At 72.5% G+C, this 55041-nt stretch carries 56 protein-coding genes and 1 pseudogene (2 of these 57 cut by a window edge); 32 read left to right on the top strand and 25 right to left on the bottom strand.

The annotated features are described in order from the left end of the window. Positions 1-1106, top strand: partial view of a M4 family metallopeptidase gene (locus tag AC07F3_RS20130; protein ID WP_479115824.1) — the 3' portion only. It extends 679 nt beyond the left edge of the window; only the last 1106 of its 1785 coding nucleotides appear in the window; its start codon lies beyond the left edge, outside the window; the stop codon is at positions 1104-1106. 61 nt (positions 1107-1167) lie between these two features. Here AC07F3_RS20130 and AC07F3_RS20125 read toward each other — a convergent pair whose 3' ends face one another. Together AC07F3_RS20125 and AC07F3_RS20120 are read right to left on the bottom strand one after the other, a co-directional pair. Further along, complete coding sequence (locus AC07F3_RS20125) at positions 1168-2067, bottom strand: hypothetical protein (RefSeq protein WP_479115823.1); 900 nt, start codon at positions 2065-2067, stop codon at positions 1168-1170. A gap of 166 nt (positions 2068-2233) precedes the next feature. Beyond that, complete coding sequence (locus AC07F3_RS20120; protein WP_479115822.1) at positions 2234-3562, bottom strand: serine hydrolase domain-containing protein; 1329 nt, start codon at positions 3560-3562, stop codon at positions 2234-2236. A gap of 213 nt (positions 3563-3775) precedes the next feature. On the opposite strand from AC07F3_RS20120, the gene AC07F3_RS20115 reads away from it, so the two are divergent. Beyond that, the gene (locus AC07F3_RS20115; RefSeq protein ID WP_479115821.1) at positions 3776-6346 is read left to right on the top strand and encodes a helicase associated domain-containing protein; all 2571 of its coding nucleotides are present in this window, start codon (positions 3776-3778) and stop codon (positions 6344-6346) included. An 8-nt stretch (positions 6347-6354) separates the two neighbouring features. On the opposite strand, the gene AC07F3_RS20110 is transcribed toward AC07F3_RS20115, so the two are convergent. Beyond that, positions 6355-6774 carry a DUF1348 family protein gene (locus AC07F3_RS20110; protein ID WP_479115820.1) on the bottom strand — a complete coding sequence of 140 codons (420 nt, stop codon included), beginning with the start codon at positions 6772-6774 and terminating at the stop codon, positions 6355-6357. Positions 6775-6874: 100 nt separating this feature from the next. On the opposite strand from AC07F3_RS20110, the gene AC07F3_RS20105 reads away from it, so the two are divergent. The 5 genes from AC07F3_RS20105 to AC07F3_RS20085 all read left to right on the top strand — a co-directional run bounded on the left by AC07F3_RS20105 (position 6875) and on the right by AC07F3_RS20085 (position 11374). Continuing rightward, on the top strand, positions 6875-7450 hold the full coding sequence (locus AC07F3_RS20105; protein WP_479115819.1) for a TetR/AcrR family transcriptional regulator: 576 nt from the start codon (positions 6875-6877) through the stop codon (positions 7448-7450). A 143-nt stretch (positions 7451-7593) separates the two neighbouring features. Beyond that, complete coding sequence (locus AC07F3_RS20100; protein ID WP_479115818.1) at positions 7594-7800, top strand: hypothetical protein; 207 nt, start codon at positions 7594-7596, stop codon at positions 7798-7800. 169 nt (positions 7801-7969) lie between these two features. Then, positions 7970-8185, top strand: coding sequence for a carboxylesterase family protein (locus tag AC07F3_RS20095; RefSeq protein WP_479115817.1), 216 nt, complete (start codon positions 7970-7972; stop codon positions 8183-8185). Between the two features lie 248 nt (positions 8186-8433). Continuing rightward, the gene (locus AC07F3_RS20090) at positions 8434-9948 is read left to right on the top strand and encodes an MFS transporter (RefSeq protein WP_479115816.1); all 1515 of its coding nucleotides are present in this window, start codon (positions 8434-8436) and stop codon (positions 9946-9948) included. A 472-nt stretch (positions 9949-10420) separates the two neighbouring features. Next, positions 10421-11374 carry an NAD-dependent epimerase/dehydratase family protein gene (locus AC07F3_RS20085; protein ID WP_479115815.1) on the top strand — a complete coding sequence of 318 codons (954 nt, stop codon included), beginning with the start codon at positions 10421-10423 and terminating at the stop codon, positions 11372-11374. Positions 11375-11401: 27 nt separating this feature from the next. Here the strand turns inward: AC07F3_RS20085 and AC07F3_RS20080 are convergent, their stop codons facing one another. Beyond that, positions 11402-11818: an organic hydroperoxide resistance protein gene (locus AC07F3_RS20080; RefSeq protein WP_479115814.1), complete on the bottom strand. Its 417-nt coding sequence runs from the start codon at positions 11816-11818 to the stop codon at positions 11402-11404. 136 nt (positions 11819-11954) lie between these two features. On the opposite strand from AC07F3_RS20080, the gene AC07F3_RS20075 reads away from it, so the two are divergent. The 4 genes from AC07F3_RS20075 (at position 11955) to AC07F3_RS20060 (ending at position 14375) form a co-directional block, all read left to right on the top strand. Next, complete coding sequence (locus AC07F3_RS20075; protein ID WP_479115813.1) at positions 11955-12461, top strand: MarR family winged helix-turn-helix transcriptional regulator; 507 nt, start codon at positions 11955-11957, stop codon at positions 12459-12461. A 121-nt stretch (positions 12462-12582) separates the two neighbouring features. Next, positions 12583-13323: an SDR family NAD(P)-dependent oxidoreductase gene (locus tag AC07F3_RS20070; protein WP_479115812.1), complete on the top strand. Its 741-nt coding sequence runs from the start codon at positions 12583-12585 to the stop codon at positions 13321-13323. Between the two features lie 57 nt (positions 13324-13380). Further along, a complete protein-coding gene (locus AC07F3_RS20065; RefSeq protein ID WP_479115811.1) occupies positions 13381-13827 on the top strand; it encodes a hypothetical protein in 447 nt (148 codons plus the stop codon). Between the two features lie 44 nt (positions 13828-13871). Beyond that, positions 13872-14375: a hypothetical protein gene (locus AC07F3_RS20060; RefSeq protein ID WP_479115810.1), complete on the top strand. Its 504-nt coding sequence runs from the start codon at positions 13872-13874 to the stop codon at positions 14373-14375. Between the two features lie 33 nt (positions 14376-14408). On the opposite strand, the gene AC07F3_RS20055 is transcribed toward AC07F3_RS20060, so the two are convergent. Further along, the gene (locus AC07F3_RS20055; protein WP_479115809.1) at positions 14409-15443 is read right to left on the bottom strand and encodes a methyltransferase; all 1035 of its coding nucleotides are present in this window, start codon (positions 15441-15443) and stop codon (positions 14409-14411) included. A gap of 236 nt (positions 15444-15679) precedes the next feature. Here AC07F3_RS20055 and AC07F3_RS20050 point away from each other — a divergent pair, with 236 nt between their 5' ends. Further along, positions 15680-16066 (top strand): PPOX class F420-dependent oxidoreductase, encoded by a 387-nt coding sequence (locus AC07F3_RS20050; protein ID WP_479115808.1) that lies wholly within the window; start codon positions 15680-15682, stop codon positions 16064-16066. 8 nt (positions 16067-16074) lie between these two features. On the opposite strand, the gene AC07F3_RS20045 is transcribed toward AC07F3_RS20050, so the two are convergent. Then, positions 16075-18294, bottom strand: coding sequence for an RICIN domain-containing protein (locus AC07F3_RS20045; RefSeq protein WP_479115807.1), 2220 nt, complete (start codon positions 18292-18294; stop codon positions 16075-16077). Between the two features lie 236 nt (positions 18295-18530). Between AC07F3_RS20045 and AC07F3_RS20040 the strand changes: the two genes are divergently transcribed. Further along, positions 18531-19001 carry an ARID/BRIGHT DNA-binding domain-containing protein gene (locus tag AC07F3_RS20040; RefSeq protein ID WP_479115806.1) on the top strand — a complete coding sequence of 157 codons (471 nt, stop codon included), beginning with the start codon at positions 18531-18533 and terminating at the stop codon, positions 18999-19001. A 22-nt stretch (positions 19002-19023) separates the two neighbouring features. Here AC07F3_RS20040 and AC07F3_RS20035 read toward each other — a convergent pair whose 3' ends face one another. Then, complete coding sequence (locus AC07F3_RS20035) at positions 19024-20229, bottom strand: trans-sulfuration enzyme family protein (RefSeq protein WP_479115805.1); 1206 nt, start codon at positions 20227-20229, stop codon at positions 19024-19026. A gap of 59 nt (positions 20230-20288) precedes the next feature. On the opposite strand from AC07F3_RS20035, the gene AC07F3_RS20030 reads away from it, so the two are divergent. Further along, complete coding sequence (locus tag AC07F3_RS20030) at positions 20289-20762, top strand: Lrp/AsnC family transcriptional regulator (RefSeq protein WP_189960324.1); 474 nt, start codon at positions 20289-20291, stop codon at positions 20760-20762. 48 nt (positions 20763-20810) lie between these two features. On the opposite strand, the gene AC07F3_RS20025 is transcribed toward AC07F3_RS20030, so the two are convergent. The 3 genes from AC07F3_RS20025 to AC07F3_RS20015 form a co-directional block, all read right to left on the bottom strand. Then, on the bottom strand, positions 20811-22394 hold the full coding sequence (locus tag AC07F3_RS20025; protein ID WP_479115804.1) for a GMC family oxidoreductase: 1584 nt from the start codon (positions 22392-22394) through the stop codon (positions 20811-20813). After that, a complete protein-coding gene (locus AC07F3_RS20020) occupies positions 22375-23916 on the bottom strand; it encodes an APC family permease (protein WP_479115803.1) in 1542 nt (513 codons plus the stop codon). The genes AC07F3_RS20025 and AC07F3_RS20020 overlap by 20 nt, the downstream gene beginning before the upstream one ends. 89 nt (positions 23917-24005) lie before the next feature. Then, positions 24006-25493 carry an aldehyde dehydrogenase family protein gene (locus AC07F3_RS20015; protein ID WP_479115802.1) on the bottom strand — a complete coding sequence of 496 codons (1488 nt, stop codon included), beginning with the start codon at positions 25491-25493 and terminating at the stop codon, positions 24006-24008. Positions 25494-25774: 281 nt separating this feature from the next. Between AC07F3_RS20015 and AC07F3_RS20010 the strand changes: the two genes are divergently transcribed. Then, on the top strand, positions 25775-26374 hold the full coding sequence (locus AC07F3_RS20010) for a Type-2Aa cytolytic delta-endotoxin (protein ID WP_479115801.1): 600 nt from the start codon (positions 25775-25777) through the stop codon (positions 26372-26374). Positions 26375-26386: 12 nt separating this feature from the next. Here AC07F3_RS20010 and AC07F3_RS20005 read toward each other — a convergent pair whose 3' ends face one another. The 3 genes from AC07F3_RS20005 to AC07F3_RS19995 form a co-directional block, all read right to left on the bottom strand. After that, positions 26387-28093 (bottom strand): ricin-type beta-trefoil lectin domain protein, encoded by a 1707-nt coding sequence (locus tag AC07F3_RS20005; RefSeq protein WP_479115800.1) that lies wholly within the window; start codon positions 28091-28093, stop codon positions 26387-26389. 313 nt (positions 28094-28406) lie between these two features. Further along, positions 28407-29057 (bottom strand): response regulator, encoded by a 651-nt coding sequence (locus AC07F3_RS20000; protein WP_479115868.1) that lies wholly within the window; start codon positions 29055-29057, stop codon positions 28407-28409. Positions 29058-29062: 5 nt separating this feature from the next. Beyond that, entirely contained in the window at positions 29063-30268 is a 1206-nt protein-coding gene (locus tag AC07F3_RS19995; RefSeq protein WP_479115799.1) for a sensor histidine kinase, read from the bottom strand. 167 nt (positions 30269-30435) lie between these two features. Between AC07F3_RS19995 and AC07F3_RS19990 the strand changes: the two genes are divergently transcribed. The 4 genes from AC07F3_RS19990 to lepB all read left to right on the top strand — a co-directional run bounded on the left by AC07F3_RS19990 (position 30436) and on the right by lepB (position 34243). Continuing rightward, positions 30436-30951, top strand: coding sequence for a YceI family protein (locus AC07F3_RS19990; protein ID WP_479115798.1), 516 nt, complete (start codon positions 30436-30438; stop codon positions 30949-30951). 186 nt (positions 30952-31137) lie between these two features. Next, positions 31138-31899, top strand: a complete 762-nt coding sequence (locus tag AC07F3_RS19985) for an N-acetyltransferase (RefSeq protein WP_479115797.1) — start codon at positions 31138-31140, stop codon at positions 31897-31899. 187 nt (positions 31900-32086) lie between these two features. After that, positions 32087-33193 (top strand): alpha/beta hydrolase, encoded by a 1107-nt coding sequence (locus tag AC07F3_RS19980; RefSeq protein ID WP_479115796.1) that lies wholly within the window; start codon positions 32087-32089, stop codon positions 33191-33193. A gap of 81 nt (positions 33194-33274) precedes the next feature. Beyond that, on the top strand, positions 33275-34243 hold the full coding sequence (gene lepB / locus AC07F3_RS19975) for a signal peptidase I (protein ID WP_479115795.1): 969 nt from the start codon (positions 33275-33277) through the stop codon (positions 34241-34243). Positions 34244-34259: 16 nt separating this feature from the next. Here the strand turns inward: lepB and AC07F3_RS19970 are convergent, their stop codons facing one another. The 4 genes from AC07F3_RS19970 to AC07F3_RS19955 form a co-directional block, all read right to left on the bottom strand. Next, a complete protein-coding gene (locus AC07F3_RS19970) occupies positions 34260-34763 on the bottom strand; it encodes a hypothetical protein (RefSeq protein WP_479115794.1) in 504 nt (167 codons plus the stop codon). Beyond that, positions 34760-35410 (bottom strand): RNA polymerase sigma factor, encoded by a 651-nt coding sequence (locus AC07F3_RS19965; protein ID WP_479115793.1) that lies wholly within the window; start codon positions 35408-35410, stop codon positions 34760-34762. The genes AC07F3_RS19970 and AC07F3_RS19965 overlap by 4 nt, the downstream gene beginning before the upstream one ends. 58 nt (positions 35411-35468) lie before the next feature. Then, positions 35469-35978: an LPXTG cell wall anchor domain-containing protein gene (locus AC07F3_RS19960; protein WP_479115792.1), complete on the bottom strand. Its 510-nt coding sequence runs from the start codon at positions 35976-35978 to the stop codon at positions 35469-35471. Between the two features lie 199 nt (positions 35979-36177). Then, positions 36178-37407, bottom strand: coding sequence for a carbohydrate-binding protein (locus AC07F3_RS19955; RefSeq protein WP_479115791.1), 1230 nt, complete (start codon positions 37405-37407; stop codon positions 36178-36180). A gap of 294 nt (positions 37408-37701) precedes the next feature. Here AC07F3_RS19955 and AC07F3_RS19950 point away from each other — a divergent pair, with 294 nt between their 5' ends. From AC07F3_RS19950 to AC07F3_RS19935, 4 genes are read left to right on the top strand one after another with little or no spacing between them, the layout of a single operon-like run. Next, positions 37702-37890 (top strand): hypothetical protein, encoded by a 189-nt coding sequence (locus AC07F3_RS19950; protein WP_479115790.1) that lies wholly within the window; start codon positions 37702-37704, stop codon positions 37888-37890. Positions 37891-37925: 35 nt separating this feature from the next. Further along, on the top strand, positions 37926-38462 hold the full coding sequence (locus AC07F3_RS19945) for an RNA polymerase sigma factor (protein ID WP_479115789.1): 537 nt from the start codon (positions 37926-37928) through the stop codon (positions 38460-38462). Beyond that, the gene (locus tag AC07F3_RS19940; protein WP_479115788.1) at positions 38463-39197 is read left to right on the top strand and encodes a hypothetical protein; all 735 of its coding nucleotides are present in this window, start codon (positions 38463-38465) and stop codon (positions 39195-39197) included. Positions 39198-39224: 27 nt separating this feature from the next. Further along, positions 39225-40376 carry a D-alanyl-D-alanine carboxypeptidase family protein gene (locus AC07F3_RS19935; protein ID WP_479115787.1) on the top strand — a complete coding sequence of 384 codons (1152 nt, stop codon included), beginning with the start codon at positions 39225-39227 and terminating at the stop codon, positions 40374-40376. Between the two features lie 18 nt (positions 40377-40394). Here the strand turns inward: AC07F3_RS19935 and AC07F3_RS19930 are convergent, their stop codons facing one another. Beyond that, on the bottom strand, positions 40395-40571 hold the full coding sequence (locus AC07F3_RS19930; protein WP_479115786.1) for a hypothetical protein: 177 nt from the start codon (positions 40569-40571) through the stop codon (positions 40395-40397). Between the two features lie 49 nt (positions 40572-40620). Beyond that, positions 40621-40794: pseudogene (locus tag AC07F3_RS19925) on the bottom strand (LysR family transcriptional regulator); the annotation flags it as partial. 358 nt (positions 40795-41152) lie between these two features. On the opposite strand from AC07F3_RS19925, the gene AC07F3_RS19920 reads away from it, so the two are divergent. The 4 genes from AC07F3_RS19920 to melC2 all read left to right on the top strand — a co-directional run bounded on the left by AC07F3_RS19920 (position 41153) and on the right by melC2 (position 44672). Continuing rightward, positions 41153-41599: a subtilase-type protease inhibitor gene (locus AC07F3_RS19920; RefSeq protein ID WP_479115785.1), complete on the top strand. Its 447-nt coding sequence runs from the start codon at positions 41153-41155 to the stop codon at positions 41597-41599. A 153-nt stretch (positions 41600-41752) separates the two neighbouring features. Then, the gene (locus tag AC07F3_RS19915) at positions 41753-42844 is read left to right on the top strand and encodes a phosphatidylinositol-specific phospholipase C domain-containing protein (protein ID WP_479115784.1); all 1092 of its coding nucleotides are present in this window, start codon (positions 41753-41755) and stop codon (positions 42842-42844) included. Positions 42845-43392: 548 nt separating this feature from the next. Further along, on the top strand, positions 43393-43791 hold the full coding sequence (gene melC1 / locus AC07F3_RS19910) for an apotyrosinase chaperone MelC1 (protein WP_479115783.1): 399 nt from the start codon (positions 43393-43395) through the stop codon (positions 43789-43791). Between the two features lie 53 nt (positions 43792-43844). After that, the gene (gene melC2, locus AC07F3_RS19905; RefSeq protein ID WP_479115782.1) at positions 43845-44672 is read left to right on the top strand and encodes a tyrosinase MelC2; all 828 of its coding nucleotides are present in this window, start codon (positions 43845-43847) and stop codon (positions 44670-44672) included. Positions 44673-44700: 28 nt separating this feature from the next. Here the strand turns inward: melC2 and AC07F3_RS19900 are convergent, their stop codons facing one another. Genes AC07F3_RS19900 through AC07F3_RS19885 form a run of 4 tightly spaced genes read right to left on the bottom strand, consistent with a single transcriptional unit; the run spans position 44701 to position 47629 of the window. Then, positions 44701-45501 carry a methyltransferase domain-containing protein gene (locus AC07F3_RS19900; protein ID WP_479115781.1) on the bottom strand — a complete coding sequence of 267 codons (801 nt, stop codon included), beginning with the start codon at positions 45499-45501 and terminating at the stop codon, positions 44701-44703. A 22-nt stretch (positions 45502-45523) separates the two neighbouring features. Beyond that, positions 45524-46381, bottom strand: a complete 858-nt coding sequence (locus AC07F3_RS19895; protein ID WP_479115780.1) for an ABC transporter permease — start codon at positions 46379-46381, stop codon at positions 45524-45526. Further along, complete coding sequence (locus AC07F3_RS19890) at positions 46341-47168, bottom strand: ABC transporter ATP-binding protein (protein WP_479115779.1); 828 nt, start codon at positions 47166-47168, stop codon at positions 46341-46343. The genes AC07F3_RS19895 and AC07F3_RS19890 overlap by 41 nt, the downstream gene beginning before the upstream one ends. Continuing rightward, positions 47165-47629, bottom strand: coding sequence for a MarR family winged helix-turn-helix transcriptional regulator (locus AC07F3_RS19885; RefSeq protein WP_479115778.1), 465 nt, complete (start codon positions 47627-47629; stop codon positions 47165-47167). Before AC07F3_RS19885 ends, AC07F3_RS19890 begins: the two co-directional genes overlap by 4 nt. 191 nt (positions 47630-47820) lie before the next feature. On the opposite strand from AC07F3_RS19885, the gene AC07F3_RS19880 reads away from it, so the two are divergent. From AC07F3_RS19880 to AC07F3_RS19860, 5 genes are all read left to right on the top strand, one after another. Then, entirely contained in the window at positions 47821-48960 is a 1140-nt protein-coding gene (locus AC07F3_RS19880; protein WP_479115777.1) for a hypothetical protein, read from the top strand. Between the two features lie 177 nt (positions 48961-49137). Beyond that, on the top strand, positions 49138-49809 hold the full coding sequence (locus tag AC07F3_RS19875) for a transcriptional regulator (RefSeq protein ID WP_479115776.1): 672 nt from the start codon (positions 49138-49140) through the stop codon (positions 49807-49809). A 278-nt stretch (positions 49810-50087) separates the two neighbouring features. Further along, positions 50088-51641 (top strand): alpha/beta hydrolase, encoded by a 1554-nt coding sequence (locus AC07F3_RS19870; RefSeq protein WP_479115775.1) that lies wholly within the window; start codon positions 50088-50090, stop codon positions 51639-51641. Positions 51642-51835: 194 nt separating this feature from the next. Next, entirely contained in the window at positions 51836-53311 is a 1476-nt protein-coding gene (locus AC07F3_RS19865) for an MFS transporter (RefSeq protein WP_479115774.1), read from the top strand. After that, complete coding sequence (locus AC07F3_RS19860) at positions 53308-53877, top strand: TetR/AcrR family transcriptional regulator (protein ID WP_479115773.1); 570 nt, start codon at positions 53308-53310, stop codon at positions 53875-53877. Before AC07F3_RS19865 ends, AC07F3_RS19860 begins: the two co-directional genes overlap by 4 nt. A gap of 15 nt (positions 53878-53892) precedes the next feature. On the opposite strand, the gene AC07F3_RS19855 is transcribed toward AC07F3_RS19860, so the two are convergent. Both AC07F3_RS19855 and AC07F3_RS19850 read right to left on the bottom strand, forming a co-directional pair. Beyond that, positions 53893-54087: a ferredoxin gene (locus AC07F3_RS19855; RefSeq protein ID WP_479115771.1), complete on the bottom strand. Its 195-nt coding sequence runs from the start codon at positions 54085-54087 to the stop codon at positions 53893-53895. A gap of 45 nt (positions 54088-54132) precedes the next feature. Beyond that, on the bottom strand, positions 54133-55041 hold the 3' portion of the coding sequence (locus AC07F3_RS19850; protein WP_479115769.1) for a cytochrome P450. The gene runs 324 nt beyond the window's last position; only the last 909 of its 1233 coding nucleotides appear in the window; its start codon lies off the right edge, out of view; it ends in the stop codon at positions 54133-54135.

The raw sequence follows: 55041 nt of genomic DNA, 5'->3' as shown, positions 1-55041 counted from the left end.
CGGCCGCGCCCGCCCCTCTCGCGTCCTCCGCCGCGACCGGGTTCCCGGCGCAGGCGACCGGCACGGGCTCCTCCCTGTTCGTCGGCAGCGTGTCGTTGACCACCACGCAGACCGCCAAGAGCGCCTTCACGCTCAAGGACCCCAGCCGCGGCCAGACCGAGACCCGTGACGCGGGCAACAAGGAGCTGGAGCAGTTCGCGGGCGGCAAGCCGTTCACCAGCACCACCGACCGCTGGGGCACCGGCAGGGCGAGCGACCGCGCCACCGCCGCCGTCGACGCGCAGTACGGCATCACCAGCACCCTCGACTTCTACAAGAAGACGCTGGGCCGCAACGGCATCAAGAACGACGGCGCGGGCGCGCACGCCCTGGTCCACTTCGGCAGCAAGGTCGGCAACGCCTTCTGGTCCTCCGACTGCGGCTGCATGCTGTACGGCGACGGTGACGGGCAGACCTTCGCGCAGCCCCTCGTCGTCCTCGACGTCACCGGCCACGAGCTCACCCACGGTGTCGTGGACGCGACGGCGAACCTCCAGCCGACCCGTGTCGACGCCAACGACAACCAGTTCGGCGAGCCCGGCGCGCTCAACGAGTCGCTCGCCGACATCTTCGGCAGCAACGTCGAGTTCGCCACCAACAACCCGAACAACCCGCCCAACTACCTGATGGGCGAGAAGCTCGGCCTCCAGCAGAAGTTCCTGCGCCGCCTGGACCACCCCTCGCTCGACAAGCTGGAGGGCACCGTCGACTACTGGTCGGCGGCGTCGTACGACACCGAGGTGCACGCGGGTTCCGGCGTCTCCTCGCACGCCTACTACCTGCTGGCCGAGGGCAGCGGCAAGAAGACCATCAACGCGGTGGCCTACGACTCGCCGACCTACGACGGCTCGACGGTGACCGGCATCGGCCGGGACAAGGCGACGCAGATCTTCTACCGGGCGCTCACCCGGTACATGGTCTCCACGACCGACTTCCACGACGCCCGCACCGCCACGCTGAGCGCCGCCGCCGACCTCTACGGCGCGACCAGCACCGAGTACAAGACGGTGGACAAGGCCTGGGCCGCCGTCAACGTGACCGCGGCCAACGCCCCCTCCGGCAGCTGATCCCGCGCGCCGCTGCCGCCCCGTGAGGTACGGGGCGGCAGCGGCGTGTCCGGGCCGCCGTTCACCCCGCCGGCACCAGGGTGTCGAGCGGGGTCGTCACCACGTCGCTGGTGGGGCGGGACAGGTGCAGCGCGGTGTGGAAGTAGCCCTCGCACTCCTTGCCCCGCGGGTCCTGCCCGGAAGCGGTCACCGCCTCGACGGCGTACCGCTGTTCGCGGGCGCCGGTGAAGCGGCGCTGCGGGAAGGTGGGAACCGCCCGTTCCGTGGCCAGGCCGAAGCCGGCGAGGCAGCCCGCGATCTCCTCGTACGGGGTGGTGCGCAGGACGAACGCGGCGACCCACACGGGCCCGCGTGCCGCGGACAGCAGCGGCCGGAAGGTGCGGTGCGACAGGAAGCTCGCGCCGCCGGTCACCGTGATGAGCCGGGTCCGGCGCACCGCGCGGCGCAGGGCGGGGCTGGGCGGGGCGGCCTCCAGGTTCTCGGTGAACCCCTCGGCGAGCAGCCCCGTCCGCAGCCCGTAGGCGACGGCCCGCGAGGCGATGTCGAGCCCGATCACGCGGACCGGGTCAGGGCGGCGCCGGCCGGCGAAGAAGTCCCGGTCCCACGCGGCCAGTTCGTCCGTGCTCATCGAGGCGGCCGCAGGCGAGGTGTAGCGGGCGTACAGCTCCTCCAGCGTCACGTCGTGGTTGAGCAGGGCCGCGTTGATGCCGTACGAGCAGCACAGGTCGAGCACCGTCAGGTCGGCCGGGCCCGCCGTGCCCAGCGCGGCCCGCAGCCGCCGGAAGATCTGCTGGGCGTGGCCGGGCGTGCGGTATTCGAGCGGGCCGAGGGCCTGGAAGTAGGCCCGCGGGTCCGGCCGGTCGTAGACGTCGTCGAACGCCTCCATCCCCGCCACGGCGGCGCCGGCCTCCGCGCTCACCGCGCCGCCCGCATCCGAACCGGTCCGCTGAGCATCGGTCATCGCCCGTCCGTCCCCTCGCGCTCCGTCGCCGCTTCCCCGCCCGAGCATGGGGACGGCGACGGCGCTTGGGAATACGGCCCGTCCGGAACCGGCCATCCCCGAACCTCCCCGTGGCACGGGGCAGTTGGCACGGCCGACCCGGATCGCGCAGGGCGATGCGACGGCGTCAGCGGAGCACGGCCGCCATCGGGGCGAGATCCCGCGGGAGCGGGACGAGGGGGGCCGCGGGCTTGCCCGGCTTGTTCCCGGCAGCCGTCCCGCACAGCGCCTGGCTGTAGAACCCGAGGAACGCCGCGTCGATCGGGCTGGGCTCCACCTTCCCGTCCGGACCGATCTTCTGGTACTTCATCAAGTTGTAGGCGACCGCCATCTGGCGCTTGCCGTCCTCGCTCGACAGGACGTCCGTCCCGGCGCCGAACACGGCTCCGTCATGTCCCCAGAAGCGCCCGCAGGGCAGGTCGACGCTGTACACGCCCAGGCCGTAGCGCATGACGACCTGCCCGTTCGCGCCGAGCACCGGCACCGTCGTCCGCATCTCCTCCAGCTGTGCGGGAGCGAGGAGCTGACCGCGCAGCAGCTCGCGGTAGAAGTCGGTGAGGTCGGAGGTGGTGGACACCAGCGCCCCGGCGGTGCCGCCCCACGACATGTCGTACACGCTGTAGTCGCGCGGCGGGTCGATCAGGCCGTAGAACGACTCGTACATCCTCGGGTGCGGCCCGGCGATGGAGGGGGTGCGCGGGAAGTACGTGTCGCGCAGGCCCGCCTTCCGGATCACGTTGCGGGTGATGTACGCCTCCGGGTCCTCGCCCGTGACCTTGCGGAGCAGCATCCCGGCGATGACGTAGTTGGTGTTGGAGTACGACCACTTCTCGCCGGGCCTGCCCGTGGCCGGGCCCTCGACTCCCAGGCGAGCCAGCTCCTCGGGGCGGAAACGGCGGAAGCGGTTGTCGTCCAGGCTCTGGGTGGACTTGCGCGCCAGCGAGGGGAAGGCGCCCAGGACGTAGTCGTCGATGCCGCTGGTGTGGTTGAGCAGCATCCGTACGGTGATCTCCTGGCCGCGCTCGCCGGGGACGGTCTCGGGCAGGTAGCGGCCGATGGGGGCGTCGAGGTCGACGCGGCCCTTGGCGACCTGCTGGAGCACGGCGACCGCCGTGAACGCCTTGGTGACGCTGCCGACGCGGTGCTGGAGCCCCGGCCGCATGGGGCGCCCGGTGCCGACGTCGGCGACGCCCGCGGCGCCCAGCCACTCCTGCCCGCCGTCCCTGACGGTCGCGTTCAGGCCGTACATGCCCGCCGCGTGGATCGCCTCCAGCGACGCGCCGAGAGCCTTGCGATCGAGCCGGGGCGCGCTCACGGCGGCGCCCGGGGCCGAGCCCGTCGCGGGGGCGGGGGCCGCGGCCCCGGCCGGGACGACGGTCGCCAGCAGGGCAACCGCCAGTGCGGCGGTGGTCGCGGCGGCGCGGGTGCGACGGCGATCCGGGCGGGTCGAGGACATGGGCCTTCCCTTCGGGCGGGTGAACGGGGCGTCAACCTTCGCAAGCCGCCCGGCCCCGGCAGATCGTCCCGGGGAACGATCTCGCCGCCGCGCGGTGCACCGGACGGATGAGCCGCTCTCGGCCACCGTGGCCGACATCGGGCAGGCTTAGTGTTTTCCTTCTCCGGGCTGCCTTCGGAGGCAGCGACGAGGAACGAGGAACGGTGGGCGTGCGTGATCAGGCTCCGTGAGCACCAGGTGGACGCGAAGGCGCGGATCCTCGCCCAGTTCGGCTTCCCGGCCCGCTCCGGTGTGCCCAAGGGCGGGGCACGGGCCACGGTCGTCTCGGCGACCGGCAGCGGCAAGACCTACACCGCCGCGTCGGCCGCGCTGGAGATGTTCCCGCGCGGCCGGATCCTGGTGCTCGTGCCCACCCTCGACCTGCTGGTGCAGACCGCCCGGGCCTGGCGGGCCGTCGGCCACCGCTCCCCCATGGTCGCGGTGTGCTCCCTGGAGGCCGACGAGGTCCTGGACGGTCTCGGCGTGCGGTGCACCACCAACCCCATCCAACTGGCGCTGTGGGCCGGACGGGGCCCCGCCGTCGTGCTCGCCACCTACGCCTCACTGGTGGAGCGGGACGACCCGGCGGAACAAGCCCTGCCGGGCGTGGACAAGGTGCCCGGTCCTCTCGAACTGGCCCTGTCCGGCGGCGAGTTGATGTACGGACAGCGGCTCGACCCCTTCGACCTCGCGGTGGTCGACGAGGCCCACCGCACCGCGGGCGACACCGGGCGCCCATGGGCCGCCGTGCACGACCAGGCGCGCATCCCGGCCGCGCGGAGGCTCTATCTGACGGCCACGCCCCGCATCCTCGCCGCCCCCCGGGCCCCGCGCGGCAGGGACGGCCGGGAGCTGGAGATCGCGAGCATGACGGAGGACTCGGCCACCTACGGCCCGCAGATCGTCCAGCTCGGTCTCGGCGAGGCCGTCGAGCGCGGCATCCTGGCCGGGTTCGAGATCGACGTCCTGGAGATCCGCGATCCCTCGCCGCCCCGCGCCAAGGCGTCCGAGGAGGTGCTGCGGGGGCGGCGCCTCGCGCTGCTCCAGACCGCGCTGCTCGAACACGCCGCGGCGCACGACCTGCACACCGTGATGACGTTCCACCACCGGGTCGAGGAGGCCCGCGCCTTCGCGGCCCGGCTGCCCGCGACCGCCGCCGAACTGTACGCGAGCGACGTCAGCGGCCGGGCGCGGCGGCGGGCCGCGAAGCTGCCGCCCTCCCCGGCCGAGCCGTACGGCCTGGAACCGGACCGGCACGTCCCGGCGGACCGGGTGTGGTCCCAGTGGCTGTGCGGGGACCATCTGGTGTCCGAACGGCGCGAGGCGCTGCGGCAGTTCGCGGACGGCGTCGACCCCCGGGGGCGCCCGGTGAGCCGCGCCTTTTTGGCGAGCGTCCGGGTGCTCGGCGAGGGCGTGGACATCGTCGGCGCCCGCGGCGTCGAGGCCATCTGCTTCGCCGACACCCGCGGGTCCCAGGTGGAGATCGTCCAGAACATCGGCCGGGCGCTGCGCCCCAACCCGGACGGCACCACCAAGACCGCCCGGATCCTCGTGCCGGTCTTCCTCACCCCGGACGAGGACCCGGACGACATGATCGCGTCCGCCAGTTACGCGCCGCTCGTGGCCGTATTGCAGGGGCTGCGCTCGCACGACGAGCGGCTCGTCGAGCAGCTCGCCTCGCACGCCCTGACGCGCGGGGCCGACAGCGGCCGCCCTCCCCATCTGCGCCGCGACGGCCGGGGCCGCATCATCGACTCGGGCGCGGACGACGAGAACCCGCTGCTGCGCTTCTCGACCCCGCGCGACCCCGCGACCATCGCCGCCTTCCTGCGCACCCGGGTCTACCGCCCCGAGTCCCTGGTGTGGCTCGAAGGCCTGGGCGCGCTGCGCCGCTGGCGGCGCGAGCACCACCACACCGGGCTGGTGTCCGTGCCGTACGACACCGAAGTCGCCCTGGGCGTCGCCGTGTTCCCGCTCGGCCGGTGGGTGGCGCAGCAGCGGCACGCCTTCCGGAACGGCGAACTCGACGAGCACCGCAGGATCCAGCTCGACGAGGCGGGGATGGTGTGGGAGCCGGGCGACGAGGCGTGGGAGGGCAAGCTCGCCGCGTTCCGCGCCTTCCACCGGGCCCACCACCATCTGGCGCCCCGGCAGGACGCCGTCTGGCTGGACGAGCCCGTCGGGCAGCACCTGGCGAACCTGCGCAGGACGGGCGGCCTCGGCAAGGACCCCGTGCGGGCGGGGCGCCGGGCGGACCAGCTCGCGGCGATCGACCCGGACTGGAACTGCCCCTGGCCGCTGGATTGGCAGCGGCAGTACGCGGTGCTGCGCGACCTCGTGGCCGCCGACGGCGCGCTGCCCGACATCCGTCCCGGGGTGACCTTCGACGGGGACGACCTCGGACGCTGGGTCGAGCGGCAGCGCCAGGACTGGCGCGCCCTGTCCGGGGCCCAGCGGGAGCGGCTGGCCGCGCTCGGCATGGAGCCCGCCGCGCCGCCTCCCGCGCGGCCGGCGGCCGGGACCCCGGGGAAGGTGTCGGCGGCGTTCACCCGCGGTATCTCGGCCCTGGCGCAGTACGTCCAGCGCGAGGCGCGCACCACCATTCCCCGGGGGCACGAGGAGATCCTGCCGGACGGCACCGTCGTGAAGCTGGGCATCTGGTACTCGAACCTCAAGAGCCGGCGCGCCGGGCTCAGCCACAGCCAGCGCAGCGCCCTGGCCCGGCTGGGCGTCGACTGGGCGTAGCCGCCCGGTCAGCGCAGCCGGCGGTCCGCCTCGTCGATGGGCACGTCGTTGATGCTGGCCTCGCGGCGGCGCATCAGCCCGGCGTCGTCGAACTCCCACTGCTCGTTGCCGTGGCTGCGCCACCACTGGCCCCGCGCGTCGCGGCACTCGTACTCGAACCGCACGGAGATGCGGTTGCCGGTGTACGACCACAGCTCCTTGCGGAGCCGGTAGTCCAGCTCGCGCCGCCACTTCTCGGCGAGGAAGGCGCGGATCTCCGCGCGGCCGGTCAGGAAGCGGTCCCGGTTGCGCCACCGCGAGTCCTCGGTGTAGGCGAGGGCGACCCGCTCGGGGTCCCGGGAGTTCCAGGCGTCCTCGGCGGCCTGCACCTTGGCCCGGGCGCTCTCCTCGGTGAACGGGGGCAGGGGCGGGCGTACGTCGGCGGTCACGGTGGCTCCGATCGGGTCGGCGAAAGGCGAGAACGAGCGTTCTCACTCCGGTTCCGTACCGTAGAGAACGCCCGTTCTCAGCGCAAGTCATAATGGCGTCATGAGTCAGACAGGCGGCGTGATGGACGACGACGAGGCGCGGAGGCGGCTGCTCGACGCGGCGGACGCGCTCTTCTACACGTACGGGGTGCAGGCGGTCGGGATGGACCGCATCCGCGCCGAGTCCCAGGTACCGCTGAAGCGCCTCTACCGGCTCTTCCCCGCGAAGGATGCGCTCGTCGCCGCCTACCTCGACCGCCACGACCGGCGCTGGACGGCCGGGCTGCGACGCCATGTGGAGGCCGCGCCCGCGGAGCCGCGCGAGCGGGTGCTCGCGGTCTTCGACTGGCTGGCCGAGTGGTTCGCCGAGCCCGCCTTCCGGGGCTGCGCCTTCCTCAACGCCCTCGGAGAGCTGGGCGAGACGCCGGCGGCGGTGAACGACGTCGCCCGCCGCCACAAGGCGGAGCTCCGGCGGATCCTGGCCGGGCTGGCCGCCGACGCGGGGTCCCCCGCGCTCGGGGACCAGCTGATGATCCTCGTCGAGGGCGCGACCGCCGTCGCGGCGCTCGACCCCGGCCCGGCCCCGGCCCTCGGGGCACGCTCCATGGCCGAGACGCTCCTGGCCGCCGGGCGGTGAGCCGGAGCCCGGCACGACGTCACCTTCGGCAGGCGTTCCGCATGCGTCGGCGTGGTACCGGTGACAGTGTCGAATGGCCGGGGCGTACCCGGCGTCCGCGGCCGGGCGGCCGGGCGCGGCCCGACACGGATGAGGAGTCACCAGTGCGCCATCGCATCGTTGCCGAAAGACTTCCCGACGGCGGCATCCTCAAGGAGTGGCACATGGTCCGCGGCGACGAGGAACGGGCCATGTGCGGACGCGACTTGGCCAAGGACGCGGAGGAACTGCCCGACGACGCCTGGGGTACGGACCGCGCCCACCCCTTCTGTCACACCTGCGGCGCGCTCTACCTGCGCGAGGTCCCCTAGCCCGCCGTGGGCGGGCGGCGCCCGACCCGCCCGCCACCGGTCCACTCCTGCCGCCAACTCGCCTGCCCTGAGGCCTGGTTGAGGCTCCGGCAGCAGCACGATCACCCTGGCCCCTCCTCCCCTTCCCGGCTCCGCATCGTGGAGTTCCGCCGCGGAGAAGGGACATCGCATGACCGAACCCACGCTCGCCCCCGAGGTCCGCACGACGTCCGGAACCGTCCGTGGCCGCATGGCGGACGGCATGGCCGTCTTCCGCGGCGTCCCGTTCGCCGAGCCGCCGGTCGGCCCCGTCCACCTGGCCCCGCCCGTGCCCGCCCGGCCGTGGGACGGTGTCGCCGCGCACGGCGCCCCGGGCTGGGCCGCTACCGCACCGGCGAGCGGCTGACCCGGGTGTACGACGCCGAGCCGAGCGCCGTGCCGTACCCGCAGGAGACCTCCCGCCGGATCTGGGCCAACACGGCTTCGCGCCGCTGGAATTGACGGCCGGCCCCGCTCCCCTGCCCGCGCTCTGAGCCCCTGGGCGCGCCGCACTGGCTCAGGTCCGACCGCGAGCGGGTGATTGCGGGGAATATGTCCGGTGACCGCCGGGTACTCGCGTCCGGCAGGTGCGGTGGCGGCGGCAGGAGGCAGCTCATGAGCAGTGCGGCACAGGACACCGGGCCGGGCCCGCGAACCATCACGACCGCGGTGCCGTCGCGACTGGACCGGCTGCCCTGGTCGCGCTGGCACTGGATGATCGTGATCGGGCTCGGCACCGTGTGGATCCTGGACGGGCTCGAGGTCACGGTCGTCGGGAACATCGCGAGCCGGCTCTCGGAGCACGGCAGCGGCCTCGCGATCACCGACGCCCAGGTCACCGGCCTCGGCGCGGCCCTGTATGTGGCGGGGGCCTGCTCGGGGGCGCTGTTCTTCGGGTGGCTGACCGACCGGTTCGGGCGCAAGAAGCTGTTCCTGGTCACCCTCGCCGTGTACCTCGCGGCCACGGCGATGACCGCGCTGTCGTTCTCCGCATGGTGGTTCTTCCTGTTCCGCTTCCTGACGGGCTTCGGCATCGGCGGCGAGTACGCGGCCATCAACTCCGCCATCGACGAGCTGATCCCCAGCAAGTACCGCGGCCGCGTCGACCTCATCATCAACGGGAGCTACTGGCTGGGCGCGATGGGCGGGGCGCTGCTCTCCGTGCTCGCGCTCAACACCGACCTCCTGCCGAAGAACGTCGGCTGGCGGCTCACCTTCGCCCTCGGCGTCGTGCTCGGTCTGGTCATCCTGCTGGTGCGGCGGCACGTGCCGGAGAGCCCGCGGTGGATGTTCATCCACGGTCGCGAGGAGGGTGCGGAGCAGCTGCTCGACGACGTGGAGCGGCAGGTCGAGGAGCAGACCGGCGAGCCACTGCCGCCCCCGGGGCGGTCGATCACCATCGAGCAGCGCGAGAGCGTGGGCTTCCTCGAGATCGCGCGCACGCTGTTCCACGCCTACCCCAAGCGCGCGGTCCTCGGCTTCGCCCTGTTCATCGGTCAGGCCTTCCTCTACAACGCGATCACCTTCGGTTTCAGCTCGATCCTGGTGAAGTTCTTCGCCGTGTCGAGCGGCACCACCGGCTACTTCTTCGCCGTGATCGCCTTCGGCAACTTCCTGGGGCCCCTGACCCTGGGCAAGCTCTTCGACACGGTCGGACGGCGCCGGATGATCGCCGGGACCTATGTGCTTTCGGGTCTCCTGCTCTTCGTGACCGCGTGGCTCTTCGCCCAGGGGTGGCTCAACGCGACCACGATGACGGCGTGTTGGTGCGTGGTGCTGTTCTTCGCGTCGGCGGGCGCCAGTTCGGCGTACCTCACGGTGAGCGAGATCTTCCCGATGGAGACCCGGGCGATGGCGATCGCGTTCTTCTACGCCATCGGCACGGCCGCGGGCGGCATCTCGGGGCCGCTGGTCTTCTCCGCGCTGACGTCCAGCGGGGTGGTCGGCGACGCCGTCATCGCCTTCAGCATCGGCGCCGCCCTGATGACGGCGGCCGGGGTGGTGGCCGCGTTCCTCGCGATCGACGCCGAGGGCAGGTCCCTGGAGGACATCGCCGCCCCGCTCTCCGCCCGGCTCGCCGCGGCGACCGAGAAAGCGGCCCCGACACCGCCCGGCGCGCCCGCCGCGTAACGCTCGGCGCGACGCTGCCGGGCGGCGGCTACCCGGCCTCGGGAGCGCCCGGCGCGGACCGGCCGCCGGTGCCGTAACGCTGGGCTCCGGCCCCCGCGTGAAGCCGGGGCCGCCGGAGCCCTGGTGGCCTGACGTGCGCTGCGGAAGCCGAGCCGCCTGACCTCCTCCGGCCCGGTTCGACCCAACGGGCTCGCGGCGCGACCTCGCCTTCCCTCCGACGGGGCCTGACCGACCTGGCCCCTGGCCCGTCCTGCCCAGGGGAACGCGCCCGAGGAGAGGCGGCCCGAGGGGCCGGGCTGCCCTGACGCGACGAGCAGCGCGGCAGCGGCCGCGCCGAATCCCGGGCGAACGAACCCCTAGCACAACCCTCGCCATTGCAGGAGCCATACACGCGCGTTAGAGTCTCTAACTAACGGCACTGCACATAACAGCCGGGCGGCCTTGGCGTGCCCGGCCGATGAGGGGATTCGACATGTCGCACACCCAGAGCAACCTCCACGTGGTCCTCGGCGCGGGCCCGGCGGGTTCGACCGTCGCAGCCGAGCTCGCCCGCCGCGGCCACCCGGTCCGGCTCGTCGACCGCTCCGGAACGGGCGCGGGGCCAGCGGGAGTCGACCGCGTGCGGGGTGACGTCGCGACCGCCGAGGGGGCGGCGGCGGCCGTCCGCGGCGCCGGGGTCGTCTACCACTGCGTCAACGTGGCCTACCAGCTCCAGGTCGAGGTCATGCCCCGGATCCAGCGGGCCGTGCTCGGCGCCGTGGAGGCGGAGGGCGCGCGCCTGGTCGTGCTGGACACGCTGTACCCGTACGGCGAGACCCACGGCGAGGTCATGACCGAGGAGACCCCGTGGCGCGCCACCACCCTCAAGGGCCGGATGCGGGCCGAGCTCGACGAGGCGTACCTGGCCGCACACCGCGAGGCGCGCGCTTCGGTCGTCCTCGGCCGGTCCGCCGACTTCGTCGGTCCCGGCGTCCTCAACTCGACGCTCGGCGCCGCCGTCTTCCCCGGGGCCCTGACCGGCTCCGAAGTGCTGACCCTGGGCGACATCGACCTGCCGCACAGCTACACCGACATCCGCTCGGTGGCCGCCGGGCTCGCCACCCTGGGCGAGAGGCCGCACGGCGACGGCCGCGTGTGGCACCTCCCCACCGCGCCCGCGCTCACCACCCGCGCGGTGCTGGCGATGATCGAGGAGCGCGTGGGGCGCCCCCTGAAGATCGTCACGCTCGACGAACCGCGCCCCTTCGGGCCGTTCGACCAGGTCTTCATGGACGCGTACGCCGAGATGTTCTACCAGCACACCGAGCCGCAAATCATGGACTCGGGCGCCTTCGAGGCCGCCTTCCGCACCCCGCCGACGACGATGGCCGACACGCTCGACGCCACCCTGGCCTGGTACCGCGGCCTCCTGGCCGAGCGCGCCTGACCGGACGCCGCCTCGGCCCCTGCTCGATTACTCGATGACTATCTCGAACGGGATGTTGCCGCGGGTCGCCTTGGAGTAGGGGCAGGCCGCGTGCGTGAGCTCGACGAGCTTCTCGCCGACCTCGCCTTCGAGGTGTCCGGGCAGCTCGACGCGCATGACCACGCCGATGCCGAAACCGCCGTCGGCGGGGTCCTTGCCGATGCCGACCTCGGCGGTCACCGAGACGTCCTTGACGTCGAGCTTCAGCTGGCGGGCGACGGAGCCCATCGCGCTGGCGAAGCAGGCCGCGTACCCGGCGGCGAAGAGCTGCTCCGGGTTGGTGCCCTGACCGTTGCCCCCGAGGGCCGCCGGGAAGGCGAGGGGCAGGTCGAGCCGGCCGTCGGAGCTGACGGTGCGGCCCTCGCGGCCGTTGGCGGTCGCCACCGCGGTGTAGAGCGCGTCCATGGGATCGGTTCCTCTCGTGTCCGTCCGTGCGGGGCCGGTGCGGCCTCCGTACGGGGAAGCCTCGGCTGCCCGGAAGCAACTCAAGCACACAATTAAGTTGTGCACAACTGAATGGTGCGCATGTTAGCCTGGGCGCATGGTGACCACGCCCCCCGCCCGCCCGCACGACGAGGACTATCTGCGGCTCGACCTCCAGCTCTGCTTCTCGCTGCACGCGGCCTCGCGCGCCTTCAACGGCGTCTACCGCACCCTGCTCAAGGACCTCGGGCTCACCTATCCGCAGTACCTCGTGATGCTGACGCTCTGGGAGCACGGCGAGCTGCCCGTCAAGGCCATCGGCGAGCGGCTGCGGCTCGACTCGGGGACGCTGTCGCCGCTGCTCAAGCGCCTCGAATCGGCGGGCTTCGTCGAGCGCCACCGCAGCCGCGCGGACGAGCGGTCCGTCACCATCCGCCTCACCGACCAGGGCACGGCGCTGCGCGAGCGCGCGCTGGCGGTACCGCACCACATCGCGCGGGCCGTCAACCTCCCCCCCAAGGACTTCCACACCCTGCGCACCCTGCTGGCCACCCTGACCGAGGGCCTCGACGCCGCGCAGACATCGCCCGCGCCCGCCGACGAGGCTGCCTGCGCCGAGGGGTGAGGAGCAGGGCCGGGCCCTGTCGGCGCCCGCGCACCCGTGACCCGCTGTCGGGGACCTGTCGCGCGTGCGGTAGGACTTGGTGGCGCGGGACGCACCAGCCAGCGAGCACGGGAGGCAGCACGTGTCACGTCCGATCACCATCGTCACAGGCGGCAGTCGGGGAATCGGGGCGGCGATCTGCGCCCGGCTGGCGGCCGACGGGCACGATCTCGCCGTCGGATACGTCAGCGACGGCGCGGCCGCCGAGGACGTGGCCGAGGCGGCCCGGGCGGCGGGGGCCCGCTGCGTGATCGTGCGGGCCGACACCTCCCAGGAGGCCGACGTGGAGCGGCTGTTCGACACGGCCGCCGCCGACCTCGGTCCGGTGACGGGCCTGGTCAACAACGCCGGTGTCACCGGCCCGCTCGGCCGGCTCGCGGACTCCCGCACCGAGGACCTGCGCCGCGTGGTCGACGTGAACCTCGTCGGCCTGCTGCTCTGCTGCCGCCGGGCCGCGCGCGACATGGCCGCGCACGGGGGTGGCGCCATCGTCAACATCTCCTCGGCGGCGGCCACGCTCGGCGCACCCGGCGACTACGTCCACTACGCCGCCTCCAAGGCGGCCGTCGACGCGCTCACCGTCGGCCTGTCCAAGGAGCTCGGCCAGGACGCCATCCGGGTCAACGCGGTCGCGCCCGGGATCATCGACACCGACATGCACGCCACGATGGGCGACCCCGAGCGCCCGGCCAGGATGGCCGGCGCCATCCCGCTCGGCCGCCCCGGGCAGGCGCCGGAGGTCGCCGCCGCCGTCGCGTGGCTGCTCTCTCCCGACGCCTCGTACACCACCGGCGCGGTCCTGAGGGTCTCCGGCGGCCGGTGACCCGGCCTCGACACCGTGCGCGTGCGGCCCGCATGCTGACCCTCAGGGAGGTGGGCGATGACCGGGGACCAGACGGCGGGGCCGTTCGAACCCGCCACCGGGGACGGGCCCTTGGTCCTGTCGGCAGCCCGCGAAGCCGCCGTGCGCACCGCCTTCGAGGGACTGCTGCACATCCGCCGGGTCCTCGACGCCACCGGCCCGGCGCGGTGGGAGCGGCTCCAGCCGGTGCGGGCGGTCGCGCTCACCCTGGAGGCGGCGGGCCTCGCACCGTCCGCCGTCGGGCCGGAGGGCGAACGGTGCGCGACCGGCTATCGGGTCAGCGCCTGTGAGCAGGCGACCGCGGTGCGCGTCGAGTGGCTGGGCCCGCCCGGCAGCGGCGCCGAGTACGCGGCGAACGAGTCGCTCCGGCGGTGCGCCGCCGCGCTGCGGCCGCTGGGGTGGGTGGCACTCGAATACCGGGGGCCACGTCGCCACCACTACCTCGAGGTCGAACCGGCCCGCTGAGACGGAGCCGGTTCGCGGACCCGTGCCGCTCCCGCTAAAGTCCCATGTCTGTTCGATTGTTCGGGGACTACGGGGGACGTGTGAGCGCACAACTACGGGACACGGCAGGTGAGTTGGGGGCGCTGCTGTGGCGGGAGCACACCCTGTACCGCGAACGCTCGGGCGGTGTCGTCATCCGCGGGACCCATGTCGAGCGCTGGATCAGCCTCTCCCCCACCGGCGGCCAGGACCAGGTGCTGATCCGCGCGGGCCGGATCCTCGACGGCGGAACCACCGCCCCGGCCCGCTCGGAAGCGGTGGCGAGCCTCGCCCTCGGCACCGCCGGACTCGCCGCCGTCTGCCGCAGGCTGCTCGCCGACACCGCGGCGGGCCCCGCTCCCCGGGAGGAGCGGCGACGATCCGGCAGAGTGGGGAAGGCGAAGGCGGCCGGGCGGACGAGGAGACCGGTGCGAGGCGGTCGCCACACCGGCCTCCTGTCCTGGCTGATCATCCTGGCCGTCGCCGCCGTCGTCGCCCTGTATGTGCGCAACCTGGCGGTCTGGCTCTGAGAGCCCGCGGGTGCGGGGCTCGGCCGGGCCCTTTCACACCGCTTCCGCCTCGATGATCGAGGGCAGCGACGGGGTGGGCAGGATGCGGTTGAGCCTGAATCCGGAGCGGGCGAGCAGGTCCTCGAACTCTGAGGCCGTCCGCTCCCGCCCCTTCACCAGCATCAACATGATGATGTCCAGCTCCACGGCGGGGTGGGCGGCCCCGTTGTCGGGCAGCACGGCGTCGATCACCAGGAGCCGCTTGCCCGGGCCCGCGGCCCTGCGGACCGCGCCCAGAATGCGCAGGCAGTCCTCGTCGTTCCAGTCGTGCAGGATGTGCTTCAGCACGTAGAGGTCGCCGCCGGCCGGCACCTCCGAGAAGAAGTCGCCGCCCGCCACGCTCCAGCGGCCGCGCACCTGCGGCACGTCGAGCAGATGGTCGGCCACGGTCTGCGGCTGGTCGAAGAGCACGCCGGTCAGGGCGGGTTCATGGCCGAGCACCGCCCGCAGGAACCCGCCCCGGCCGCCACCCACGTCGACCACGGTCCCGCTGCCGGGAAACGCGTAGCTCTCCGCGAGGAGTTCGGCGCCCCGGCCCGAGAGGGAGGCCATGCCCCGGTCGAACAACTCCTGGTCGGCGGGCGAGGCGGCGAGGTGGGTGAAGAACGGGACACCGTAGGCGACTTCGAAGGACGTCGTTCCGGTCCGCAGCGTGTCCGTGATCCCGGTGGCGGCCCGGCGGAACATCTCGCCCGTGGTCAACAGGGCCATCGAGTGCTGCGAGCCGGGCACGTCCGTCCGCAGCTGCTCGCCCGCCTCGGTCAGCGCGAAGGCGCCCTTCTCGTCCTGCGTGAAGAGCCCGTGCATCGCGAGCACGCGCAGGACGCGCCGCAGCGACTCCGCGTGCAGACCGGCGCTCGCGGCGAGTTCCTCGGCCGTGCGGGGGCCGTCGGCCAGGTGGTCGGGGATGCGGTGCACGGCCACCGCCCGGACGGACGCCGAGTACACATGGCCGTACAGCAGTTGGTTCAGCGGGGAGGGAGTGAAGGGGTCCATGGGGTCGATCGGTTGACCCGGGCTGGTCGACAACGGTCCGCTCCTGTCGTCACGGGACGTCTGCCTCCGTCACCGCAGAGGCTCACCTTCTAATCGTGGCAGCGCGCCTCGCGCGAAGGCGGTCTTTCGCGGGGGCCCGGGGGCGTCAAGGCGCCTTCAGGACACGGAACGCCCCGACGGCGGCGCTCTGTGGGTCCGGTCCCGACGTCGTCGGCGCCCACCTGCTACAAAGGGCTCCCACCCGCTTCAAGCACCCCGAGGACGGCGCCATGAAGGCCGACACACTGGACCGGCTCGGCGCCGGTAAGTACCTGCTCGTCACCACCTACAAGAAGGACGGCACGGGCGTAGCGACGCCCGTGTGGGTCGTGCGGGACGGCGACGCCCTGCTGATCTGGACGGTGGCCGACTCCTGGAAGGTCAAGCGCATCCGCAACCGGCCCGAGGTGCTGGCCGGGCCATGCGACGTGCGCGGCAACCCCACCGGCGAGCAGCACCCGGCCACGGCGGTGATCTGCGACGCCGCCGCCACCGACGCCTGCCGGGCGCTGCTGCGCAAGAAGTACGGATTCCTCGGACGGCTCACCCTGCTCGGCAGCCGGCTGCGGCGCGGCACGAGCGGAACGGTGGCCGTCCGGATCACCCTCGACGACTGAGCGTCTCCTTACGGTCCGGACACCAGGTTGGCCACATTGCTCGCGGAGTTGGAGGGGCCCGCGCGGTTGTTGATGACATGGCTGATGGTGCCGGTGCCTCCGAGGGAGACCGTCACCATGTCGTGGAAGCGGACCCCGGGGGCGGTGGGTGCCTCGAAGGCCCGGTCGGCCACCACCGACGGGTCGGCGCTGAAGTAGCAGTAGCTGCCGAGACCCCAGGCCTCGTGGCTGGTCACACCGTCGGCGACCTTGTACGCGTCGTAGCCGCGCGTCGAGCCGTTCATCCACGCCGCCTGGCCGGGCGGGTCGTAGGGCATCTCGTTCTGGAAGAAGTAGGTGCGGCCGCCGTTTCCGTTCCAGATGACCTGGTGCTGCTGGTAGTGCTCGACGAACAGGCCGTACATCGTGACGTCCGTGCCGTTGACGACCAGCCCGTTGGCGGCGGTGTTGCTGGTCCATCCGACGCCGCTGCCGTGGTCGGCGCGCCACAGCCACAGGTGGTCGCCGATGACGTCCGAGCTGTTGACGACGAGGCTCTGGGTGGCCCTGCCGACACCGGCTCCGCCGACGCGGAAGAACACGTCGTGCAGCGAGGTGGGGTCGGCGCCGTGCCGGGCGGACGCGCCGGACTGGCCGACCCGCATCAAGGTCTGCGAGTTGACGGGGCCCGCGTCGATGAGGAGACCGGCGATGTTCACGCCGTCGACGTCGGCCACGTCCATGGCGGTGATGCCGTTGTCCGGGACGAGGGTGGCGAGTCCGAGGCCGAGCACCACGGTGTCCGCCCGGGTGACGTTCAGGGTCTGGTCGAGGTGGTAGACGCCGGGTGTGAACAGCAGGTTCTTGCCTTGGGCGAGTGCCTGGTTGATGTCGGTGGCGGTGGCGCCCGGCTTCACGACGAAGAAGGAGTCGATCCCGAGGGAGCTGCCCGGCCCGCTGCCCCCGGACCAGGTCGTGCCCTGGGTGTTGGTGCGCGGGGCGGGCACGAACACCTGGTAGGCGCCCGCGCCGTCCACGTACAGGAAGGGCTTCTCGCGGGTCACGGGTGACTGGGCGACCGTGGTGTAGGGCGGGTTGGGGAAGGTGTTGGCGGGGGCGTTGACGTCGCCGACGAACACCATGTTCCAGTTGGCGCCGCTCCAGCTTCCCCACTGGGTGTTGCGCGAGAGCCACTGCTGCTGCGAGCCGGAGCGCACCTGACCGTCGATCTTCGAATCGGCGATGAACCCGCCGCTCGACCAGCCTCCGTCGTCGAGCTGGAGATCGCCGTGTACGTGCATGCGGCGGTAGGGGGACGCTTGCGAGACGGCCCAACGGTCGCTGCCACCGGTGGGGTTGACGGACAGGTTCTCGGCGGAGCGCCAGAAGTTCTGCGTCGCGTTGCCCTGGAACCAGTCGGCTTCGGCGTGGACGGCCCCGTTGATGGTGACGTCGTCCGGCGAGAGGCCGAGCCCGGCGACCTGGGTGTAGAAGCCGACGTTGGCGTCGGCGCTGTAGGTGCCCGGCTTGAAGAGCAGGGCATAGCGCTGGGCGCCGAACTGGTTCTTCTCCTGCTGGGCGAAGACCTGGTTGAGCCGGGCCTGGATGGCCGAGGCGGACATCGAAGGGTCGAAGACGGTGACGTTCGGCCCGAAGTCCGGTGTCCCGGACGGGGGTTGGGGGCCGTTCGCCGCGTCCAGACCGAACGACTGGGCCGCCGTTCCGTTGCAGGCGTACTGCTGGAGGCGGGCGCCGTCGGCCGTGGAGGCACCCGGCACGTCCAGGCACTTGCCGCTGTTGCGGTTGACGAAGTGGTAGGTGCCGCCCGCCTCTTGGACCGGCAGCCACTGCTGGTTGGCGCCACCGCCGTACGACCACAGCTGGACCGGCGCGGAGTCCGCGGTGGAGACGTCCGTGACGTCCCACGCCTTGCTCGGGTCGTTGCGGTTGTTCACCCGCACATAGCCGTCGGCGGTCGGCTGGAACTGCCACTGCTGTGCGGTGGTCGCGTTGCAGGCGTACTCCTGGACCGCCGTGCCGTCGGCGGTCTGGGCGGCGGCAGCGTCCACGCACTTGCCGCTGTGCCGGGCCGCCACGGTGACCCACCCCGTGGGCAGGGTGGCGGCCCGCGCCGCGGGGGCGAGCGCGGTCGCGGAGACGAGGGAGGCGAGCAGGGCGCCCAGAGCGAGCAGCGGGGTGGGCCGGGTGCCGCGGCGCGCGGCTCGTGGGGAGGTGGGGGTACTTCTCATACGTCTCTCCTGTACCGCGTGGTGCACGGGGTAAGTGGGGGGTGTACGGGAGGAGTTACGAGGTGGCGCGGGCGTCAACAGGGACGCGAGGGGTTCACGGCTTACTTCAAGGTGTGAAGTTATGAGGCCCCGGCGGACCCGTCAAGAGTTCAGGTAGAGAAGAAGTCCGGGTGCGCGAGGTGGACGGCTGGTAGCTTGACGCGTCCGGAAAAAGCGTCGCAAGGGGACGATCAGCAGTGCACAGGTTGTCGCGTACCACCGCCCTCGTCGCCGTGGGGCTCGCCGCCACCCTCCTCACCTCGGGGTGCAGCAGTGGCGGCACGGACCGGGCGTCCGACAAGCCGTCGGCCAAGACGCCCGCGACGGGCGGGACGCCGTCCGCCTCAACTCCCGCTCAGGGCAAGGAAAAGGGCACCCCGCCCGCGTCCGGGCCCGCGGCCGGAGGCATCGACGGCGACTGGGTGGCCGTCACCCAGGGCAAGCCGGTCGCCCTGGTCATCAAGGGCAAGAACGCCTCCGTGCTCGGCGAGCACCTCTGCAACGGAACGACGAGCAGCGCCGCCGGTACGGCGACGCTGCATCTGAAGTGCCCGGACGGCAACACCGCGCGCACGAAGGGCACGGCCAAGCTCAACGGGGCAACGCTGGAGGTCAGTTGGGCTGGATTCGGCAAGGACGAGTTCACCCGGAACAAGACGTCCCGATAACTCCCCGCCCTCTCCGCCCCGTTCACGCATCGACGAACTGGACCTCCCCGGTCACCGCGTCGGCGTCGAAGTCCCCGTGCGCGGGACGGGTGCCCAGCGCCCGGTCCAGGTCCCGCCACAAGTCCTCGGCGTCCTCCAGGCCGACCGACATGCGCAGCAGCCGCTCGCTGACACCGGCCGAGGCACGGTCGTCCTGCGGCACGATGCGGTGGCTGATCGAGGCCGGGTGCTGGATGAGGGTGTCGACGCTGCCGAGGCTGACGGCCGGGGTGATCAGACGCACCCGGGCGATCACGTCGTGCGGGTCGGTGAGCGTCTCGAAGGCCACCATGGCGCCCCCCACCTTCGGGTAGTGGACGCGCAGCACGCGCGGGTCGGCGGCCAGGCGTGCGGCGAGTGAGGCGGCGGTCGCGGAGGCCGCGCGCACCCGGACCGGCAGCGTCGCGAGTCCGCGCAGCAGCAGGTAGCCGGCGAGCGGGTGCAGCACGCCGCCGGTGGCGAAGCGGATCTGGCGCAGCCGCCGGGCGAAGGCCTCGTCGCAGGCGACGACTCCGCCGAGCACGTCCCCGTGGCCGCCGAGGTACTTGGTCGCGCTGTGCAGCACGAGACGGGCGCCGCTGCGGGCGGGGCGCTGGAGGACCGGGGTGGCGAAGGTGTTGTCGACGAGCAGCGGCACCGTGCCGCAGGCGTCGGCGAGCGCCTTGAGGTCCACCTCGGCGAGGGTCGGGTTGGCCGGGCTCTCCACCATGACCAGCGCCGTGTCCGGACGGATCGCGTCCGCGACGCCCTCCGGGTCGGCCCAGGTGACCTCGCTGCCGAGGAGCCCGGCCGTCAGCAGATGGTCGCTGCATCCGTAGAGGGGGCGGACGGCCACGACGTGGCGCAGGCCGGTGGCGTGCTGGGCGAGCAGGACGGCGGACAGGGCCGCCATGCCGCTGGCGAAGGCGACGGCCGCCTCGGTGTCCTCCAGGCGGGCCAGGGCCGTCTCGAAGCGGGCGACGGTCGGATTGCCGAGCCGGCCGTAGACCGGCGGCCCCTCGGGCGCCTCGCCGGTGGCGGCGAAGGCGTCGATGCGGGCGGCCTCGGCCCTGCTGTCGTACGAGGGGTAGGTGGTCGACAGGTCGATCGGCGGGGCGTGCAGACCGAGGGCGGCGAGGTCTTCGCGGCCCGCGTGCACGGCGAGGGTGTCCACGGCTCTGGCGTCCACATGCGTGGTGTCGGCGTCCATGCGTCCACTGTGAACAGGTGCCGGGCCCCGGGAGCCGTACCCCGTGTTACGTTCGGGCCATGGCCGAATCCGTCGTACTGGACCCGGTGGATCTGCACATTCTGCGCCTTCTGCAGAACGATGCCCGCACGACCTACCGCGATCTCGCCGCCGAGGTCGGGGTGGCGCCCTCCACCTGCCTGGACCGCGTGGCCCGGCTGCGCCGGACCGGGGTGATCCTGGGCTATCAGCTGCGGGTGGATCCGGCCAAGCTGGGCCGGGGACTCCAGGCGCTGCTTTCGGTGCAGGTGCGGCCGCACCGGCGCGATCTGATCGGTCCGTTCGTGGAGCGGGTCAGGGCGCTGCCGGAGTCCCGGTCGCTGTTCCATCTCACCGGGCCCGACGACTATCTGGTGCATGTGACCGTCGCGGACACCGCCGACCTCCAGCGGCTCGTCCTGGACGAGTTCACCTCGCGGCCCGAGGTCGCGCGGGTGGAGACCCGGCTCATCTTCCAGCAGTGGGACTGCGGCCCGCTGCTCCCTCCCGCCTAGCCCCGGTTCCGGGCCCCTGTGCCGGGGCCCGGAACCGGTCGGCGGGCCTCAGCGCGCGTCGGCCTTCAGGAGGTCGGCGCACTTCTCGCCGATCGCCATGGTGGTGATGCACGGGTTGACCGTGACGAGCTCCGGCATGATCGAGCCGTCGCACACCCGCAGCCCGTCGATGCCCTTGACCCGCAGGCGGGCGTCGACCGGCGCCATGGCGTCGTCGTCGGCACCCATCTTCACCGTGGACGCCGGGTGGTAGACGGTGTTGTGGGTCTTGCGGATGTAGTCGAGCAGCTCGTCGTCGGTCCGCACGTCCGGGCCCGGCGCGAGCTCGGCACCCGCCCAGCCGCTCAGGGCGGGCTGCGCCGCGATCTCGCGCGCCAGCTTCAGGCCGTACGTCATGACCCGCTCGTCGTGCTCGTGCGTGAAGTAGCGGGGGTCGACCATCGGCTTGTCGCGGTAGTCGCGGGTGCGCAGCCGCACGGTGCCGCGCGACTTGGCCTGCGTCACGTTGGGGGTGAGGCAGAAGGCGTTCTCGGTGGTCGGGTAGCCGTAGCGCGCGGTGTTCATGTCGAACGGCACCTGGCCGTAGTGGAACATCAGGTCGGGGCGTTCCAGGCCGGGCTCGGTGTCGGCGAAGATGCCGATCTCCCACCACTGGGTGGACGCCGTCGTCATGGGCTGCTTGGCCTCCCACATGATGACGCCCTCGGGGTGGTCCTGGAGGTTCTCGCCGACACCGGGGGCGTCCACCAGGACGTCCACGCCCACCTCGCGCAGGTGGGCGGCCGGGCCGATGCCCGACAGCATGAGCAGCTTGGGGGTGTCGATCGAGCCGCAGGACACGATGACCTCGCGCCGCGCGGTGACCGTGCGGGTGTGGATGAGGTCCGGGTCGAGGTACTCGGCGCCGGTGCAGCGGCGGTTCCCGTCGATGATCAGCTTCTTGGCGCGCACCCCGGTGCGCACGACGAGGTTGGGCCGCTGGTCCATCACGGGGTGGAGGTAGGCCACCGAGGACGACTGGCGGATGTTGTTCTCGTCGGAGTTGATCTGGAACCAGTTGGCGCCCCGGATCACTGTCTTGCCGTCGTTGAACTGCGTGGTCGGGATGCCCTGTTGGGCACAGGCCTCCAGCAGGGCGGCGCCGCACGGGTCGGACGACTTGACGTTGCGTATCTTCACCGGGCCGCTGCGGCCGTGGTGGTCGCCCGGTGCGTCGTTGGTCTCCAGGCGCTGGTACAGCGGGAAGATGTCGGCCGCGCCCCAGCCCGAACAGCCCGCCGCCTCCCAGGCGTTGAGGTCCTCGGCCGGCGCCCAGAAGGCGATGCAGGAGTTGTGCGAGGAGCAGCCGCCGAGCACCTTGGCGCGGGCGTGCCGCATGAAGCTGTTGCCGTGGGTCTGCGGCTCGACCGGGTAGTCCCAGTCGTAGCCGGACTCGAGCAGGCCCATCCAGCGGTCGAGCTTGAGGACGTTGTCGTCGCCGACGTCGGAGGGTCCGGCCTCCAGGACGCACACCGTCACCGAGGGGTCCTCGCTGAGCCGGGCCGCGACCACGTTGCCCGCCGTGCCGCCGCCGACCACGACGTAGTCGAACTCCTCGGTGCGGACGGGGGATTCAGTGGGCTGTGTGGACATGGGTCTCTGACTCACTTTCGGTTTCCGATGCGGCATGGCTCGCGAGGACGCCGGTGCGGTGGCGCTGGACGAACCAGTAGTAGGCGAAGCCTCCGAGCAGGACGGCTCCGACGAAGAGGAAGGCGCCCCAGCGCAGGTACCAGTGGTAGGGCGCGGTGGCGTTGTAGACCTCGGCGCGCGGCCAGGCGAGGTTGAGGGTCATCGCGCCGCCCCACAGCACGCCGAGGATGTTCACCGGCAGGCCCCAGCGGCCGAGCGAGAACTTGCCGTCGCCGGCCGGGGTCCACTTGCCGCGCAGCCGTGCGATCAGCATGGGCGCGGTGACGAGCAGATAGGCGACGTAGATCATGATGATGCCGATGCTGGTGACCACCGAGAAGATCTGCGGCTGGCGGATGTTCACCAGGAGGATCACCAGGGCCAGGACGCCGATGACGACGGCGGGCAGCACGGGGGTCTTGAAGCGCGGGCTGACCTTGGCCATGAGCGAGGCGGCGGGCAGGTTGTTGTCCCGGGACATCGCGAAGGCGAGGCGGATGGCAGCGGTGTGCACGGCGAGCGCGCACACGGTGACCGCGATCAGGACGCACCAGAGCATCAGCTTGCCGCCGGTGTCGCCGAGCACGTCGAGCACCACGTACTGGAGGCCGTCGCTGGTGATGCCCTTGCCGTCGAGGCTGCTGACGCTCATCAGCGCAAGGATCAGGATCAGCCCGCCCAGCACGAACGAGGCGAGCAGGGCGCGCAGGATCGCGCGGGGGGCGTTGCGGGACGGGTCGACGGACTCCTCGCCGAGGGAGGCCGCCGTGTCGAAGCCGTACATCACATAGGCGGAGGCGAGCGCCGCGGTGAGGAAGGCGCCCATGTAGCCGAAGCTGCCGCTGCCGCCGTGGCCGTGGGTGTCGAGGACGACGGAGGGGCCGCGCACCACGTGGACGGCGAACAGCACGATCAGGACGACGGTGGCGACCAGTTCGAGGAAGACGCCCGCCGTGTTGATGCGGGCCATCAGCTTGACGCCGAACGCGTTGACCAGGGTGGTGAACAGGATCAGCACCGCGGCGAGGATCACGGCGTTGGTGGCGACGTCGTAGGTGCCGGTGCCGTCGCCGACGATCTGGAACACCTTGGAGATCTGCGGCAGGGTCGCCTGGTAGGCGAGCGACACCGCGGCGATCGACACGATCGAGGCGATCAGCATCATCCAGCCGGCCAGCCAGCCCACGTGCGGGCCGCCGAGCTTCTTGGCCCAGTTGTAGACCGAGCCCGCGACCGGGTACTTGGCGGCGAGTTCGGCGAAGCACAGCGCGACCATCAGCTGGCCGACGAAGACCAGCGGCCAGGACCACCAGTAGGCGGGGCCGCCGAAGCCGAAGCCGAAGTAGAACAGCTGGAAGGTGCCGGTGAGGATCGAGATGTAGCTGATGCCTGCGGCGAAGGTGTGGAAGTTCCCGAGCGTGCGTTTGAGTTCGGGTCTGTAGCCGAACTCCCGGAGCTCGGCGTCATCCTTTGTCATGCTCATGACCAGACTCCAAGTAGGCAGGGATTCAGGAGGGGCACGGGGCGGTGACCGGCCGCCCGCGGGGAGCGGCCGGTCAGGAGGTCAGCGGCTCAGCTCTCGAACCACCGCTGGGGTTTGGGGGCGGTGTTGCGCCAGATGTGCTTGGTCTCCTGGTACTCGGCCAGGCCCGCGGGTCCGAGTTCGCGTCCCGTGCCGGACTGCTTGTAGCCGCCCCATTCGGCCTGCGGGACGTACGGGTGGAAGTCGTTGATCCACACGGTGCCGAGCCGCAGCCCGGCGGCCACGCGGCGGGCCCTCGCCTCGTCGGTGGTCCACACCGCGCCGGCCAGGCCGTAGACCGTGTCGTTGGCCAGGCGTACCGCCTCGTCCTCGTCGGCGAAGCGCTCGACGGTCAGGACCGGCCCGAAGGACTCGTCCCGCACCACGCTCATGCCGGCCCGGCACTCGTCCAGGATGGTCGGCGGGTAGTAGTAACCGTCCTCCAGCCCGGGCGAGTCGGGCCGCTCGCCGCCGCAGCGCAGCACGGCGCCCTCGGCGAGGCCGGCGGCGACGTACGCCTCGACCTTGTCGCGGTGGGCGGCCGAGATCAGCGGGCCCGTCTCGGCCCGCTCGTCGAAGGGGCCGCCGAGCCGGATGAGCCGGGCGCGGCGCACGAGTTCATCCACGAAGCGGTCGTGCAGCGCGTCCTCGACCAGGAGCCGGGTGCCGGCCGAGCAGACCTGGCCGGAGTGCAGGAACACGGCGGTCAGCGCGTTGTCCACGGCCGCGTCGAAGCTCGCCTCGTCACGGGCCGCGTCGGCGAAGACGATGTTGGGGTTCTTGCCGCCGAGTTCGAGGGCGACCTTCTTCACGGTGGGCGCGGCCGCGGCCATGATGCGCCGGCCGGTCACGAGCCCCCCGGTGAAGGAGACGAGGTCGACGTCCGGGTGCTCGGCGAGCGGAGCGCCCGCCTCGGGGCCCGCGCCGAGCACCAGGTTGGCGACGCCCGCCGGAAGTCCCGCCTCGTCGAGGAGCTTCATGAGGTGGATGGCGGTGTGCGGGGTCAGCTCGCTCGGCTTCAGGACGAAGGTGTTGCCGGCCCCGATCGCCGGGGCGACCTTCCAGGCGGTCTGGAGCAGCGGGTAGTTCCACGGCGTGATCAGCCCGCAGACACCGATCGGCTCCTGGACGACCCGGCTGTCGACGACCGGGTTGCCGGTCTCGACGACGCGCCCGGCGCCCTCGGAGGCGACGAGGGTCGCGAAGTAACGGAAGCAGTTCGCGATGTCGTCCATGTCGTAGCGGGACTCGACGATCCGCTTGCCGGTGTCCAGGGACTCGGCCCGCGCGAGCGCCTCCTTGTCGCGCACGAGCAGGTCGGCCACGCGCAGCAGGAGCGCCCCGCGCTCGGCCGGTGCCGTCCTCGGCCACGGGCCGTGGTCGAAGGCGGTACGGGCCGCGGCGATGGCGGCGGCGGTGTCCTTGGGACCCGCCTCGTCGACGGTGGCGACCAGGGTGCCGTCGGCGGGACACCGGATCTCCCGGGTCCGCCCGTCGACGGCGGCGGTCCACTGGCCGTCGATGAAGAGCTCGGGCATGGTTCGGATCCTCCGATGGGTGCTGGGACAGGGCCAACACCGCCCCTGCCCCGGCATGCGGGGAACATGCCGAAAAAATCACCCGAAGTGACGGGCCTCACTTTCCGTGTTCCTCGCAGGTCAGGGCGGTGCACTCGGTCACGTTCGGTCACTCTTGGTGGACTCCGGACACTCGGGTGCCGCTGCGCGTACGGAATGTGAGACCACCCTGCCGCTCCGGGTCCCCTTGTGCATACTGGCGCGTCGGCAAGTGATCACATCCAATCCCCGCGGGAGCAGCCATGGTTGACCGGGCCACCAGCACAAGGGCCGCGTTCAGGACGGTCGTCGAAGTCGGTCCGGACGCCCTCGACCAGGTGCGGGCCGCCGAGGCCGTTCTCCAGGAGGCCATCGCCCCGGCCGCCGCCGGGGCGTTCGACTTCGCCGCCGTACGGTCGGCGGCGCGGGGCCTGCCGAACAGCTCCGTCGTCAAGATCATCCCTGGTTTCGGCCTCCAGGAGACCGCTCCGCTCCAGGTCATGGTCCTCACGCTCCGGCAGGCGGTGCGCCAGGCCCTGGTCGAGCCGTTCGGGAACCCGGCGTTCTGGGCCAAGGCCGAGGCGGCACTGACCGAGGTGTTCCTCCGTCTCGGTGAGCAGGAAGGGGCGGCGCACCTCACCTTCCAGGACGCCGCGGACGGCACCCGGTACTTCTACAACCTCCTCTTCGCGCTCCAGGACGAGGAGACCGCGGGACACCTCCACGTCGTCGCGTTCCGCGTCGACGTGAGCGTGGCCGCGGACCGGGCGGAGCTCCGGTCGCTGGGCGCCGAGGACACCGCGGCGGTCACGATCCGCCTCGACGCGATCAGCGTGCGACAGGAGCTTGCCCGTTCGGTCTGACGGCGTGCGGCGTCACACGGGAAGCGACCACGCCTGATTGGCCTGGTGGTCGCCGCACGTCCAGGTGTCGAGCTTGGTGCCGCTCGCCGCTCCGCCGCCGTACACGTCGAGGCAGAGCCCCGACCCGGCGTTGACCAGCGTGCCGTCCTGGTCGGTGGTCCACCGCTGGGCGTCGCCGCCGGTGCAGGCCGACAGGGTGGCCGCGCTTCCGGCCGAGGTGCCGCTCGCGGTCAGGCACTTGCCGAGCGCCCGTACGGTGTCGTCGCCGGGCAGCGTCCAGCGCTGGTTGGCGTTGCCGGTGCAGTTGTAGAGGATCACCGGCGTGCCGTCGGCCGTGCCGCTGTTGGACACGTCCACGCACTTGGCCCCGTTGCCGGTGATCTGCCCGGTGGGCACGGCGTCGTCGCAGCCGCTGCCCGGGGTGAGCCGCCAGATCGCGGTGCCGTGGGCCGCGACGGTCGCGGTCAGCGCGGTGGAGGTGGTCGAACTCGCCCCGCTCCACAGGTCCTTGGCGCGCACCGTGCAGCCGGGCAGGCCGATCGAGGCGAGGCTGGTGGTGACCTTGCGCGCCGACGAGGACCGGTTGAGGACGGCGACGGCCCGGTCGCCGTTTGCCAGCGGGCGGGCGAGGACGTCGGTGGTGCCGTTGGTGGCGACCACCCCGGCCTGCCGGCCGAGGCTGTCCTGGTCGACGGCGATGAGCCCCGTGTTGCCGAGGGCCGCGAGCCCGGCCGGGCTGAGGGCCGCCACGTCGGAGGAGAGGATCAGCGGGGCGGCCATCATCGACCAGAGCGCCACCTGGCTGCGCGACTCGTCGGCGGTCAGGCCGGGGGCACCGGCCAGCACGAAGTCGGGGTCGTTCCAGTGGCCGGGCCCGGCGTAGCGGCCGATCCAGCGGTTGTAGCCGTAGTTGGTGAGCACGCTCGACCAGCGGCTCGCATCGGGTTTGGTCGGGTCGTACGTGGCGATGTCATAGCCCTCGCGCCAGAGCTGGCCGTCCTTGCCCACCCAGGAGAGCACCGAGAACCAGCCCGGGTTGCCCCATTCTCCGCTCTGGAAGTAGGCGGGCGCCGATTCGGAGAAGACGATGTCCCGGCCGGCGTCCGCCAGGGCCGCGGCCTCGGCGTCGTACGCCTGGCGGTAGGCCTGCTCCTTGGTCTGGCCGGGGGCGACGTACAGGTTGCAGCCGTCCAGCTTGAGGTAGTCCACGCCCCACGAGGCGAAGGTGGCCGCGTCCCGCGCAAAGTGGTCGGCGCCGCCTTGCTGGGGCTGCCCGCTGCCGGGGTAGCCGCCGCACGTGCTGGAGCCCGCGTCCTCGTAGATGCCGAAGCGCAGACCTCGCTCGTGCAGATAGGAACCGAGCCAGGCCATGCCGTGCGGGAACCGCGCCGGGTCCGCGACGAGTTCGCCCGCGCTGTCGCGGCTCTTGGCCATCCAGCAGTCGTCCACGGTCAGTGTGGTGTAACCCTTGGCGGCGAGGCCCGAGGAGACCAGGGCGTCCGCGTTGTGCACGACGGTCTGTTCACTGATGTCGCACATGTAGTGCGCCCAGTTGTTCCAGCCCATCGGCGGAGTGGCGGCCAGGGGGGCGCTCCGGACCGGGGCCGCGGGCCGCGCGGGGGCCGGGGCGGCCGAGGCCCCGACCGCGGTCAGCGGGACGGCCAGGAGGGCCGCGACCACGGCGGCGAGTCTCCGGCGGCGCGTGGGAAGTGACGGCACGACAGATTCCTTCCTGGCCCGGCGGGTTGGGGCCCGGGCGGGATGCGTAGGAGGGCAGGGGAAGGTGTCGATCCCGCCGGCACGAGCCTGCCGGAGGGCACCCGCCAGTGCAGTACTGATGCTCGTATCTGTCAATGGCTCCCATCGAACGAGCAGGAACAAGCATCCGCCGCGGCCCGCACCGAGCCCTGCATTGCCACGGCGTGTCCGTGCACGGGGCGCCCGAGCGGCTCCGGCGACTCCGGACGCGCTTGCGCAGGCAGGACCCTCGAACAACTCAACTGCCGCACAGCACAACGGACTTGCCTGCCCGCTAGGGCGCGACCAGGCCCGCCTCGTGGGCGAGCAGACCCGCTTGGGTGCGATTGGCGCATTCCAGTTTGTCGAGCGTGCGCGACACATAGCCCTTGACGGTGGCCTCCGACAGATGGAGGCGGGCCGCGATCCGCGCGTTGGACAGCCCCTCCCCCAGGCCCGCCAGCACCTCGGTCTCCCGCTCGGTCAGCAGGGCGACGCGTTCGCGCGCCCGGTCGCGGGCCGACAGGCCGTCGGTCGAGGCCGCGATCAGCCGCCGGGCCGCCGCGGGCGACAGCACGGTGTGCCCTTCGGCTGCCACCCGGACCAGCCCGATGAGGTCCTCCGGCGGGGTGGATTTCACCAGGAATCCCAGCGCCCCGGCGCGCAGGGCGCGCAGCACGTACTGGTCGGCGTCGAAGGTCGTGAGCACCACGATCGGCGGCGCGTCGCCGCGCCGGGCGAGCCGCTCGATGGCGGTGATCCCGTCCATGCCCGGCATGCGCAGATCCATCAGGACGACGTCGGGCCGGTGCCGCAGCACCGCCTCGACCCCCGCCGCCCCGTCGTGTGCCTCGGCCACGACCTCGATGTCGTCGGCGGAGCCGAGGATGGTGCGGAGGAATCCGCACACCATCGGCTCGTCGTCCACCACCACCACGCGCACCACAGCTCTCACCCCACCGATTCCGCTGTCGGTACGTAGGCGGGCAGCACGGCCTCGACGCAGAACCCGCCGTCCGGTTCCGGCCCGGCCCGCAGGCTGCCGTGCACGAGCTCGATGCGGCGGCGGAGCCCCGCGATGCCCAGCCCCGAACCGGTGCGCGCCAGCTCGCTGTTGGGCCGGCCGGTCGGCCGGGTGTTGCGCACCGCGACCCGCACCTGGGTCTCCTCGTAGGCGACGCGTACGGTGACGCGCGCGCCCGGGGCGTGCTTGTGGACGTTGGTCAGCGCCTCGCGCACCACGCGGTACGCGGTGCGTCCCACGACCGGCGAGGCCAGCGAACGGTCACCCCGCTCGACGAGTTCGGCCGGTACGCCCGCCGTCGTCGACTCGGCGACCAGCGCGGCGAAGCCGTCGAGCGACGGCGTCCGGTCCCCCTCCGGCGCCGTGCGCAGGATGCCGATCAGGTCGCGCAGTTCCTCAAGGGCCTGGCAGCCGGCCGAGCGCAGTTCCTCCGCCGCCCTGCGGGTCGGCTCGTCGGACGCGGTGACGCGCAGCGCGCCCGCCTGGAGCACCATCAGGCTGACGCGGTGGGTCACCACGTCGTGCATCTCCCCGGCCAGCCGGGCGCGTTCCTCGGTACGGGCCCGCTCGGCGAGCAGGTACCGCTCGCGCTCGGCCCGCTCGGCGCGCTCGGTCAGGGCGCACACCAGCCGCCTGCGCGCGTCGAAGTACAGGGCGAGCAGGGGGCCGACGGCCGTGCGCAGCAGGCCGACGGTGATGACGGTGACGGACGGCTCCCAGGGGCGCGCGATGACGAGGGTGAACAGGCCGAGCGCGAGCAGCGCCCGGCGCCGGTTGCGGGGGTTCTTCCCGTGGAAGAGGGGGCCGTAGGCCGCGAGCGCGGTCGAGAACGGCGCCCAGACGTTCTGAGGGGACGCGGGGGTCAGGGCGTGCAGAGGCGAGATGAGCAGGGTGACGGCGAGCGTGAACGCGCCAAGGAGGGCCACCCCCGTCAGCGGGGCACGCCTGCGGACCACCACCGAGAGACAGGCGAGCGTCTGCACCCCGAGCATGGCCCAGGCAAGGGCGCCGGGCCGCGCGGGCCACCAGGTGGCGCCGACCAGTGTCAGCACACCGTCGCCCACGGCGAAGCAGACGGCGATCGCCGCGTCCACGGCGAGCGGATGCCGACGGTGCCAGAGTCCGTCACTCATGCCGCTCACGGTAGGACATGACCGCGCGGAGGTCGCCGGGAAGCAGACGTTCGGCCCGGCACACCCTACGAAAGTCGCATGCCGCCGGGCACGGCCCTCCTTTCGTCGGCTCAGGAACCGACCGGACACCCTGCCGCGCGGGGCCCGCGCCGCGGTGGAATCGATCCATGGAAACCGACCACGACAGGCTTGCCGCCGCACCCGCCGTCGGGCGCTACACCCTCGACCCGGACGGCTCGACCCTCTCCTTCAGGACCCGCCACGTCTTCGGCCTCCTGCCGGTGCGCGGCAGTTTCGCGATCCGGTCCGCGACCGTCGAGATGGCCGAACCGCTCGACGCCTCGGCCGTCCGCGCCGAGATCGACCCGGCGAGCTTCCGCACGGGCAACCGGCGCCGGGACGCCGCCATACGCTCGGCGCGCTTCCTGGACGTCGCCCGCCACCCGCTCATCACCTTCACCGCGGACCGCCTGGACGGGACGACGCTGCCCGGCACGCTCACGGTGTGCGGGGTCGCCCGGCAGGTCAGCCTGACCGTCGAGGAGTGCGCCGCGACAGCCGGGGAGTTCACCACCCGTGCCACGGCCCGGGTCGACCGGACCGCGTTCGGCGTGAGCGCCTCCCCCGGCATGGCCGGGCGCCACCTCGACGTGACGGTGCGCGTGCGCTGCGTACGCCGGTGACGATCCCCTCTCCTCCGGCTCCCGCACCCGATCGCGGGCCGGAGGGCACCGAACGGGCCGGGTCGTGCCGCCCGGGAGCGGCCCCTGCGGTCCGCCGGGGCCGCAGGGTCGCCTTCCCGGGGCGGCCGAACCGGCCCGGTCCGAAATCGGTCGCGCTGACCTGGGGCTTCTGGCAAGGTCCGGTCCGTGATCGACAGCGACTCCATCAAGATCAGCACTCTCGCCGAGCGGCCGGAACTGGCCGCCCGGATCTACGACCTCCATGACACGTGGCCCGAGTTCATAGCCCGGGACCTGGTGGGCTACGCCCTGCTCGACCGGGTACCGGAGGAGTTCCCGCAGTACTGCGTGGTGGCCACGGAGGATGACCGGGTGATCGCCCGGGGGTTCAGCGTCCCCTTCAACGCGGCGCTGGACGGCCGCGAGGAGATGCCGGACCGGGGCTGGGACCAGGTGCTGGCGTGGGCCTTCGAGGACCTGCGGCGCGGGCGGGCCGCGACGGTCGCGAGCGCGCTGGAGATCACCATCGACCGCGACCGGCTCGGGCGCGGCCTGTCCCCCCGCATGCTGGCGGCGATGCGCGAGGCCGCCCGGCTCCAGGGGCTGGGCGCGCTGGTGGCGCCGGTGCGTCCGACGGCCAAGCACCTCCAGCCGCGGCTGCCCATGTCCGCCTATATGCGTCAGGTCCGGGACGAGGACGGGCTGCCCGCCGATCCGTGGCTGCGGGTCCACGTCCGGGCGGGCGGCACCATCGAGAAGGCGGCCGCCGCGTCCATGACGGTCAGCGGGACGCTCGCCGAATGGCGCCGGTGGACCCGCCTCCCCTTCGACCGGGACGGCGAGGTCGAGGTCCCGGCCGGCCTGGTCCCGGTGCACTGTGACACCCGTCACGATCGCGCGAGCTACGTCGAACCCAACGTCTGGGTACGCCACGGTCTGCGACCCTGAAGTGAGGGCACACGAGGGGGTGGCCGGGCCGCGCGGAGCGGGAACGCTCCGCGACCGGCGGTGACGGATCTGTCACTTGCACAAGATTTGTAAGACAAATCCGGAACCCTTTGGTCACTCCTGCCCATCACGTCTGGTGAACGAACAGGCATGCCCTTGGGCCACAGAACCATCCGGAGCGATCGCAATGACCAACCCCCGCCACGGGGCCTATCAGTCTCAGGGCCACCGCCGGGCCAGCCGCGCCAAGCGCTGGATACTCGGCGTGGTCACGCTCGTCGTGCTCGGCCTGATCGCGTGGCCGGTCCTGAACTACTTCGACGTCTTCTCCGACAAGGGTGACGCGATCAGCTTCGGGCAGGACGGCGGGGCCGGCGGCGACAAGCCGGGCGGTGGGGGGAAGCCGGCCGACTCCAAGGTCCTCATGCCGACCGGCCCGGAGGCCAAGTTCACGGTGGCGGGCACCGTCCCCGAGAACGACACCAAGATCGCCGTGACCACCCTGGAGGGCAAGAAGTCCGGCTTCAAGGGCAAGGTCTGGGTCTGGGTCCCGCCGGAGTACAAGGACCCGAAATACGCCCAGAGCGGCTTCCCCGTCATGGTCGCGCTGCCCGGCGGCGCCGGCTACCCGATGAACTACTGGATGGGCACGGACCTCAAGCTGGAGGCGAGCATCTCCCAGTGGTCCAAGGAGGGCAAGAGCCTCCCGTTCATCCTCGCGATGCCGGTCCTCAACCCGAAGCCGGACACGGGCGGCCTGTACTGGGACGCGAGTGACATCCCGGGCCAGCCGAAGATGGGCACCTGGCTCACCGAGGACGTCCCCGACCTCATCAAGGCCAACTTCCGTACGATCAAGTCGCGTGACGGCTGGGCCTTCATGGGCTCCTCCACCGGCGGCTTCGCCGGCCTCAAGAGCGTGCTGCAGAAGCCGAACCAGTTCAAGGCCGTCATCGCCTCCGGTCCCGACATCGTCCCCGACTCCCGCCTGTGGGCCGGGCACGACAAGGAGAAGGCGGAGAACAACCCGAAGCTGCTCGCCCAGAAGCTGATCGACACGAAGGGCCCGGACGTCTACCTCGCCTTCCAGGTCGGCACCGCGGGCTCGGACGCCCAGGCGAAGCCGAAGATCGAGGACTTCGTGCAGAAGTACACCAAGGGCCCCATCAAGACGAAGCTCAGCGTCATCCAGGGCGGCGACCACAACGCCAAGACGTATGTGCCGAACATGGCCAACGGCGGCCTCATCCAGTGGATCAGCGAGCACATGCAGGGCCCCGAGCCCGCCTCCTGATCCGCGCTCCTCGCACCGTCGAGCCCCCGTCGTCCGGCGCTGCCGGGTGCCGGGGGCTCGCGCGTATCCGGCGTCCTTCGGATGCAGGAATGCGGTGGACACCGCGCGGAGCCCCCGGTGAACCGGGCCGGCCGGAACTACCGTTCGTTGGACAGGTCGTGGACCCAGGCCACCGGGCGTCTGGGCCGCGGTACGAACGGAGGAGCGGGCGTGGGGAATTCAGCGGTCGGCGCGGACGGCAACCCCCAGACCGACGGCGAGGAGCCGGGAGAACCACGCAGCGCGGGAAGCAGACACCGCTCCTTCTGGAAGGAGCTGCCGATCCTCATCGGCGTCGCGCTGGTCCTCGCGCTCCTCATCAAGACGTTTCTGGTGCAGGCGTTCTCCATTCCGTCCGACTCCATGCAGAACACGCTGCGGCCCGGAGACCGCGTCCTCGTCGACAAGCTGACGCCCTGGTTCGGCTCCGAGCCGTCCCGCGGCGAGGTCGTCGTCTTCCACGACCCGGCCGGGTGGCTCTCGGGCGAGCCCCATGCGAACCCGAACGTGGTGCAGAAGGTGCTGTCGTTCATCGGCATCATGCCCTCGTCCAACGAGCAGGACCTCATCAAGCGGGTCATCGGGGTCGCGGGCGACACCGTGGAGTGCAAGGGCACCGGCCCGGTGAAGGTCAACGGCAAGCCGCTCGTCGAGCCCTACGTCCGGCCCGACAGCACGCCCTGCACGGTGGACGATCAGGGAGGTCAGTTCAAGGTGACCGTGCCCCCGGGCACGATGTGGGTGATGGGCGACAACCGGCGCAACTCGGCGGACTCCCGCTACCACCAGGCGGACAAGAACCACGGATTCGTCCCGGTCGACGACGCCGTGGGCCGCGCGTTCGCGATCGCCTGGCCCGTCTCCCGCTGGGCGACGCTGCCCGTCCCCGACACCTTCGACCAGTCCGGGATCAACACGGCGGCCGCCCTCGCGCCCGGGGCGCTCGCCCTCACGGGCACGGCGCCCGTCGTGCTGTGGCGACGTCGGCGCGGGGACGGCGGCGACGTCTGACCCTGCGGCCCGGCATTCAGCGGGCCGAAGGCGCTGACGGCGGGACGGCCCGCTGCGGGGAGGCGCCGCGCGACGGCGCCTCGTTCACCGGGCCCCGCGCGGCCTTCGAGGGGGTCGGCGAGGGCGCCTCGGGCGACGACTTCGGGCGGCGGGCGGACGGTGGACGGGGCGGGCGGGGTGACGGCCGGACGCTGGGCTCCTCGGACGCGGAGGGCGTCGTCGTCGGCGGCGGCTGGACCGGGCCCGGCGAGTTGGCCGGCAGCGGGCGCTGATCGGACCCGCCGGAGGAGAGCGTGACGTAACCGACCGCCACGGCGGCGGCCGTGGCGAGCCCGGCCAGCGGCAGTGCGAACCGGCGCAGCCGCAGCCCGGCCCACGGGGTGCGGTGCGAAGGGGACCCCGGCGGGTCGGCGGGCCGCAGATCGGCGGGGGTGATGCTGTCGGCCCGGGCGGCCAGCGCGGCGCGCAGCCTCCTCTCGACCGGCCGCCCCTGCGTTTCGGGGCTCCAGTGGCCGCTCATGCCCGTGCCTCCAGGATCTTCTCCAGCGAGTCGAGGGCGCGGCTCGCGATCGACTTCACCGAGCCCCGGCTGATGCCGAGGGTCGCCGCGATCTCCGCCTCCGTGAGCTCGCTCCAGTACCGCAGGACCAGCACCTCGCGGCGGCGTACCGTCAACTGCCCCAGCGCGGCGAGCACTTCGCGGTGCTCCTCGTCGAGGACGACGCGTTCCTCCGCGGAGGGGGCGTCGGGTTCGTGGGGCGGGGTGTAGCCGCGGGCCGTGCGGCGCCTGCGCAGCACGGAGCGCGAGGCGTTGACGACGGCGGTGCGCAGATAGGCCAGCGCGTTGTCGATCTCGTCGATGCGCTCACCATGGCGCCGGTAGAGCGCGGTGAACGCGTCCTGGACGACGTCCTCGGCGGTGGCCCGGTCATCGACCAGCATCACGGCCAGACGCACCATCTTGAGACGGTGCGCGTGGTAGAGCTCGCCGACCGTCGGCGGCGCCGGGGGCTCGGGCGGATCAGCGAACCGGCTCCGGCCGGTCCCGCGCGGGAGCGCACGGGTGTCGCGGAACGCCATGCGGCCCCGGCGCAGCAGCCCGCGCCACCAGGGCGCGAGCGGGCTCGGGGCGAAGGGGGACAACTGCGGTACGGCGATGTGCTCCATCGGTTCCTCGGTGCGCGGGCGTGGCCCCGCCCTGGTCCTGGACGGGGCCGTGGGTGCCTCAGTGCTGTTGCCGCCGCCGCACGGCGAAGACGGTTCCGGCGCCCGCGAGGATCAGCGCGCCGGCTCCGGCGCCCATCACCGCGTTGGTCGTGGACGACCCAGTATGTGCCAGCTCCTTCTGGTCCGAGGGGGCGGGTTCGGCGGCCGGGGCGCCGGTGCCCGCCGACGGGCGGGGCGCGGCCCCGCTCCCGGCTTCCACGCTCGGGACGGCGCTGGGCGCGGCCCCGCTTTCCGCTCCCCTGCTCGGGACGGCGCTGGGCGCGGCCTGCGGCTGGGCAGGCTGCTCGCCGTCGAGCGCGCGCTTGACCGGCGACGAGGGAGAGCCCGGCGCGGCCGCCTTGGCCGGGCCCGCGGGCCGCGGCCGGGCGCTCGGCCCGTCGGCGTGGGCCGTACCGGCGAGCGCGGGCACGGCGAGGGCGAGGAGCAGGCCGGTCGTCGCGGCGGCCCCGGCGAGACGTCGGGGGCCGCGGGACGCGGGGCGGGCGGGACGGTGCTGGGGGATGGTCACGTTGTGCTTCTCCACGGTCGGCGAGGCGGCGCGGAAACGCGCCTTCACCCCTGACGACGTGCGGCGGCGACCGGGGTTGCCGCTCCCCCGGAAAAAGTTTCGGCGGTCCGACGGGGCCTCCCGGCCACGGCTCCCGGGCAGCGGAACGGCTCCGGCCCGCGCGCTCCGGCGCGCGGACCGGAGCCGTTGGCCGGGTGGTTCAGCAGGTTCCCTCGTCCTGCCAGACCCCCCATTCCCCCGTGGTCCCGGGCTCCTCGTTCTGGGTCCACCACTTGGCCTTCCACTTGTGGCCGTTGTGGGAGACCTCGTTGCCCTGCGTGTAGACGGCGCTCGGACTCCAGGCCGCCACCGTGCAGGTGCCGCCGGGCGAGGAGGGCGGGGCGGACGACGGCGGGGGCGAGGAGGGCGGGGTGGCCCCGGCGAACCTCACCGAGTACTTGGCGAAGTCCCAGGCAGCCTGCGGAACACTGCTGCACGTCCCCGACGTCGTGCCGTTGTTGTCCGGCGGGGTGCACTGCCGGTCCCGGTTGAGGGACCAGAAGGTGAAGCGCGCCATGCCGTGGCTGGTCGCGTAGTCGAGCACCGTCTGGAAATCGGCCTGTGAGAAGTATTCGCCCGAGTCGCTGCGGCCGTTCATCCCCGAGAAGCCCTCGTGGGCGTAGGCGGTCGCCGCGTCCCAGCCGAACGTCGACTGGAGCACGGAGTTGAAGTTGGTCAGCGCGCTCGTCTGGGCGGCGGCGCCGCTGAACCCGCCGTCGAAGGGCATGATCGAGAAGTTGTCCGGCACGAAGCCCTGTGCCTTGGCCTCGTTCAGCATCTGCTTCCCGAACCAGCCGGTTCCGTCGGCGGTGCCGGCAGTGGTCACCGACACGTACAGGCCCGGGTTGTTCTGCTGGAGGATCCTGGCGGCGCCGATCTCGTGGGAGATGGCGGCGGTGTTCTCGTACTCCGGCTCCTCCAGGTCGAAGTCGATCGCCTTGAGCTGGTACTTGGTGATGACCTGCTGGTACGCGGCGGCGGTGGAGGCCGCGTCGGCGCAGTTCTGGCCGAGCTTGGTGCCGCCGTATCCGCCGACGGAGACCGAGACGTCGCCGCCCTTGGCGCGGATCGAGGAGATGATCCCGGCGACCGCGGAGTCGGAGGAGACGGGCGCAGTGCCGCCCCAAGTCGGGCTGCAGCCGCCTCCGTTGGGAGCCAGGACGAAGGCGAGCTGGAAGGCCTTGAGGCCGGTCGCGTCCATGATGGCGGAGGTGTCGGGCGGGTTGTTGTCCAGCGGCATCAGATAGGGCGCGGCGGCGTACCAGCGGTTGCCGAGCCCGGCCGCGTCGGCGGTCGCGCCCGAGGCCTGGCCGGTGACGAAGGCGGTGAGCCCGGCCGCGGCCAGTGCGGCGCTCGCGGCACCGCAGAGGAGAGCACGAAGTGGCTTCATGTCGAGGTCTCCTGGGGGGTGGGAGGGGGCTCCCAGAATTGGGCGGTGGCCGGAACACGTCAACGGCTTGGACTAGACCATTGCTGTTCCTTGAACAAACGAAACAGGCCCCGGTGAACAGAACCGGCCACAAGGGGCGCACGGCGCGGCATATGCATCGGATCGGCGAGATTCCTGCGGCCGCCGTGCACATTCGGGGCATGGAATCGCTTTGCTGTAGGTGGGAGCGAAGGCGCTCTCCGGCACCGTTCCCCGCGTCCTGGTGCCGCCCCCGACCGGAAGGAACCCGGGCCGGTGCACATCGAACTGACCCTCCAGGTACTCGCGGGAGCGACGGCCGTGCGCGTCTTCGCGGCCGACCTGCGCACCCTGTCCCGGCGCCTGCTGGGTGCCGGAGTGCGGGTCGGCGCCGCCGAACTCGCCGAGCTCCGCAGCAGGCCCGCCGCCCGCCCCGCGGAGCAGCCCCGGCAAGGACACCGATGATCGGTCCAGCACCCGATCCGGGGAGTCCACAGTCCGTGCGCGAGGACCTGGCCGCCGCCCTGCCGGCGGGCTTCGTCGCCTTCTACTCCACCCATCACCGCGCCTATCTCCGCTACGCGCACCTCCAGTTGGGCGCCCGCGAGCTCGCCGAGCGGGCCGTCGAGGACGTGTTCGTGCGGCTCGCCGTCGAGTGGCCGCACGTCCTGCGCAGGCCCAGCGTCCAGGCCTATGCGTGGACGGCGCTCCAGGACGCGCTCGGCGAGCGGCTGCGCGTGCCGGCCCGCGACCGGGCCCTCGTGCAGACCGCGTCGTTCGCCGCCGCCCGCGACGCGCTGCGCTCGGAGATGGAGACCCTCGAAACCGGGCTCGGCCTGTACGCCGCGATCGCCCGGTTGCCCGAGCGGCACTACGACGCGATCGTGCTGCACTACGTCCTCGGATACCCCCAGCGCGAGGTGGCCGCGGTGATGGGCATCTCGTACCCGACGGTGCGCTCCCATCTGCGCGGCGCCCGCCGACGCCTCGCGCGCGACCTGCGGCTCGCCTGGTTCACCGACGGCGAGGAGACGTAGATGAGCGCGGAGCACATCGACGACGTGCTGCTCGGTGCCGCCGTTCTGCGTGAGGAGTACGACGACTTCGACGCGCGGGCCGCGCTGGAGCGCATCGCCGGGCGGGTCCTGGCCCGCGCGGCCGCGGAATCCGGCGCCCCGCCGCCGGCCGCCCCGGCCCGCCGGCTGCGGGCCGAGCAGCGGCTGCGCGCCCTGTCCACGGAGGTCCTGCGCGACGAGGCGGCCGTGGCGGCGATGGGCCTGCTGGTGGACGACGGGAGAACGATCGAGCCGTACGGCGCGCTCGCCTTCGCCTGCCTGCTCCATCTCACCGACCGGGCGGAGGCCGCCCGGTTCTGGTGGCAGTTCGCGGCCGGCGCCGGCTCCCCCGCCGCCGCGCACTGCCTGTACCTGCACCATCTGCAGTACGGCGAGCCGCACGACGCCGGGCACTGGCGCGGGCAGACCGAGGCGCTGCTGGCGGGCGGCGAGTGGCCGGTCCCGGCGTGCGGGCTGCACCCCATCGAGCGGGAGCCCCTGCTGCCGCAGCCTCGCAGCGGCCCGCTGTCGGCCGACAGCGTGCGCAGGGCGGTCGGCCCCCTGTCGCCCGGGGAACTGTCGGGCCTCGCCGCCGTGGTGCGCAGGCTCGCCGCGTGCCATGACGCGGACTTCGGCACGATCGTGCGGCCCGACCCCGTGCTCGCCGCCGCCGGATGCCTGCCGTGTAGGCCGGACGGCACAAGCCGACCTGCGTGATGTCCGTTCTGTTCCTACGGTGACTGAATGGTCATCAGATCCGGACTCCGTTCGATGGCGGCGCTCACCGCCACTGCCGCCATCGGTCTGTGCTGCCTCGCTCCGACGTCCGACAGTTCCGCCACCGCGCCGCTGCCGGGCCCGCCGGCGGGCGAGCAGGTACGTCCGCGGCGGGGCGCCCCCGCCCTTCCGGGTGAAGTGTCCGCCCTCTCCTACGTGGTCGCGGACGCCCGTACGGGAAAGGTCCTCGCCGCCCGGGACGCGCACCGCAAGCTGCCACCGGCCAGCACCCTCAAGACGCTGTTCGCGGTCACCGCGCTCCCCCATCTGCGCGCCGAGGACCGGCACACGGTCTCCGAGCAGGATCTGGCCGGCATCGGCGCGGGCAGCAGCCTGGTGGGCGTCGAGCCGGGACACACCTACCAGGTGTCCGACCTGTGGCGCGGGGTGTTCCTCAGCTCGGGCAACGACGCCGTGCACGTGCTGGCCGCGCTGAACGGCGGCTGGGAGGAGACCGCGGTCCAGATGCAGGCCGAGGCCCGCAAGCTCGGCGCCCTGGACACCGAGGTCGTCTCGCCCGACGGCTACGACAGCCCGGGGCAGGTGTCCTCCGCCTTCGACCTCGCCGTGTTCGGCCGCGCGGGGCTCGCCCGGCCGGACTTCGCCGAGTACTGCTCGACCAGTTCGGCGCAGTTCCCCGGAGGGAGCGGTTCGTACGGCATCGTGAACACCAACCGGCTGCTCTCGGGCACCGACGGGATCGCCCGGTACCCGGGCATCATCGGGGTCAAGAACGGCTACACGACCCATGCGGGCAACACCCTGATCGCCGCCGCCAAGCAGGGTGACCGCACCTTGCTGGTGACCGTCATGAATCCCCAGGCCGGCGGCGGGTTCGCGGTCTACGAGGAGGCCCGCACCCTGCTCGACTGGGGGTTCAGGGCCTGGGACCACGTGGACGCGGTGGGTTCCCTGGAACCCGTACGGGCCACCAGGCAGGCCCGTCATCCGGCGCGGGTCGCCCAGGTGGCCGCGGTCAGGCCCGAGGGCGGGGACGAGGACGAGCCGGCGTGGCCGATGGCGGGCGCCGCGGCCGGTGGTCTCGCCCTGGCCGGAACCCTCTTCCTGGTGGTGCGCCGCCGCACGGCCCGCGGCCGTTCGCGGCGCCCGGCGGAGTGAGCCCGGGCGGCGTCGGCCTCACCGCGTAAGTGCGGTGCGCGGCCGGGTCAGCAGGGCACGGCCCGCGGGCCCCGCCGGTCCCTGGGTGCGCCAGGTCAGGGCGATCCTGCCGCGCGGTTCGGGCTCGGTGATGCGCAGGGTCCGCAGGCCCGCGGTGACCTCCGCGCCGGGCGGCGGCGCGGGGAGCACGGCCACCCCGAGACCGCGCTCGGCGAGCCTGGGGCAGCGCGGCCTCGCCCGCCTAGGTGGTGGTGACCGAGCCGCCGGAGCGGTCGAGCAGCGGCTGGCCCAGCTCCCGCTCCAGCTGCCGGATCTGCGCGCTGACGCCGGGCTGGGCCACGTGCGGACGGGCCGCGGCCCGGGTGAAGTCGGCCTCCTCCACCACCGCGACGAAGTACCGCCGCTGTCGAAGCCCCATCCCCGGATCCCAACCGCGTGAAGATCGCGCGCCGTGGCCCGTTCCACCCCCGCTCCTTTCCGGCCGAGGCGACGGCGCAGCACAGTGCCGCCGTCTGACCAGCCCTCAATTCGGCCTAAGATTCCCAGAATTAAGCCTCCCGTTGCCTTGAAATCGACCAGCCACCCCTCAACATGCCTTTCTTTTGGACGACGTTGACGGGCTCGGCGACCTGCGCACCCGCGCCATGTCCTGCGCCGATGCGGCTCCGGGGAGTGACTTCACGTGACCGAATGTGTCCGGCGCGGCGCGCGGAGGCCTCCGCCACGGGAGAGACTCCTGTTCGTTCTTCGGAAACCAACCCCCAGGAGTGTTCGAAATGCGGAAGATCGCAGCAGTCAGCGCCGTCGCCGTCGCCTTCCTGGCCAACGGACTCGTCGGTACCGGTCTCGGCAGCGCGTCCGCCGCCCCCGCCGGCGCCACGACGCCGATGAGCCTGTACCCGCCGTCCGCCCTCGTGATCTCGGTCGCGGACGGAACCGGCGACGACGCGGGCGCGGTCCAGCGCGCGGTCACCCTCAGCTGCGCCCCCACGCCGTCGGGCACGCACCCCGCGCCGGCCGCGGCCTGTGCCGAACTGAAGCGCGTGCGAGGTGACTTCACCGCCCTGTCCGCCAGCGGCGCCCCGCGCATCTGTACCGACCTGTGGAAGCCGGTCACCGTACGGGCGGACGGCGTCTGGAACGGCAAGCGCGTCAGCCATGTGCAGACCTACCCCAACTCCTGCCTGAAGGCGGCGGGTTCGGAGGCCGTGTTCAACTTCTAGCCCGGCGGGCCGGGCCCGAGGACGCAACCCTGCGGCCGCACCGGCCGCAGGGGGTGACAGGAGGATTCCCCCTCGTGTTACTTGACATGTCTTCGTCGCTTCACTCGACGATGGCACCGTCCTGACGGCCAGTCACCCCCACTAGGAGGACCCGTGTCGGATCCCCGGCCCAGACGATTCACGCCCCGGCTGCGCACAGCCCTGCTCGGCGCGCTCGCCGCCTGCCTCGCCCTCGCCACGACGGGCGCCGGAGGCAGCGCCGCCGCGGCGGGGCCCGAGACCCTGCCGCTGTCCGGGGCCACCGTCTCCGGCCTGCACAACACCTACGATCCGGCCGCCTTCCCGTATCTGGCACAGGCCCTGGACACCGGCACGTCGATGATCGAACTCGATGTGTGGGACGACTTCATCACCCAGGAGTGGAAGGTCAGCCACTCCAACCCGCTGGGCAACAGCAACAACTGCGTCAACGCGAGCACCCCGGCCCAGCTCTACACCGGCGGCGCCAACAAGAACCTGGAGAGCTGCCTGGACGACGTACGGGTCTGGCTGGCGGCCCACCCCGGGCACCCCCCGCTCGTCATCAAGCTGGAGATGAAGGCGGGCTTCCAGGCCACGTTCGGCATGGGCCCCGACAAGCTGGACCGGACGATCGGCGACCACCTCGGCCCGGCGGTCTTCCGCCCCGCCGACCTGCTCGCCAAGCCCGGCGGCGGCCAGTACGCGACCCTCGACGAGGCCGCCACCGCGGGCAACTGGCCCGCGCGCAAGGACCTCGCGGGCAAGGTGATGCTCGAAGTGATCCCGGGCACGGTCGAGGAGAACAACCCCACCGACAGCCTGTGGACGGACGTCGAGTACGCGCGCCATCTGCGCGACCTGGCGGCGGCGGGCCGCACCTCCCAGGCCCAGGTCTTCCCCGCCGTCCACAACGCCCAGGCCGGCGATCCCCGTTCACGCTACGCGGACGCCTCGATCCGTCCCTGGTTCGTCGTCTTCGACGGCGACGCGGCGACGTATGCGAACGGCACGATCGACACCGGCTGGTACGACACGCACCACTACTTCCTCATCATGACGGACGCCCAGAACGTCCCGCCGGTGCTCGACGACAAGAACCCGGCACCGGCCGACGCGCAGGCGCGGGTGGCCCGGCTCGCCGCGGCCCACGCCAGCGTCGCCTCCAACGACTGGACCTCTCTTCCCCAGGTCCAGTCACTCGCGCTGCCCCGCGGGGTGGGCTGACCCGGCCCCTCTCCACCCCCGCGTCCAGCAGCACCTCGGCGGCCGCCCGCGCCCGTCGGCACCCAGCCGACCGGCACGGGCGGCCGCCCCTGCGTGGGCCCCGACCGGACCTCCTTGCCTGATCGGACAGTTCAGGCCACTGGCCGACCAGAGGCGGGCGTTTCCGGTCGCCTTCCGTACGTGAGGGCAGCCACACTCCGCGCACCGCGGCAACAAGATTTTCACAGAACCGGCGCACCACAGAAAGAATCTTCACAGGTGGCGGCCCGACGGTCGGATGCCAACAAGATTCCCCTTGTTGAACACTGCACTTCGAATCGGGACATGTCCGCATAGCGGCCAACCACTCTCTCCCGGCTTCTGTGGCGAGGACCCCGGCCGGTAGGGATGGATGCGCACCGGTCCGCCGGGCATCCCGGCCGTGACCAGGCCGGTCGAATGCCTCCCGGCGGGGTGCCGGGCCCTCGTGTGCCGTGCGTCCACCGCGCACGGGCGAGGGCGCCGCGCTGGACCACTTGCCAACCGACCACGCAGCTATGGGGATTCCTATGTCTCGACCCACCCGCCGCCAGGCCATCGGCGCGACCGCCGGCACCCTCGCCGGGCTCGCCCTCGCGGGCACCGCCCACGCCTCCAGCCCGAGCGCCCCCGCCCCGTCCGGGACGACCGGGACCGGCCATGCGGACCACCAGGACCACGGCGCGCCCGAGCCCTTCGACGAGGTCTTCCAGGGCCGCCGGATACAGGGCGCGCCCAGCGCCGGACACATGCACCACGGCGCCGGCTACGCCGTGCGGATAGACGGCCAGGAACTGCACGTGATGCGGAACGCCGACGGGACGTGGATCAGCGTCGTGAACCACTACGAGCCCTTCGCCACGCCCCGCGCGGTAGCCCGCGCCGCCGTGGTGGAGCTGCAGGGCGCCGCCCTCGTTCCGCTCGCCTGACCCACGCGGTACCCAGCCCCCTTCCCGCACCCTGCCCAACCAGGAGCACAGCCATGGCCGTTCGAAAGAACCAGGCGGACCTCACCGCCACCGAGAAGCGCCGCCTCGTCGACGCCCTGCTTCAGCTCAAGCGCGACGGAAGGTACGACGCCTTCGTCACCACGCACAACGCGTTCATCATGAGCGACACCGACTCGGGTGACCGGGTCGGCCACCGTGCGCCGTCCTTCCTGCCCTGGCACCGCAGATTCCTCATCGAGTTCGAGCAGGCCCTCCAGTCGGTGGACGCCTCGGTCACGCTGCCGTACTGGGACTGGACGGTCGACCGCACCCCGAGCGCCTCGCTGTGGGCGGCGGACTTCCTCGGCGGCACCGGGCGCAGCCGGGACGGCCAGGTGATGGACGGGCCGTTCGCGCAGAGCGCGGGCGCCTGGCCCCTCAACGTCCGGGTGGACGGCCGCACTTATCTGCGCCGGGCGCTGGGCGCCTCGGTCGCCCAGCTGCCGACCCGGGCCGAGGTCGACAGCGTGCTGGCGATGACGACGTACGACATGGCGCCGTGGAACAGCGCCTCCGACGGCTTCCGCAACCATCTGGAGGGCTGGCGCGGGGTCAATCTGCACAACCGCGTCCACGTGTGGGTGGGCGGCCAGATGTCGACCGGCGCCTCGCCCAACGACCCGGTGTTCTGGCTGCACCACGCCTTCGTGGACAAGCTCTGGGCGCGGTGGCAGGCCAAGCACCCCGGCTCGCCCTACCTGCCGGCGGCGGGCACCCCGGACGTCGTGGACCTGCACGACACGATGCGTCCGTGGAACAACGTGACCCCGGCCGACCTGCTCGACCACACCCGCTATTACACGTTCGACACGGCGGCCTGACCCCGCGCCCGGGTCGCCGGTCCCCCGCTCAGGCGGGCCGGCGGCCCCACGCGGAGATCATCGGCGAGGTCGCCAGGTCGAGGCGGCCCGCGGCGACGCTCGCCAGATGGCGCTCGATGTCCTCGTCGCTCGCCAGGCCCCGGTCGACGAGCCGGTCGCGGACCTGGCGGACGGTGGCCGCTTCGAGCACCGCGCTCGCGGGCGAGGTGACCGGGAAGTACGCGTCGGCCTCCACCCCCTCAAGCCCCAACTCCCGCAGCAGGCGCGGCAGTTTGCGGCCGTAGGAGAGGTCCGCGCCGCGCTCGGCGAGGAGTTCGCGAAAGCCCCGGCGCAGCCGGTTGGCGCGCTCCTGCTCAGGGCCGTACTCGTCGGGGCAGAGCAGCGGCTGGAGCGCCGGGTCGGCGTCCTCGACGAACAGGACGCCGCCGGGGCGCAGCGCCCCGGACAGCGAGCGCAGGGCGCGGGCACGGTCCTTCACATGGACCAGGACGAGGCGCGCGTGCACGAAGTCGAAGGGACCGGCGGGCGCCGCGTCCTGCCCGACGTCGTGGCGGGCGACCTCGACGTTCGGCGGCAGGGCGGCGCCGGTCAGCCATCCGGTGTCGAGGTCGGTGGCGAGCACCCGGCCCTCGGGGCCGACCCGTTCGGCCAGGGCGAGCGGCACGGAGCGGCCGCCCGCGCCGACCTCCCAGACGCGGTGGCCCGCGGTCAGGCCCAGGGCGTCGAAGTGGCGGAAGGTCGAGGCGTCGAAGAGCTCGGCGAGCGCGTCGAACCGTTCGCCCGCCTCGGTTTGCCGGTTGTCCAGGAGGTATCCGTTGTCCTCGGTCATGGCGATCATGATGGCAGGGCGCTCACCGGGCCAGCCTGCCGAGCAGCGAGGAGGCCGCCAGGACGCCGAGCGCCGCCGCGAGCAGCAGCACCCCGTAGTCGACGCCGAGATGGGAGGGCGTTCCGAGCAGCAGTCCGCGCAGCGCGTCGACCTGGTAGCTCAGCGGGTTGGCCCTGCTGACGGCCTGGAGCCAGCCCGGCATGATCGACACCGGGTAGAGGGCACTGGAGCCGAAGAACAGCGGCATGGTGATGGCCTGGCCGATGCCCATCAGGCGGTCGCGGGTCAGCACGATCCCGGCGATCGACATCGACAGGCAGGAGAAGAAGGCCGAGCCGAGGACGACCGCGACGCCGACCCCGAGCAGCTTCAGCGGGTTCCAGGTCAGCGCCACGCCGAGCAGCGCGGCGATCGCGATGACCACGACCGCCTGGATGAGCGCCTTGACGCCGGCCGCGAAGGCCTTGCCGGTGATCAGCGCCGAGCGGGGCGTGGGGGTGACCAGGAGCTTGGTGAGGATGCCCGAGTCCCGCTCCCAGATGATCATGATCCCGTAGAAGATGGCGATGAACATGGCGGACTGGGCGATGATGCCGGGCGCCAGATAGTCGATGTAGGGGATTCCGCCGGTGGGGATCGCCTTGATGCGGGTGAAGGTCTCGCCGAAGATGAGCAGCCACAGCGCGGGCTGTACGGCGCGGGTGTAGAGCTCGGCCCGGTCGTGCCGGAGCTTTTGCAGTTCGACCGCGCACAGCGCGCCGACCCGGGCGGGCAGCACGCGCCAGCCGGTGCGCGGGCGCGGCGGGACCAGGAGCAGGTCGAGGGCCCCGGCGGTGGCGTCAGCCGAGCCGGGCCGCGGTGCGGCGGGTGCTGCGGACATCGCGGAAGTCACCTCCCTGGCTGTCGAGCCCGCTGCCGGCGACGTCCCGGAAGACGTCCTCCAGGGTGGGCGGCGGCTCCTCGGTCCCGCGGCGCTCGCGCAGTTCGGTTTTGAGCCCGTCGGGCGTGCCCAGGGCCCGTACGCGGCCGCGGTGCATGAGCGCGAGGCGGTCGCAGTACTGGTCGGCCTCGTCCATGTGGTGCGTGGTCACGAGGACGGTCATGCCGGTGCCGGCGCGTACGGCGTTGATGTGGTCCCACACGCTGGTGCGGGCGATCGGGTCGAGGCCGATCGTCGGCTCGTCCAGGATGAGCAGCCGGGGCGCGCTGACCAGGGCCTGGGCGAGTTCGAGACGGCGGATCATGCCGCCCGAGTACGTTCTGGCCATGCGGTCGGCGGCCTCGGTGAGGTCGACGGCGTACAGGGCCTGCTCGACGCGGCGGGTCCGCTCCCTGCGCGGGACGTCGAAGACCCGGGCGAACAGGGCGACGTTCTCGCGTCCGGTCAGGCCCGCGTCGGCGGACAGTTGCTGCGGCACGTACCCCAGCAGGCGGCGCACCGCCATCCGCTCCCGCGCGGCGTCGTGCCCGAACACCCGGACGCGGCCGGGCGGAACCGGCAGCAGGGTGGTGACACAGCGGATCGCGGTGGTCTTGCCCGCCCCGTTCGGGCCGAGCAGTCCGAAGACCTCGCCCGGGGGGACGGCCAGGTCGAGCCCGTCGACCGCCCGGGTCTCCCCGAAGGCGTACTCGAGACCCTGGCACACCACCGCGTCGTCGTCGCTCATGATCCCTCCGCTTCTTCGTGCAGGTTCTCGGCGAGCCGGCGCAGCGCGGGCAGCGCGGCGGCGAGGGCGGCCCGGTCGGCCGGGTCGAGGCGGGCCACCTGGTCGCGTACGAGCGTGGTGCGCCGGCGCTGCCAGTCGCGCAGCCGGTCGAGCGCGGCGGGGGTCGCGTACAGCAGGGCCGAGCGGCGGTCGCCCGGATCGGTCTCGCGCCGCAGGTATCCGTCCCCGACCAGCTGGTTGACCAGGGTCGAGACCGAATTGCCCGCCAGGTAGAGCTCCTTGGCGGCGGCCGACACCCCGATGCCGGGCCGGGTGGCCACGAGGCGGAGCAGTTCGACGTGGGCGCCGCGCAGCGGGGGCGCGGTCAGCCCGCGGCGCAGTCGGCGCCGGACGAGCCGCTGGACCGCGGCGAGCACATCGGCGAAGGAGTCGTCGAACGGCTCGGCCTCCTCGACAGCCATGCCCCCATTTTATCTCTCACTCAGAGGTATCGGCCAGACCCCGGTCCCCGTCGGTCCGCACGGGGTGTGGCGGCGGCCACAGTGGACCCGCTGTGAGAACGAACCGGGCCCGCATGACATCTTTCCCCGGGGCCCCACGCGCTCCACGGGACGCCATTCGTATCGGGCAGGGAAACAGGAGCTGAACGCACGTGCCGGCCATCAGTCAGAGGATGCATCTGATCCTGCTCTCCGCGTGGACCGCCCTGTGGTTCGCCGTGGTGGAGCCCAACGGCGGCTTCTCCTGGCACTATCTGCGCGCGGGCGGCGAGCTCATCTTCCAGGGCCCCTCCGGTGACGGCACCGGCGGGCTCAACCTGTACGCCCACCACCCCGAACTCCAGATGGGTCCGGTCAGCTTCCTGACGGCCGGGCTCTTCAACCCGTTCCCCGATCACACCGGCCAGTTCCTGGCCGCGCTGCTGATGTCGGTGCTCGGCCTGGTCATCGTGGTGCTCGCCGGGCGCAGCGCCGCCTGGTACTTCCTGGGGACCGGCACCAACCACCAGCGGCTGCGCCAGCGGGTGCTGATCGCCGGGCTGGCCTTCATCCCGATGTGGATCGAGGTGTCGGTGCGCTTCGGCCACCTCGACGACGTCCTCGCCCTGTTCTTCACCGCGCTCGCCGTCCGCTCGGTGACCCGGGACAGCGCGGTGGGCACCGGCGTGTGGCTGGCGCTCGCGATGGACTCCAAGCCGACCGCGGTCACCTTCGCCGCGCTGCTCTTCGCCCTGCCGCGGCACCAGTGGCTGCGGGCGGGCCTGTGGTGCGCGGCGGTGCTCGCGGTCGCCTGGGCGCCGTTCTTCCTCACCAATCCGCACTCGATGTCGGCGGCCGGCTTCGCGATACCCAACCAGCCCGCCTCCGCCCTGCGCTGGCTCGGCGTCGCGGACGCGGAGACGCCCGGCTGGGACCGGCCCGCGCAGGCGGCGCTCGGCCTTCTGCTCGGCGCGATCGCGGTGTGGCGGGGGCGGTGGGCCGCGGTGGTGCTGCTCGGCGCCAACGCGCGGATCGTGCTGGACCCCAGCGTCTACACGTACTACACGGCCTCCGTGCTGCTCGGCACCCTGCTGTGGGACGTGATCGGGCAGCGCAGGCTGGTGCCCTGGTGGAGCTGGCTCGCGCTCCTGACCTTGTACGGGAGCGTGTTCGTGGTGCCGGACGACGCGGCGCGGGGGCTGATCCGGCTGGCCTTCGTGATCGTGTCGACGGCTTACGTGCTGCTGTGGCCGCAGCGCGACAGAACCCGGGACCGCCGTCGAAGGCGCCGGTCCGCCCCCGCGCCCGCCTGAAAAGTGGCTCGAACCGGTCCCCGGGGCGCCCGAGCGGAGCAGCCGCGACGGCCGAGGTGTCTTCCACCGGTTCGGCATCCGGCGCCCCGACGGCGAGCACCCGGTGTTCGGCCACGGACCGCGCCGCGTGAGACGCTGGGACGGTCCGCACCGGCAGACTTGCGAAGAGGGTCCCCCATGACTCGTCAGACGCGTACGGCCAAGGAGATCATCGCGGCGACGTCCGCGGCCCTCGCCCCCGCGGCGGACGACAACCCGCTGGTGCCGCTCGTCGAAGCGGGCACGGCGCCGCTCTCCGCGCTCGCGGGGCTCGCCCTGGAGCAGCGCCACATCATCGCCTCCGACCGGCGCGCCTTCGTGTTCCTGGCCGAACGCTCGGGCAAGGGCAGCGCGTGCGCGGAGTTCTTCGACTCGCTGGCCCTCGGCGAGACGATGGCCCTGGAGCGGCTCGCGGCGTACGAGACGGCCTGCGGGCTCACCCCGGAAGCCATCGGCCAGTACGAGCCGAAGGCGGGCTGCCAGGCCTACCCGGCGTATGTGGCCTGGCTCGCGCTGAACGGCGAACCGTCGAGCGTGGCACTTGCCCTCACCGCCAACTTCGCTGCCTGGGGCGGCTATTGCGCGCGGCTGGCCGCGGCGCTGCGCGGCCGGTACGGGTTCACCGACGAGGCGTGCGGGTTCTTCGACTTCTTCGCGGGTCCGGCGCCGGAACTGGAGCAGCAGGCCATCGCGGCCGTCGCCGCCGGCTCGGACGACGCGCACGGCGAGGGCGTCGGCAGCGGTGCCCACTACGGACGGCTGCTCCAGCGGTACGAGTCGATGTTCTGGAACACGCTCGCCGGGGCCTGACCGGCGACGGCGGAGCCGCGCCGACCGGCACGCCCGCCTTTCAGTCGAACTCGGCGCCCGGGTAACGGAGTTGACGGCCCTCCCGGCCCGCGACGAGGAGCCGCCGCGGGCACCTGGACCACCGCGGCGGTGGCATCCGTGCCACCCCCGGTCAGGGTGGTGGCCGGATCGCGGCAGGGGGCCCGGGCGGTGGACGATCGGACCGACCGAGGCACCGGAAGGGGTGCGGCGCGGCTGACCGGCTCTCCCCTTCGCACCACCAACGGGGAGAGACACACATGCAGTTGTTCAGGAAGCCGGGCCGCTGGGCCGCGGCCGCCGTGTGCGGCCTGCTCGCGGCGGCGGCCCTGCCGGCCGGTGCGGCGAGCGCCGCCGCCCACGGCACCGAGCCCGACCGCTACCGCCTTCAGCGGCTCGACTGGCAGCCGTGCGTGTCCGGCACGCTGGAGTGCGCGACCATGGCGGTGCCCCGGGACTGGCACCACGCCGACACCGGGCCGAGCCTGAGCATCCAGGTCTCCCGGCACCGAGCGACCGGTCCCGGCGCGCGGCGGGGCGTGCTCATGATGGCGGCGGGCGGCCCCGGCGCCTCGGGCCTCCGCCGCCCGGCCGACCTGACCCGGCTCAGCCCGAAGCTCGCGGCGGCGTACGACGTGGTCGGCTTCGACCAGCGCGGGGTCGGGGCGAGCACCAACGTGGTCTGCTCGGACCAGGACAAGGTCGACGCCCTCTTCACCAGCGGGGACCTGCGGGACCGTTCGCCCCGGGCGGTGGCGGCCACCCTCGGCCGCGCACGCGGCTTCGTCGCGGACTGCGAGCGCGCGTCGGGCGGACTGCTGCCGTACATCACCACCGACCAGGCCGTGCACGACATGGACCTGTACCGGTCACTGCTCGGCGTGGACAAGGTGTCCTACTACGGGCCGTCCTACGCCACCGTCCTCGGGGCGTACTACGCGACCGAGTTCCCGCGCCGGGTCGAGCGGGTCGTCCTGGACAGCACCGTCGACTTCACCGGCAGCTGGGAGTCGTTCCTGGTGGGGCAGCCGATGAGCTTCCAGCGCCGGTTCGAGCGGGACTTCCTGCCCTGGCTGGCGAAGAACGACGCTACGTATCACCAGGGCCGCACCCCCGCCGAGGCGAAGGCCTCCTACGAACGGCTGCGGGCCGCGCTGCGCGAGCACCCGCTCGACCTCGACGGCACCGTGATCACGGGCAACCACCTGGACGCCGCCGCGATCAACGCGATGTACGACGCGTCCGGCCGGTTCCAGGACTTCGCCTCGCTGATGGGCCTGCTCGAACATCCCGACGGCGCCCCCGCGGACGCGAGGAAGAACGTCGCCGACCGGCTCAAGCACTTCATGGGTGCCAACTTCCTCGCCGACTTCTTCTCGGTCACCTGCGGCGACACCCCGTGGAACCGTGACAGCCGCTACTGGGTGGACAAGAGCGCCCGGGCCACGAGCGCCACCCCGCTGGCCGGAGCCCAGGAGCTGACGTACGCCGCGATCTGCGCGAGCTGGCCGCGGTCCAAGGCTCCGCACATCAAGGTGACCGGCAAGGGGCTGCCGCCCGTGCTGATGCTCAACTCGACGCACGATCCGGCCACTTACTACGAGGGGGCGCTGCGCGCCCACCGCGGCCTCGCCGGCTCGCGTCTGATCACCGTGGACGACGGTGACCACGGCCAGTTCCAGCACGGCAACGCGTGCGTGGACGCCCATGTCGAGGACTACCTCCTGACCGGCGCCCTGCCCGCCCAGGACACGACCTGCGCGGGCGTGCCGCTGCCGGAGCCCGCGGGGAGTGGTCGGAGCGCCACGCGGTAGCGCGTCGTCGGCCGCCGCTCCTCGCCGAGGGCACGAGGGCGAGGCCCGGCGGCGTGCGCCGCTCGGCCCGTCGCGCTCCGGTGGCGGCGGCGCCGGCGGGTTCCCGCACGACCGGGACCACGGGGTGCACAAGCGTTTACCCTGGGGGTGAACAGATGTGCACCCCTGCCCGCGCTCCAGCCGTACGGAGAGTCATGCCCCCAGCGATACCCGCGCCCGCCGACCCGCCGCGCCCCCGCTTCTTCGTCGCGGTGCTGGCGTTCTGCGGAGTCGTCGTGGCCGTCATGCAGACGCTGGTGGTGCCGCTGCTGCCGCACGTGCCCGCCCTGACCGGCAGCACTCCGGCCGCCGCGAGCTGGCTCGTCACCGTCACGCTGCTGACCGGTGCGGTCTTCACCCCGGTCCTCGGCCGGGCCGGTGACATGTACGGAAAGCGGCGGCTGCTGCTCGTCTCGCTCGGGGTGCTCACCGCCGGGTCGGTGATGTGCGCGGTCAGCTCGCACATCGGGGTGCTCATCGCGGGGCGCGCCCTGCAAGGAGCCGCCCTGGCGGTGATCCCCCTGGGCATCAGCATCATGCGGGACGAACTGCCGCCCGCGAAGGTGCTCTCCTCGGTGGCCCTGATGAGTTCGACGCTCGGCATCGGAGCGGCCGTGGGGCTGCCCGTGGCGGCGCTGGTCGTCGAGCACTTCGACTGGCACACGATGTTCTGGGCGTCCGCCGCGCTCGGCGTGCTCGACATCGCGCTGGTGCTCTGGTGCGTGCCGGAGTCGCCGCTGCGCTCGCGCGGCCGGTTCGACGCCGTGGGGGCGCTCGGGCTCTCGGCCGCGCTGGTCGCCGTGCTCCTCGCCATCACCCAGGGCGCCGACTGGGGCTGGACCTCGCCGCGCACCCTCGCCCTGCTCGGCGCGGCCGCGGTGATCTGGCCGCTGTGGGGCGCGTACGAACTGCGCACCCGCTCGCCCCTGGTGGACCTGCGGGTGTCGGCGCGGCCCGCGGTGCTGCTCACCAACGTGGCGGCCCTGCTCATCGGGTTCGCCTTCTACGCCAACTCGCTGGCGACCGCGCAGATGGTGCAGGAGCCCAAGGCCACCGGGTACGGCCTCGGCGCGTCGATCGTGGTGAGCGGGCTCTGCCTGCTGCCGGGCGGCCTCTCGATGGTGGCGCTGTCCCCGGTGTCGGCGAGGATCTCGGCGAAGTACGGCCCCAAGGCCGCGCTCGCCCTCGCGGCCGCCGTCATGGCCGCGGGCTACGGGGTGCGGTTCTTCACCAGCCACAGCCTCCCCTTGATCATCGCGGGCGCCACGGTCGTCTCGTGCGGCACCGCGATCGCATACTCGGCGCTGCCCGCCCTCGTGATGCGCGCGGTCCCGGTGAGCGAGACGGGCGCCGCCAACGGGCTCAACACGCTGATGCGCTCGGTGGGACAGGCCTGTTGCAGCGCGGTGGTGGCCGCCGTCCTGGCGAACGTCACCTTCGAGGCGGGCGGGCGCACCGCGCCGACCCTGCACGCCTATCTCCTGGTGTTCCTGATCGCGGGCGGCGCCGCGCTGGCCGCGCTCGCCGCCACGCTGTGCCTGCCGGGCCGCGCCGCCCCCGCCACGGGTAGCGTCGGGGCGGAGCGCGGCGAGGGCACGCCGGGACGTACGACGGCCGAGGAGAGCGCATGACGGGGCAGCGGGCCACCGGTGCCGACACCGGGACGGGCAAGGACGCGATCCTGCGGGCGGCGCGCCGAGCGTTCACCCTGCGCCCCTACGCCGAGGTCACGATGCGCTCGATCGCCGCCGACGCGGGGGTGAGCGCGTCGCTCATCGTCAAGCGGTTCGGCAGCAAGGAGCGGCTGTTCCACACGGTCGCGGACTTCGAGCCCGCCGCCGACGCGCTGTTCGCGGCGCCCCTCGAAGAGCTGGGGCGGCACCTGGTCCTGACCATGGTGCGGATGCGACGCGAGGACCAGGGGGACCCGCTGCTTCGCGCGGTGTTCTCCCTGGGGAACGTGGATGAACGGACACTGCTGCGGGAGCGGTTCCGCGAGCAGGTCACGTCCCGGCTGGCCGGTCAACTGCGCTGCGGGGACAGTGAGTTGAGGGCCGAGTTGATCGCCGGACTGCTGCTGGGCCTGGGCGCGACCCTCAGTCTGCACCGGCCGGGCGCCGGGGAACGCGCCACGCCCGAGCAGCTGGCGGATCTCTACGCGCCCGCTGTGCAGCGTCTGATCACCGGTTCCGACTGACCGGAACCGGTCCTCTCACTCGTCGTGCACGGTGACGGCCTGCACCGGGCAGGCCCGGGCGGCCTCGCGGACCAGGGGGTCCCCGCCGCCGTCCTCGCGGCCGGGCAGCAGCTCGCTGAACCCGTCGTCGTCCTGCGTGAAGACGCCGGGGGCCGTGAGCACGCACTGGCCCGCGCCGATGCAGACGTCCTGGTCGATGCCGATCCGCATGCGCGGCTCCTTTCCTTCCGTTCCTTCCGTCGGATTCCCGCGCCGCTACCAGGCGACGGGGAGTTCGACCATTCCCTGGATGGTGTCGCCCGGTTTGAACGGGATCTCGTCGGCGGGCACGGCCAGGCGAAGCCCGGGCAGCCGGTCGAAGAGGGAGCGCAGCGCGATCTCCATCTCCGCCCGCGCCAGGTTCTGGCCGAGACACTGGTGGATCCCGAAGCCGAAGGCGACGTGGTGGCGGCTGGTCCGGTGCCAGTCGATCCGGTCCGGGGCCTCGAAGCCGGCACTGTCCCGGTTGATGATCGACGTCGAGAAGACGACGCCATCGTCGGCGCGGATGGTCCGACCGCCGATCTCGATGTCCTCCAGGGCCACCCGCAGCATCCCGTCGGCGATCGACAGGTAGCGGAGCAGTTCCTCGACGGCGGCGGGCATGAGCGCCGAGTCGGAGCGCAGCTCGGCCAGCTGCTCCGGGTGCTGGAGGAGCGTGAACGTGCCGAGCGAGATCATGTTGGCGGTCGTCTCGTGGCCCGCCACCAGCAGGATGGTGGCGAAATCCACCAGTTCCTGGCGGTTCAGCGTCCCTTCGTTCAGGCGCCGTTCGATGAGTTCGTCGAGCAGTCCGTCCCCGCGTTCGGTCTGTTTGCGGTCGATCAGCCGGACGAAGTAGTCCTCCAGCGCGTCGCGCGCCGCCTCGACGTCGCTGGTCTCCGGCCCCCGCAGGAGCTTGCGGGACTGGCCCTCGAAGAACTCGTGGTCCTCGTAGGGCACGCCGAGCAGCGCGCAGATGACCATCGACGGCACCGGCAGCGCGAACGCGCTCACCAGGTCCGTCGGCGGTCCCTGCTCGATCATCGCGTCGAGCAGCCGGTCCACGGTCGTCTGGATCTGCGGCCGCAGGGAGGCCGTGCGCTTGAGGGTGAAACTGGGGATCAGCATCCGGCGCTGGGTGGC

The organism is Streptomyces sp. NPDC045846 (assembly GCF_056431605.1).
This window is presented reverse-complemented; position numbering and strand designations above follow the sequence as displayed.

Coding starts and splice junctions, on each gene's coding strand:
- AC07F3_RS20125 (WP_479115823.1), bottom strand. CDS start 2,067: ATGACCGATGCTCAGCGGACCGGTTCGGATGCGGGCGGCGCGGTGAGC.
- AC07F3_RS20120 (WP_479115822.1), bottom strand. CDS start 3,562: ATGTCCTCGACCCGCCCGGATCGCCGTCGCACCCGCGCCGCCGCGACC.
- AC07F3_RS20105 (WP_479115819.1), top strand. CDS start 6,875: ATGAGTCAGACAGGCGGCGTGATGGACGACGACGAGGCGCGGAGGCGG.
- AC07F3_RS20095 (WP_479115817.1), top strand. CDS start 7,970: ATGACCGAACCCACGCTCGCCCCCGAGGTCCGCACGACGTCCGGAACC.
- AC07F3_RS20090 (WP_479115816.1), top strand. CDS start 8,434: ATGAGCAGTGCGGCACAGGACACCGGGCCGGGCCCGCGAACCATCACG.
- AC07F3_RS20085 (WP_479115815.1), top strand. CDS start 10,421: ATGTCGCACACCCAGAGCAACCTCCACGTGGTCCTCGGCGCGGGCCCG.
- AC07F3_RS20080 (WP_479115814.1), bottom strand. CDS start 11,818: ATGGACGCGCTCTACACCGCGGTGGCGACCGCCAACGGCCGCGAGGGC.
- AC07F3_RS20075 (WP_479115813.1), top strand. CDS start 11,955: ATGGTGACCACGCCCCCCGCCCGCCCGCACGACGAGGACTATCTGCGG.
- AC07F3_RS20065 (WP_479115811.1), top strand. CDS start 13,381: ATGACCGGGGACCAGACGGCGGGGCCGTTCGAACCCGCCACCGGGGAC.
- AC07F3_RS20060 (WP_479115810.1), top strand. CDS start 13,872: ATGTCTGTTCGATTGTTCGGGGACTACGGGGGACGTGTGAGCGCACAA.
- AC07F3_RS20050 (WP_479115808.1), top strand. CDS start 15,680: ATGAAGGCCGACACACTGGACCGGCTCGGCGCCGGTAAGTACCTGCTC.
- AC07F3_RS20045 (WP_479115807.1), bottom strand. CDS start 18,294: ATGAGAAGTACCCCCACCTCCCCACGAGCCGCGCGCCGCGGCACCCGG.
- AC07F3_RS20035 (WP_479115805.1), bottom strand. CDS start 20,229: ATGGACGCCGACACCACGCATGTGGACGCCAGAGCCGTGGACACCCTC.
- AC07F3_RS20030 (WP_189960324.1), top strand. CDS start 20,289: ATGGCCGAATCCGTCGTACTGGACCCGGTGGATCTGCACATTCTGCGC.
- AC07F3_RS20025 (WP_479115804.1), bottom strand. CDS start 22,394: ATGTCCACACAGCCCACTGAATCCCCCGTCCGCACCGAGGAGTTCGAC.
- AC07F3_RS20020 (WP_479115803.1), bottom strand. CDS start 23,916: ATGAGCATGACAAAGGATGACGCCGAGCTCCGGGAGTTCGGCTACAGA.
- AC07F3_RS20015 (WP_479115802.1), bottom strand. CDS start 25,493: ATGCCCGAGCTCTTCATCGACGGCCAGTGGACCGCCGCCGTCGACGGG.
- AC07F3_RS20010 (WP_479115801.1), top strand. CDS start 25,775: ATGGTTGACCGGGCCACCAGCACAAGGGCCGCGTTCAGGACGGTCGTC.
- AC07F3_RS19995 (WP_479115799.1), bottom strand. CDS start 30,268: ATGAGTGACGGACTCTGGCACCGTCGGCATCCGCTCGCCGTGGACGCG.
- AC07F3_RS19990 (WP_479115798.1), top strand. CDS start 30,436: ATGGAAACCGACCACGACAGGCTTGCCGCCGCACCCGCCGTCGGGCGC.
- AC07F3_RS19980 (WP_479115796.1), top strand. CDS start 32,087: ATGACCAACCCCCGCCACGGGGCCTATCAGTCTCAGGGCCACCGCCGG.
- lepB (WP_479115795.1), top strand. CDS start 33,275: ATGCAGGAATGCGGTGGACACCGCGCGGAGCCCCCGGTGAACCGGGCC.
- AC07F3_RS19970 (WP_479115794.1), bottom strand. CDS start 34,763: ATGAGCGGCCACTGGAGCCCCGAAACGCAGGGGCGGCCGGTCGAGAGG.
- AC07F3_RS19965 (WP_479115793.1), bottom strand. CDS start 35,410: ATGGAGCACATCGCCGTACCGCAGTTGTCCCCCTTCGCCCCGAGCCCG.
- AC07F3_RS19955 (WP_479115791.1), bottom strand. CDS start 37,407: ATGAAGCCACTTCGTGCTCTCCTCTGCGGTGCCGCGAGCGCCGCACTG.
- AC07F3_RS19940 (WP_479115788.1), top strand. CDS start 38,463: ATGAGCGCGGAGCACATCGACGACGTGCTGCTCGGTGCCGCCGTTCTG.
- AC07F3_RS19935 (WP_479115787.1), top strand. CDS start 39,225: ATGGTCATCAGATCCGGACTCCGTTCGATGGCGGCGCTCACCGCCACT.
- AC07F3_RS19920 (WP_479115785.1), top strand. CDS start 41,153: ATGCGGAAGATCGCAGCAGTCAGCGCCGTCGCCGTCGCCTTCCTGGCC.
- melC1 (WP_479115783.1), top strand. CDS start 43,393: ATGTCTCGACCCACCCGCCGCCAGGCCATCGGCGCGACCGCCGGCACC.
- melC2 (WP_479115782.1), top strand. CDS start 43,845: ATGGCCGTTCGAAAGAACCAGGCGGACCTCACCGCCACCGAGAAGCGC.
- AC07F3_RS19900 (WP_479115781.1), bottom strand. CDS start 45,501: ATGACCGAGGACAACGGATACCTCCTGGACAACCGGCAAACCGAGGCG.
- AC07F3_RS19895 (WP_479115780.1), bottom strand. CDS start 46,381: ATGTCCGCAGCACCCGCCGCACCGCGGCCCGGCTCGGCTGACGCCACC.
- AC07F3_RS19890 (WP_479115779.1), bottom strand. CDS start 47,168: ATGAGCGACGACGACGCGGTGGTGTGCCAGGGTCTCGAGTACGCCTTC.
- AC07F3_RS19885 (WP_479115778.1), bottom strand. CDS start 47,629: ATGGCTGTCGAGGAGGCCGAGCCGTTCGACGACTCCTTCGCCGATGTG.
- AC07F3_RS19875 (WP_479115776.1), top strand. CDS start 49,138: ATGACTCGTCAGACGCGTACGGCCAAGGAGATCATCGCGGCGACGTCC.
- AC07F3_RS19870 (WP_479115775.1), top strand. CDS start 50,088: ATGCAGTTGTTCAGGAAGCCGGGCCGCTGGGCCGCGGCCGCCGTGTGC.
- AC07F3_RS19865 (WP_479115774.1), top strand. CDS start 51,836: ATGCCCCCAGCGATACCCGCGCCCGCCGACCCGCCGCGCCCCCGCTTC.
- AC07F3_RS19860 (WP_479115773.1), top strand. CDS start 53,308: ATGACGGGGCAGCGGGCCACCGGTGCCGACACCGGGACGGGCAAGGAC.
- AC07F3_RS19855 (WP_479115771.1), bottom strand. CDS start 54,087: ATGCGGATCGGCATCGACCAGGACGTCTGCATCGGCGCGGGCCAGTGC.